Here is a 57671-nt window from a genome sequence, read left to right as displayed (position 1 = left end):
ATAGTAATCCCTTGCGTGCTTTCTAGCGTTCCAGCACCTAGTGTACCAAAACGATGATTATGACCATAAATTAATTTGTTAAAAATATTAGATGCAATAGCGTTTGGATTGGCCTCCCGTCCTTTTAAACTAGTTTCTAAAGCTAATTTTAAACGCTCAAATTCTTTTTCATCCCAACGTGGTTCCAATATCATTTCTTTTACCAAAGCCATGGTGCCTTCAAAATTCTTAGTCAAACAAGAACCTGTGATATGAAAATCTTCTTTTCCGCTATACATATTTATAGAAGCTCCTAATAAACCAATAGCTTCTTCTAATTCTGCAGGAGTTTTTGTCGCTGTGCCTTCCTTCATTAAATCGCTTAACAAACTTGATACACCTTCTTTTCCAATTGGATCTAGTAACTGTCCGCCAGGAATAGTAATATCAAACTGTACTAGAGGTACTTCGTTATTTTCTATTCCGTATAAACTTAATCCGTTTTCAAGGCTGCTTGTCCAAATGGTTGGCGCTTTAAACAATGGTAACTCACCAAATTCAGGCTCACTTCTATCTTGTTTTGTTTCTGTTTTTTCATAAACCGCTTCGGCACCTTGACCAACTTCTTCATTAGCTACATTATATCGTACTCGTTCTAGCCAAACGGTTGCTATTTTTGCATCTGTTACCGCTAGGTCTAATTGTCCTTTTGGTACCACGCTGGTCATTATATAGTTTTTGTCTTTAATGTATTCATTGTAAACACGCATAACATCTTCAGCGGTTACCGCTTCCGTTAATTTCGCACTTTCTACAATAAATCCTGGATCTCCTTTAAACTCATTGTCTTGTACTAATTGAAATGCTTTGTTTAAAACAGTACTTACCCCTTGGTATAAATTGGTTTCCAATTCTGCTTTAATTCGTTTTAAATCATTTTCATTAACGCCATTCGTTTCAAATTTGGTTAAACCTTCTTCAATTGCGGTTTTTACATCATCTAAATCTGTTCCTGCATTTGCGCGAACTCTAAAAATAAATTCTCCTGCGATTTCATTACTCGCTTGGTAGGTACCAATATTTGGTGCTAGTTTTTGTTCTTCTACTATTACATTATACAATGGAGCACTTTTACTTCCGCTAAGAAGTTGTCCAAGAATTTCTAATGCGTAAACGTCTTGGTGATATTCTTCCACTGTTGGAATGACCATTCGCAATTCTGGAAGCTTCGCAAAGTTATCTTCAAAATACAAAGATTTTATTTCTTCTAATACAACAGGTTCTGCTTGTAATTGCGGTACTTCTGGTCCGCTAGGTATTTCACCAAACCATTTTTCTACAAGTGCTTTCGTTTCTTCAATATTAATATCTCCAGCAATCACTAAAGAAGCATTACTTGCACCGTAATACTGATGGTAAAAGGCTTTCACATCGTCTATGGTTGCTGCTTGTAAATCGGGTAAAGCACCAATAACCGTCCAACTATATGGGTGTCCTTCTGGATACAAGTTTTTTCTAATAATTTCATCGGTATAGCCATAAGCCGCGTTATCAACACGTTGGCGTTTTTCGTTTTTCACTACTTGTTTTTCACGTTCTAATGCTTCTTTGGTTACGGTATTAATCATGTAACCAAAACGATCGGAATCAATCCACAGAATTTTTTCAAAAGCATCTTTCGGTACTACTTCATAGTACACGGTACCATCACTCCAAGTTCCACCATTTCTGCTTCCACCCCATTCTGGAATCATTTTTCGGTTTGCTCCAACAGGAACATTTTCCGAATCATTAAAACTCATGTGTTCAAAAAAGTGAGCGAATCCGGTTTTTCCTGGTTTTTCACGATTAGATCCAACATGCATCATCGTGGCTACTGCAACTATAGGATCACTATGATCTTCGTGAAGGATAACTTCTAGACCATTATCTAAAACAAATTTTTCATAATCTATTTTAAATTCAGCTGTCGTTTGAGAAATTGGTTCTGGTTCTTTTTTACAAGAAATACTTATAAGTGCAAACAGCACTAGGGTTAGTGAAGATGATTTCATTTTTAATTGGTTTGATTAATAGCCTTTAAATTTAATAACTTGATTTTTAAAGATACGTTAAAACAATTAATATCTTTGCAGACTTAAAATAGAATCTATGTTTTCCTTAAAAAATATTTTTCGTTTAGTCGCTTTACTTGAAGGTGTTTCTTACTTATTATTAATGGCTGCTGCAATATATAAACGCATGCCAAATGGTAATGATTACTTTGTTAAGCTATTAGGAATGCCTCATGGTTTGCTATTTGTGGCTTATATTGTTCTAGCAATTTTGTTTGGAATGGAACACAAATGGAATAAGAAAACCATGTTTATTGTGCTCATTGCATCTATTCTACCTTTTGCTACTTTTTATGTCGAAGAGAAATATCTAAAAAATATTTAGTAATATAGCATATTAAATATACTTTAAAATGCTAAAAGAACTCCCTCGTTTTCTTGCTATCACCTTTGTATTGCTAGTTATGTCTAGTTGCAAAAAGGAAGAATCTATAAAGATTAATGAAAGCAACAAAGCGCCTCAAGCCCTATTAGAAAACGAATTTATTGTTAGAGGAACCACTTTTAACACCAATTTAAATACGGCTTATATTTATAAAATAGAAAGCGATACACTTACTTTAATGGATACTATTTCTATTAAAGAAAAGGCTTTTACTTTTAAAGGCACATCCAATCAACCTGAATTTTATGCCATTAAGGTAGACGAAAGTGATGTTATGTATAAATTTTTAGTCGATGCTTCGGAAATAAATATGTTTTTAAATACAAACTTATTTCTTTCTTCCACTTCTTCTAACTCGGAGACACAAAAGGTGTATTCGGATTATAAATCTAAAATGGATGCTTTCGATTATAAAGAGCGTGAATTATTTTTAAAGTATAAATCTCCGCAAACCGCTAGCAAGAGAACTTCGATTTTAAATACTGATTTAGAAAATTTGCAAATCGAAAAAATAACTTTTGTTATGCAATTTATCGAAGCGAATAACAACTCGCAATTTACTCCTTTTGTATTGCAAGAAAATTACCATAGCTTTTCTACAGAAAATTTAAGAAAACTTCACGATACATTAACAAATGCTATTAAAAACCTACCATCGATTAAGTTAATACATAATGATATTGTTAGTCTTGAAGAAAAAGAAGCGCAACAAAGTATAAAAAACACCGAATATAGACCTATGGCGTATACGTTAAGTGGTCCAAATACAAACGGACAAACGATATCTTTAGCATCGTTAAAAGGAAAAGTTGTTCTTGTCGATTTTTGGGCTAGTTGGTGTGCTCCTTGCAGAACTACAAATCCAAATCTAGTGCGATTGCACAATAAATACAAAGATAAAGGCTTAGTAATTTTAAGTGTCAGTGAAGATAAAGGCGAACCAGAATGGTTAGGTGCAATTCAAGCAGATAACTTAACTTGGAATACACATATTTTAGATAATAATAAAACGATAGCTTTTAGATATGGTGTTTCATCGATACCTCATAAAATGCTTGTAGATAAACAAGGAAGGATTGCAAGTGGTAAAATCTCTGGTATCACTTTAGAAAACAGAATAAAAGAATTACTTACGGAATAAACCTATTGTATTACTAATTTTTTAGTAATTGTATTTCCTTCTGTTATAATAGTTGCTATATATAAACCCGAACTTAAACTAGATACATTTAAACTGTTTTCGCCAAGCGTAATTTCTTTTTCAAATAGAAACTGACCACGAACGTTATATAAAACTAATTTTGCAGTAGGAACATTTAAACTAACATTGACTACTGTTGTAGCAGGATTAGGATACATTCTAAAATCTACATCAATAACTTCTTGTGAAGATAAAGTTTGACATTCTCCCTCATCTGCAACAAAATTACAAGAGCTTCCTACTTCCCAATTGTTTAAATAACTAGCAGAAGTATCGTCTACAAAAATACAAGTTAAACTTGGGTTGTCTGTTACTAAAAACTGACTTATACGATGGTTATTTCCATTTCTAATATCAATATTATTTAGTACGTTATTCGCTGCATTAATATATTTCACATCAGGATTATTAGAAATATCTAAACTTTGAATTTGATTATTTTGTACATACAGTAAAAACAAATCTTCAATATTAGTTAACTCGATACTAGTAATATTGTTATTATTACAAAGTATGCGCTTTAAATCATTGTTATCACTTAAATCTAAAGCATTTAAATTGTTATTAGAACAACTTAAATAACGTAAAGAAGCATTACTGGAAACATCAATAACACTTAAGCTATTATTATCACAGGATAAGGTTTTTAAAGCTGTATTTGCTGAAACATCTAATGTATTTAAGTTGTTTTCTGAAATAAATAAATCCTCCAAATTTAAATTACTTGTAAGATTTATACTAGAAAGATTATTAAAGTAACATCTTAAGTCTTTTAAATTACCATTTGCAGATACGTCTAAAACACTAATATTATTAAGACTGCAATACAGGTTTTCTAATTGAGAATTATTGCTAACATCTAAAGTGTTTAAATTATTATTACTAATATAAACACCTCTTAAAGCTTGATTTGAAGCTAGATTTAATGTCGTTAAATTATTGTTATCTGCATCTAATACCTCTAAATATGGATTAAAACATAAATCTAATGTTGTTAAATGATTATTATTAACAAACAAATATTTTAAATTTTTAAAAGCTTCTATTCCAGAAAGGTCATGCACACCTATATTACCTATAAACAAAGTAGCTACAGATGCAGCATCACTATTTAATATATTACCATTTAAACCGTTGGTATCTATATTTAATGAAATAAGAGCCTGCTCAAAAGTTGAGTCAGGAATTGAAGTTGTCTGAGAATGTAGGTTTGTACTATTTAATAAAATAAACGCAAAAAACAAATGGAGCTTTAAATTAAAAAAATAGGAAAACACTACATTGCGAAAAGTGATTAATAGCATATCTTTCTTTCTTAACGTATTGATAGTGTTGCACTAACAATTATTAAGCGCAATATGGTAACTAAAACTGAAACTTCCTCTTATTATCGTTATTCTGTTTCTTTACTCGTTTAATTACTAATCACTTAACCTATCTCCTACAAATTCCACTTTTGTTTTATTATGTGGCAATGCATTTCCATTTTTATCTAAATTTACCATTACTATTTTTTCTATAGTAATAATAGTTTCTCTTGTCATCATATTTCGAACTTCGCAACGCACTGTTAATGAAGATCTTCCAAACTTTACTGCATCTATCCCTATTTCAATAATATCCCCTTGTCTAGCAGAGCTTTTAAAGTCTATCTCTGTAATAAATTTGGTGACAATTTGTTGGTTTTCTAATTGCACCACTGCATAAAGTGCAGCCTCTTCATCTATCCATTCTAAAAGTCTACCACCAAACAAGGTTCCGTTTGGGTTTAAATCTTCTGGTTTTATCCATTTTCTTGTATGAAATCTCATATATTATAACCGTTTTTATTGCAAATCTTGATTTGTTTTTTTTAAGATTGCCATTAAATTAATTGTTTCATTTTTTAATAAAATATTTAGCAAGCAAAGCAGATACTATTTCAATATTTTGATGAATAAAAAAATAAAATTCTTTTGCACCTTGGTCGTTCCTTATTTTTAATCTTTCAATCTAATCATCTATTCCAGTATACTACTATTTATGATAAACACCAATATAGTATAAAAAAGTACTGTTTTTATTGAAAAACTTTAGGTAAAGATACCAAAATATAGCTTGTTAATAAACTAGTTAACAAGTAAAAATACGATGTTATTTTAGGGATTATAAAATCTCTAATTTTAATAAAAACTTATAGACATGAATACTAGAGACTTAAATTTAAAGCAAGCACGTCCAGAAATTGCTTCCATAATTATTAGGGATGATATGACTACCGACGAACGTTTTCAAAATCTTGTACTTAGACCAATAGCAAAATTACAAGTTCCTTTATTTATTGAAGTTTTTAAAAATTATGCTAAAAAGCATAAGAACGTTTTTTACGAGTTATCTATTGAAAAACGCATCTGTTATATTGAAAATGCGTTACAAAAAGATATGAAGCTTAGAAACGCTTTAAAAGGAATGATGATTGGTTTATTCACTACAGAAGAATATCTTATTTATATAAAAAACTCTTCCGCTTTAAACAAACGTATGATGTCTATTGTAAAAGCCCAATTAATTGGTAATATTCAACTTCTAGACAAAGCAGAATTACTCGCTGCTGTCTAAGCATAAATGCTATAATTATCTATCTTTTAAATTCTATTAAACTTAATAATTAGACTAATTTTGCGCTGTAATTAAATTTTAAATTTAATTACAGTGTGCATGGTTTGATGCGCCAAACTCCTCATTAGTAAATTTAAATAAAATGCTTAAAAAAATTGTAAAGCGCATGTTAATAACCATCCTTAGTATTATTGGTCTTTTAGTAATAATCTATTTCTTATTTACTACGTACTACCCTAGTTTTGGAGGAGACATTACTAAAAAACAACAACTCGTTTATAAAAAATCGGAACAGTTTAATAACGGAAAATTCGTCAATACCAAAGCGGTACCAAAAGACTTAAGTTTTTCGGAAACGATTCAATTAGCCTATACTTTTTTCACCACCAAAGTTCCAAACGGAAGACCTAAAGAAAATTTAAAAGCGAATAAAATAGATTCTATTAATGTGGCCGATTATAAAGGAGAAGCTAGAATGATTTGGTTTGGACATTCGTCTTTTTTATTACAAATAGATGGTAAAAATATTTTATTAGATCCCATGTTTGGAAAAGTGGCTGCTCCGCATACCCTACTTGGTGGCAATCGATTTAATGAAGAATTCCCTTTAGATATTGAAAAACTGCCACAAATTGATGCTGTACTATTTTCGCATGACCATTACGATCATTTGGATTATGAAACCATATTAAAAATAAAAGACAAAACGCAACGCTTTTATGTGCCATTAGGAGTTGGTGCACATTTAAAAGCATGGCATGTTTCCCCAGAGATCATTACCGAATTAGATTGGTGGGAAGAAACAAAATTAGATGCATTAACTTTTGTTTGTACTCCAGCACAGCATTTTTCGGGAAGAAAATTTAATAATTCACAAAGTACCTTATGGAGTTCTTGGGTGATACAATCTGAAACAGAAAACATTTACTTTAGTGGCGATAGTGGTTATGCACCTCATTTCACCCAAATTGGTAAAAAATATGGTCCTTTTGATCTTGCTTTAATGGAATGTGGACAATACAATGAAATGTGGCCAGATATACACATGATGCCGGAAGAAACTGCGCAAGCAGGAATAGATGTGAAAGCTAAAAAAATCATGGCTATTCATTGGGCTGGTTTTAAATTGGCTTTGCACGATTGGACAGATCCTATTGAACGTTTAAAAAACAAAGCTGCGACACTAAACCTAGAAGTTATTACTCCCGAAATTGGAGAAGTAATTAAAGTCAAAGACACTATAAATAATTACACCAATTGGTGGGACAATTATTAAACAAAACAACCAAGCCCAATCCCTATATTAACGACACGCCATTTAAATCTGTAGTCAACACATCACTCATATAGTCAAAATATGGTCTAATGGCTGTAAATGCTTTATCCACATCGTTTAAAAAGTCTGGAGAAGTCACTTCTTTATCCGTATATTTTTTGGTAAAAATAAATTGTTTTTTCTTGATTAAATCGATGGCTTTGTGCTCTTTATCAAAGTTTCGCGGTGCTGTTTTTACTTCATCTCCAACAAGTTCTCCCCAAATTTCTTTAAAATTTTTATTGTTTATTATTTCTCTGATTTCGGAATCGTCTTGTTCAAATTCTTTTCTAATTCGCAATAAATCTTCTTTGTTTGGTTCCCAGAATCCGGTAGCAATAAAACTTTCATTATTTGGCTGAATGTGTAAATAATAACCTCCTCTTAAATGTGGCTTTACTCTACTAAAAGAACCTCCAAAATGAGTTTTATAAGGTAGTTTGTTTTTAGAAAAACGCACGTCACGATAAATACGAAACATCTTCATTTTATCCATTTCATCATGTGTATTAAGCATGTTAAATAACTGATTATAAACTTGCTTTACCTCTGCTTCTATTTCTTTAAATTCTTTCTTGTTTTCGTTAAACCATTCTCGATTGTTATTTTTTTCTAATCGTTTAAAAAAGTCGAAGGTTTCTCTTGGTATTGTTTCATTCATAATACAAATATTAAATAAGCTTAAAAATACAAAAAGCCTCGAAAAAATCGAGGCTTTTATGCTATTAATCTATAGTCGGTTTAATTAAAAATAACTATCGCCTAACGTAAAATCTACTTCGTAATTTTAAACTCCTGGGTAATCAATCCATCACTTTCACCATCATAATATTCGATAACAAAAGTTTTGTCTTTATCAAAGTATCCAACTCCTGTGTATTCCTCTGTAGTAACAATATAACTCCTATTTCTATCGGAATATCTAGCATTACCAAAAGGTGTTTTTTTATCGCCATTTTTTACAGAAACAATAAATCCTTTTTCATCTGGAATAAACGCATAGTCCACGTCATTAAATTTGTAGTAAGTAACTTTTGTTTTGGTATCATATTGCGGATCTTTATCATTATCGACCATTACCGTTTTTGTTACTTTTACTGGTGTGTCGATTCGATATCCGTTAAGTTTATATCTATCTTTTGGATCGATTTTCACCTCTTGCTTTTGTACTGTATTTACTTTTACTTTCTTTTCAATAAGTTTTCCATCTTCTTTGACTTTTACTGTTTTTACAGTAGTTTCATCTAAAACATCAACCGGATTGTTTTGCGCATAAATACCTGTACACATTAATAAACTAAATATATATATTAAATTTTTCATTTTTATTTTTAAATTTTAATGGTTAAACTTTATTGGATATTCTTCAGAAATATTACTCCACTTTATCTTCTATTTCCTCTTTAATATCTTCCATTTCATCACCTACATCATCTGCAGCATCTTCAATGGCATCACCTGTATTTTCTACAGCTTCTTCTATTTTTTCTGTTGGCGTTTTCTTTTCTTCTCTACAGCTTGTAAATACTGTTGAAATGGAAAATAAAAGTACCAATACTATTATTATTTTTTTCATGATTTTATGGTTTTGATAGTTATTAATTTTGGTTTTTATACTTTTCTTATTACATCTCTAATAAGAGATAGAATAAATAATACTATAAATACAAAGAATAGTATTTTGGCTATTCCAGCAGAAGCTCCTGCAATACCGCTAAAGCCTAATACTCCAGCAATAAATGCAATTATTATGAATGTGATTGTCCAACGTAACATATCTTTAAGGTTTTAAAATTTTAATGTAATAGACTATACTTTGTGTATTCTAAGTATACTCCAACTCTAGTTATTAGAGAATTCTTCCTGAAGTGTTCCTGATTTCTGCAATGCTAATTTATTGTCAAATTGCAATGTTCTAATAGGAAAAGGAATATTGATGTTTTCTTTATCGTAAGCCTTTCTGATTTCTATAATGGCTTTACTTTTAGATTTAAGTCTTTCTAATGCATTTTCAGAGTCTATCCAGAATCTACATAGATAGTTAATAGAACTTCCGCCAAATTCTGTGTAATAAAATTCTACTTCATTAGCTTCCTTTACCTGGCTAAACGTATTGGCAATGGTTTGTTTGGTAAGCGATTCTACTAAATCTAAATCAGACTCATAACCAACACCACACTCCAACATGACACGCATTCTGGTAGTCAGCGAATAATTTTTTAAAGGTTTTTCTAATATGTCTTTATTAGGAATAATAACTAAATTGTTATCTGCTTCCTTTATAACAAATCCTTTTAGGTTAATATCCATTACTTCCCCAGAAAAACCATTGGTTTCTACCCAGTTTCCTATCTGTATTTTTTTTCTAAAGGATAAGATAATACCTGCAATAGTGTTAGATAATGTGCCTTGTAAAGCTAAACCAACAACAAGACCTATTACTCCTGCTCCAGTAATTAGCGTAGTTAATGTTTTACTTAAATTTAAAATGCCTAAGGCTACAAATATTCCTGTAGACACCACTATTACTGTTGCAATTCTAGCAACTATGTTTGTGATAGATTTTTGTTCTACTTTTTTGGATACTAGTTTTATCACTAGCTTATTCACATATTTTGCGGTAAAATACGATGCAAAAAGTACGGTAATTGCAATTGCTAAATTTGGTAAAATTTCGATAAAAGCATTTAGCCAACCTTGTAATTTTTCTGTTAGTAAATTAAAAGCGGTTTCTAATTGTGTTTTCATTTTTCAATAAGTTTTAAGTGTTTCTATACATTGATTTTGTTTTAGTAACTACTAAAAACTTAATCAACGGTAACACTCTGTAACTTATCGGAAGTCTTTTTGGTCCAAGCATCTAACATCCAGCTTGCTTTTTCTAAATCTCGTATGTAAGCACCAATAAGATCTATGGTACCTTCGTCTGAAGCTTCTTCTGCTTTATGAATAACTTTAGACATTTGCGCTAGTATTATTTTATGATCTTTAATAATTTCGGAAACCATATAGGTATCCGATTTTAAGGATTTAGCTTCTTCAACAGCTGAAATTTTCAAATAATTGCTGTATTTACTCATTGGATGAAATCTTAACGTAAGAATACGTTCTGCTATTTCATCAATCTTTAGTTGTGCATCTTTGTATAGTTCTTCAAATTTATTGTGAAGATCAAAGAAGTTTTCTCCTAAAATATTCCAGTGAAAATTTCTTAGTTTTTGGTAATAAATGTGGTAATCTGCAAGTAGTGTATTTAGTTCTACAACTACAGGTAATAATTTCTCATCTTGCATATTCAAATAACTCATAATTATATTTTGATTTTAATGTTTTAAACAGTTTGTTTTGTTCGAACACTATATAAACTATGCGAAATCTCACTTTTGTCAAGTCCTTTAACAGGTTTTAACTGTTTTAAGATTTTTTTAACATAAATTATGTTAAAGCCACTTCTTTTTTCTAAAATAAATTAACATAATTATGAGTATAACAATCATTACTGCCCAAACTATATAATAGCCATACGGATTAGAAAGCTCTGGCATATTGGTAAAATTCATGCCATAAATTCCTGCAATAAATGTTAGCGGAATAAATATAGTTGCTATAATAGTTAGCACTTTCATGACCTCGTTCATCTTATTACTAATGTTGGTCATGTAGAGATCCATAAGTCCCCAAATCATTTCACGATACAAGTCGATACTTTCGTTTACTTGTATCATGTGATCATATAAATTACGAAGATAGTTTTTGGTTTTATCTTCTATAAAATCGATTTCCGATTTTTCCAATTTGTTTACTACTTCACGAAACGGAAAAACGGTTCTTCGTATTTTTAGTATTTCACGCTTTTGGTTTTGAATGCTTGTAGTGGTTGTATTAGAGCTAGATTCTTGAATAAAAAGGGTTTCTTCTAAATCTTCAATCTTATCCCCTTCGGCTTCAATAACCGTAAAGTAATTATCTACCACAGCATCTAAAATGGTGTACATTAAATAATCAGCTTTGGCATTTCGTACTCTTCCTTTGGCATTTCTAATTCTATCTCTTAAATCATCAAACACATCACCATCTGCTTCTTGAAAAGTAAGTACATAGTTTTCTCCAATAACCATACTCATGTGCTCGTAAACTATTTCATCTTCGGTTTTAAAGTGTAGCATTTTAAAAACAATAAAAAGGTAACCTTCATACTCTTCTAATTTAGCTCTTTGGTTTGTAGTCACAATATCTTCAAGAACTAAAGGATGTAGATTATAATGCTGACCTAATTTTTCAATTTCGGCAGTATTGTTTAAACCATTAATATTAATCCAAGTAACATGTTCCTGCCCTTTAAAATGAAAAGCATCTTCTACATTATTAGAAATTCTAAAGTCACAAGCATCTTTATTATAATTTACAATATCAATTTTAGTTTCAATAGATTGTTTTTCACCTACGTAAGAAACAGTTCCAGGAACTGAATTTACCGTTTTATACGTTTTTTTACGCTTAGTTGTTTTGCGGTTTTTTTGAGCCATGTAGTTTTTAATTACTATAAAAATACTAAAGTTTATTCAAATTCTATGTTATTTAATACTAATCCCGAAGCTGGAGCAATATAGTCCATCACTTCTGTACTTTCTGGTAGTAATGTTGCCCTAATATAATCTAAAGTAATTTCTCCTCTTCCTAATTTTATAAGTGCTCCCATCATTAATCTAATTTGATTTCTACCAAATCCTTTTCCTTTTACACGAAGCATGTATGTTTTTTCTGGGAAGAAATTCGCACTAAAAACGGTATTCTCAACCAACTCACAAGTACTAACTTCTCTAGTGTATAAACCTTCGTTTGTCGCTTTATAACAGTAGGTTTTAAAGTTATGCGTGCCCTGAAATAGGGTTGCTCCTTCTTCCATTGCTGCAATATCTAAATCCTCTAAAATAGTAGTTAAAATTGGCGCACAAAAAGGATGGCATTTTTCTCCGTATGTAAAAAGGTATAAATATTCTTTTGTTTTAGAATGCTGAATAATATTGAATTCCGCATCAACTTCTTCTATAGATAATGCGCGAATATCTTGAGGTAAGTTATGGTTAAAGAGTGCTAGAAAAGCTTCTTGATCTTCAATAGGTTCATATAAAAAAAGCTCAAAAGCCGAAGCATTAGCAGACACCATAGCATCTGTTCTACCAGAAGCTAAGGTTTTAAAACGCTTGCCTTCTAAAATGTAATTAAAAGTTCTGTCAATCATTAAATGCACTGTTTTCAATTTTGGCTGTTTTTGCCAACCATGAAAACGATAGCCTAGATATTGTACTTTGACTAGATAATAGTAACGTTTGTTAAACATATTTTAAGAATCTCTTTAAGCCGGCAAGTAACCTATTTTATTACATCTAACAAAATTTTATAAAGGATATGATATTTATAGAAACGCACCAATCTTTAAAGCAGAGGCTTTTTTAATGGAATTATTTTTCTCTAGTTTTTAAAACCGAAACTACATCTTCTAATTTATAACCTTTCGCTTGCAGCAACATTAAATAATGAAATAGTAAATCGGCACTTTCACTTAAAAATAAATCGTCGTTGTTATCCATAGCTTCAATAACCACTTCTACAGCTTCCTCTCCTACTTTTTGAGCCACTTTATTAATACCTGAAGCAAATAAGGAAGCTACATACGATTTTTCAGAATCTCCAGCTTGCACTCTGCTTTCAATAGTGTTTTCTAATTTAGAAATAAAACCGTAGCTTTCTTTATTCTCTTCACTCCAACAGGTATCTGTTCCTTTATGACAGGTTGGTCCAACTGGGTTTACTTGAATTAGTAAAGTGTCATTATCACAATCTAATTTATAATCTACTAGGTTTAGAAAATTACCACTTTCTTCTCCTTTGGTCCAAAGTCGTTTTTTTGTTCTGCTAAAAAAAGTAACCTTTTTTGTATCTTTTGTTTTACTGAAGGCTTCCGCATTCATATACCCTAACATCAATACTTTATTGGTGGTTGCATCTTGAATGATTGCAGGTACTAATCCGTCGTTATTTTTATTGAAATCTATATTCATAATTCAATTTTTGTCTGGTCGAGCGCAGTCGAGACCTTAATGTTTTACTCAAAACCTCCCGACTACGCTCGAAGTAACAGCAAGTTTATAATCTTACTTCTATGTTATTATTCTTTAATTCTTGTTTTAAATCTTTTATTTCAATTTCAGAAAAATGAAAAACACTAGCTGCTAAAGCCGCATCTGCTTTTCCAATATGAAAAGCATCTACAAAATGCGCCATATTTCCAGCGCCACCAGAAGCGATTATAGGAATATTTAGTTCTGTAGAAAGTGTAGCCAATGCTTCGTTAGCAAAGCCATTTTTAGTTCCATCATTATTCATGGATGTAAAAAGTATTTCTCCGGCGCCACGATCTTCCGCTTCTTTAGCCCAAGAAAATAAATCTAATTCCGTAGGAATACTTCCCCCAGCAACATGCACAATCCAATTTCCATCTACCTGTTTTGCATCAATTGCAACGGTAATACATTGGTTTCCGAATTTGTTTGCCAATTCATTTATTAATTCTGGACGTTTAATTGCCGAAGAATTTATAGAAACCTTATCTGCTCCAGATTTTAAAAGTGCATCTACATCTTCAATAGAAGAAATTCCACCTCCAACGGTAAACGGAATATTCACTTGTTCAGCTACTTTTAGCACCAAATCAAGCATCGTTTTTCTACCTTCTAATGTTGCTGAAATGTCTAATAAAACCAACTCATCTGCACCAAGAAGCGCATACTTTTTAGCAAGCAAAACAGGATCTCCGGCATCTCGTAAACCAACAAAATTAATACCTTTTACGGTACGTCCGTTTTTAATATCCAAACAAGGAATGATTCTTTTTGCTAGCATTTTAGTAGATCGTTTCTAAATCGGTTAAACGTATATTTCCTTCGTATAAAGCTTTACCAATTATAACTGCCTCACACCCTATTTTTTCTAACAAGTTAATATCATCAATAGTAGTAACACCACCTGATGCTATTAGTTTAATAGTTTGATTATTAGCAGAACAGCTTTCAAGCATCTTTTTATACAGTTCTATAGAAGGACCTTCTAGCATACCATCTTTGGCAATATCTGTACAAATAACATATTGAATGTTCTTTTTCTGGTAGCCTTGAATAAAAGGAATCACTTCTAAATTGCTTTCTTCCATCCAGCCACTAATGGCTATTTTTTCATTTCTACAATCTGCACCAAGTATTATTTTTTGTGCTCCATATTTAGAAATCCAGTTGTCAAAAGTATTCGTGTCTTGCACAGCAATACTGCCGCCAGTAATTTGTTTTGCGCCAGAATTGAAAGCAATATGTAAATCCTCATCTGTTTTTAATCCACCTCCAAAATCAATTTTTAATTTGGTTTTAGAAGCTATTTGCTCTAATACTTTATAGTTTACAATGTGTTTCGCTTTTGCGCCATCCAAATCTACTAAATGTAAATATTGAATTCCTGCTGCTTCAAACTGTTTGGCAACCTCTAAAGGGTTTTCATTGTATATTTTTTTGGTGTTGTAATCGCCTTTAGTAAGTCGAACACATTTTCCGTCTATAATATCTATTGCTGGTATTATTCTCATATGCATTTTCCACAAAAGTGGAAATCTCTTTTTAATTAATATAAATACCTGTCCGGTTTTTAAACCTAACAGGATAAAACACATTAAAGTGCTATAAAATTCTTTAATAATTGTTCTCCTGCATCACTACTTTTTTCTGGGTGAAATTGCACACCATAAAAATTATCTTTTTGTAATGCGGAAGCATATACTACATCATAGTCTGTTGTTGCAATACTTTCTTTACAATTTTCTGCATAAAAACTATGTACAAGATACATATAGCTTTTATCATTTATGTTTTTAAACAAATCAGATTTTAAATTACGTATCGTATTCCAACCCATTTGTGGCACTTTTACACTAGAATTAAAACGTTTTACATCTACATCAAAAACCCCTAATCCTTTTGTGTTTCCTTCTTCAGTGGATTTACAAAGTAATTGCATGCCTAAACAAATTCCTAAAACAGGTTGTTTTAATGTCGGAATTAATACATCTAACTTACTTTCTTCAAGCATTTTCATGGCACTACTCGCTTCTCCTACTCCTGGAAAAATGATTTTATCTGCAGCTTTTATCTCTTCTGGATTATTCGATAGAACCGCATCAAATCCCAATCGGTTAAAAGCAAACTGAATGCTTTTGATATTTCCTGCTCCGTAATCTATAATAACTATTTTCATTATTTGGCTTTTGCTTTCGGCTTTTAGAAGTTAGTGAATAGCTAACATCTAAAGGCTAAAAGTTATTTTACAACATTCCTTTTGTAGATGGTAAAAACATTTTATTAGAATCGCGTTTTACTGCCATTTTCATCGCTTTCGCAAATGCTTTAAAAATACCTTCAATTTTATGGTGTTCGTTGGTTCCTTCCGCTTTAATATTTAAGTTACATTTAGCACCGTCTGTAAACGATTTAAACAAGTGGAAAAACATCTCGGTTGGCATATCTCCTATTTTTTCACGTTTAAAATCTGCTTCCCATTCTAACCAGTTTCTACCTCCAAAGTCAACAGCAACCTGTGCTAAACAGTCGTCCATTGGCAAACAAAAACCATAACGTTCTATTCCCAATTTATTACCTAATGCTTTATTAAATAATTCACCCAAAGCAATCATAGTATCTTCAATAGTATGGTGTTCATCTACATTTAAATCACCATCCACTTTAATAGTTAAATCCATTGCGCCATGCCGACCAATTTGATCTAACATATGATCGAAAAAGGATAAACCAGTATCGATATCGTTTTTACCAGAGCCATCTAAATTTAGCTTAATGTAAATTTTAGTTTCGTTTGTATTTCTAGTAATCTCTTGAACACGATCTTCCAATTTTAGAAACTCATATATTTCTTTCCAATCGGTACTTGTTAAAGCGATAGCATCTAAAATGTCTTGTTTGGAACTTTCTATTTCATCTGCTCCTAATTTCGGATTTTCGGACAAATAAATACCTTTAGCACCTAGGTTTTTAGCCAATTCCATATCTGTAATTCGGTCTCCTAACACAAAAGATTTTTCTAAATCATAATTTTCTTTATCCAAATATTTGGTTAGTAAACCCGTTCTTGGCTTACGAGTTTCGGCATTTTCATGTGAAAAAGTTCTATCGATACATATTTCAGAAAAAAGCACACCTTCCTTTTCAAAAGCAGTTATTACTTTGTTTTGCGCAGGCCAAAAGGTATCTTCTGGAAAAGAATCTGTCCCTAATCCGTCTTGATTGGTTACCATAACCAATTCATAATCCAATTCTGAAGCTATTTTAGCCATATATTGAAATACTTTTGGGTAGAATTCTAACTTCTCTAAACTATCTAATTGATAATCTACTGGTGGTTCTAATACCAATGTTCCGTCTCTATCTATAAATAATACTTTTTTCATCTTTAGTTTCCGCGAAAGCGGTAATCTTTTAATTAATATCCTTTAATGCGCTAATTAACTTCTCATTCTCTTCCTTCGTACCAACGGTAATACGAATACAATTTTCGACTTGTGTATTTCTATTTCTAATAATTACTTTTTTTTCTATTAAATATTGATACGTTTTATTAGCATTATCCACTTCTACCAACAAAAAATTGGCATCTGTAGGATATACTTTTTTCACAATAGAAAGCGCACTTAAGGCGTCTTTTAACTTTGTTCTTTCTAAAAGAATGGTATCAATATTTTGATGAACTTCCTCTACATTATTTAAGCTTTTTAAAACTGCATCTTGATTTAAAGTACTCACATTATAAGGTGGTTTTACACGATTATAAAGTTTAATAATAGCTTCATTTGCATAGGCAACTCCTACTCTAACACCTGCTAAACCCCAAGCTTTACTAAAGGTCTGACTAACAATTAGATTATTGTATTTGTCTATGTTTTTAATGAAGGATGCTTGCGAACTAAAATCGATATAGGCTTCATCAACAATTACTATACCGTTGAAATTTTCTAAAATATATTCTATATCCTCTGGATTAATACTATTTCCTGTTGGATTATTAGGAGAGCAAATAAAAATAATTTTCAGCTCTTCAAAATCTAAATACGGTTGTAATTGATTAAGGCTAATTTGAAAATCGTTAATTAGCGGTTGTTCTATAACTTCGATATTATTAATATTTGCAGACACATCGTACATTCCGTACGTTGGCGAAAAGGTTAATACCTTATCTTTTCCTGGTTCACAGAAAATACGAAACGCTAGATCAATAACTTCGTCACTACCATTACCAACAAAAATTTGATTTTCTTCTACCTTTTTGATGGTAGACAACTTTTGCTTAATCTCTTTTTGTTGCGGGTCTGGATACCTATTTAAGTCTCCAAACGGATTCTCGTTTGCATCTAAAAACACATCTGCAGTACCTTTAAATTCATCTCTTGCAGACGAATAGGCTTTTAATGCTTTTATGTTTTCCCTAACCAGGTTATTTATATTCAAACTATTTTTCATTTCTTTATTCTTAGTCGATTCTTCGCTTCGCGCTGCATGACGATACTATTTTTTTAAATCTTTTAATCGGATAGAAACTGCATTTTTATGTGCTTGTAAACCTTCGGCTTCTGCCATTAACTCGATGGTGTTTCCAATATTTAGCAATCCTTTTTCACTAATTTTTTGAAAGGTGATACTCTTTAAAAAGCTATCTAAATTCACACCGGAATACGCTTTACTAAATCCGTTAGTAGGTAAAGTATGGTTGGTTCCGGAAGCATAATCTCCTGCGCTTTCTGGTGTGTAATTACCTATAAAAACAGAACCTGCATTGGCAATATTATCGATGAAAAAATCGTTATTTCTAGTTGCAATAATAAGGTGCTCTGCTGCATATTCATTAACAAAATCTAATGCTTCATCTGCATTTTCAATTAAAATCGCTTTTGCATTTTGTAATGCTTGGGTAGCAATTTCTTTTCTTGGTAACTCTAGCAATTGTTTTTCTATTTCATTGGAAACATTTGAAATAAAATCTTTAGCATCCGAAACTAAAATTACTTGGCTATCTGCGCCATGTTCTGCTTGACTTAACAAATCGGAAGCCACATAAGCGGCATTTGCCGATGCATCTGCCATTACTAACAATTCACTTGGTCCTGCAGGCATATCAATTGCTATACCATGCTTTGTTGCCAATTGTTTTGCAACGGTTACGTATTGATTTCCTGGTCCGAAAATCTTAGAAACTTTAGGAATACTTTCAGTTCCAAAAGTTAAACCAGCAATGGCTTGAATACCTCCTACTTTACATATTTTAGTAACACCACAAAGTTGTGCTGCGTATAAAATTTCATTTGCAATCTTACCTTCTTTATTTGGAGGTGTACATAAAACAATTTCTTTACAACCTGCTATTTGGGCAGGAACTGCTAACATTAAAACGGTTGAAAACAAAGGCGCTGTTCCGCCAGGAATGTATAATCCTATTTTTTGAATCGCACGCTTTTCTTGCCAACAAAGCACACCATTGGTAGTTTCTACTTCTACTTTATTGGTTTTTTGAGCTGCATGAAATTTTTCAATATTTGCTTTTGCTTTACCAATGGCTACCTTTAAATTATCAGACACTTTAATAGCTGCTTCTTTAATTTCTAAAGCAGAAACCTGCATAGTATCTAGTACCACATTATCAAATTTCTCGGTGTATTTTGCAATAACCTTATCGCCTTCTTGAGATATTTCGGTAAATATTTTAGTAACTGTAGCCTCTATATCGCTAACCTTTTGCGTTGGTCTTTCTATAATAGCTTGCCAATCTTGCTTACTAGGATTTTCAATTGTTTTCATTTCTATTTATCTTAAAGTCTTTGTATTAACCAGTAATTAAATCACCATGTTTTCAATTGGGCAAACTAAAATACCTTCGGCTCCATTTTCTTTCAGCTCATCAATTACTTCCCAAAATTCATTTTTATTAATTACTGAGTGAATGGAACTCCAACCTGTTCGTGCTAGTGGTAAAACGGATGGACTATTCATTCCTGGAAGGATATTAATGATTTCTTTTATCTTATCATTGGGTGCATTAAGCAACACATATTTGTTTTGTCTTCCTTTTAAAACCGATTGTAATCGAAACTGAATCTTATTTAAAATGCTTTTATTTTCCTCTGAAATTTTAGGAGAAACAGCAAGAACTGCTTCCGATTTTAGTAGCACTTCTACTTCTTTCAAACCGTTTTTAAACAACGTACTTCCGCTAGAAACAATATCTACAATAGCATCGGCTAAGCCAATATTTGGTGCTATTTCTACAGAACCATTAATGATATGCAATTGTGCATCTACATTATTTTTCTTTAAAAATTGATTAACAGTATTTGGATAAGAGGTTGCAATGCGTTTTCCTTGTAAATCTTGAATCGATTTGTAAGATGCTGATTTTGGTATGGCTATAGACACTTTACAAGTAGAAAACCCTAGTTTTTCTACAACAGGAATACCTTCTCCTTTTTCAATAAGTACATTTTCTCCAATGATTGCAGCATCTACAATACCATCTTTTAGGTATTGTGGAATATCTCCATTTCTTAAATAAAATACTTCTAATGGGAAATTTCTAGCAGAAGCTTTTAATTGATCTTTTCCATTATCAATAGAAACACCAATGTCTTTAAGGAGTTTAAGAGAATCTTCGTTAAGTCTTCCTGATTTTTGAATTGCAATTTTTAATTTACTCATTTTAATTTTTAATGTGTTTGAGTAAATCTATAGGTATAAAAAAAACCGTTTGAGATGCTCAAACGGTTTTTAAAATATGTTGGTTTTATTCAATACACTTTTAGCTCGCTTGATTGCCAGTAGTAAAATGATGATGATGTGATTGAATAAAGTTCATTTCTGTTTTTATATATGCAAATATTGTAAAAATTAGTTTTTATATCCTAATTTATTGAAAATAAAATTTCATTTTTATGAAATTCTTAAAAATAAATATATAATTTATTGATTTCCTAATATAATAGGCATTCCAGAATCTCCAGAACCAATAATAATTACTTTACTGTTAGGTGATTCCGACAACTTAACCGTTGCTTCAATACCTTTATCTTGTAAAATTTTGTCTGTTAATGATGCACTTAAAATACGGTTTGACTCTGCTTTACCTTTCGCATCAATAATTACTTTCTCTGCTTCTTTTGAAGCTGTAACTAGTCTAAACTCATATTCTAAAGACTCTTGTTCTTGCTTTAGTTTACGTTCAATAGCATCTTTAATAGTTGCTGGTAATTTTACATCCTCTACTAAAACTCTTTTTACTGTTAAAAACTGTCCGTCTAAAAGCGTTGTTACTTCTTCTAAAATTTCTTGTTCAATAACATCTCTTTTACTAGAATATAATTGTTCTGGCGTATATCTACCAACAACACTTCTTGCTGCAGCATTAATTGCAGGATCTAATAATTCTCTTTCGTAATCTGCTCCTTTGGTTTTAATTAATTTTCCAAGGTTAGAAAATTCTGGTTCGTACCATATAGTTCCGAATACCTTTACTTCTAATCCATTAACGGAAAGCACATTCATTTCATCGGAAACCGATTGCTGACGTACCGTTTGCACTAACATATCATTCCAAGGTGCAACAATATGAAAACCTTCACCATACGTGTGTTCGGTATTAATACCATCTCCAAAACGTTCAAATAAAACACCACCTTCTCCTGGACCAATCGTCACTGCGGATTTAGAAATTAAAATGATTAAGAACACAAGTCCGACTATAAAAGGCACTGCAATTTTAGGTAATTTATCCATGTTTATTATTTATATTAATCCGTTATATTTTCTTAAAAACCACTCGATAGCTAAACTTAATATTAGCAAGACTAGTAAGTATTTGAAATCGATTAAAGGTACAACATTTTTACTGCTTTTCTGTATAGTTGCAAAGCGTTCGTCCTTTAATAAATCATTAATCAGTGTATTTGTATTCGCAATAAAATAACTACTTCCATTTGTATAAGTAGCAACTTGCTGTAGCTTTGTTACATTAGCATTTAAAAATTGTTGTTCTATATTATATTCTAGTATTTGAAAGGATCCTGATTTTGAAATGTTTTCGTTTGTTGCTTTTACCGTAAAATCATAACCTCCTGCAGGTAAATTACTTAAATCTACTTGGTAATTATTTCCTTTTAAAATTAAAGGAAAAGTATTGGTTTCCAATGTAGTTTTATTTTTAACCGTAATTTTTAGTGTTTCCTTTACGTCAAACTCATAGTTTTTATTGAAGAATTGTGCTTTAACAATAACATTGGTATTGCCTTGGTAAAAAGATTCGTAATCCACATTCAATCTACTTCTCCGTGTATTGGAAGCCAAGTACTGTACCAACTTACCAATGAAGTTATCGAAATTATTAAAAGACTTTGTATTTAAATAGCTTTGCGCTCTCCATTTCCAAATATTCTCACCAAAAAGTACCGCTTCTCTCCTGCTACTAGTTTCAAAAGTTACTAGCAACGGGTTTTGTGTTTCTACACTTCCAACTTTTTTGTTTAAAATGGTTTCTACTGGAATGGAAAAAGTAGCATTACCAAAAGATGATTTTAAGGGCGGAAAAGATTCAAAATCTAAATCGTCAACAATAAAGGTATTATAGTTTGTATTAAGACTTGCTTGATAATCTTCGGTCTGATTGGTAATGTCTAGTTTGAAATCGGAAGTCATTTTATTCACAAAAGCATAGTCCGTTTTAGTACCTAAAATCAGAAATTTATTCGCGTTACTTTTCTTTAAACTTTCAAAAATAGGCTTAAACCTATTGTTTGGCTGGTATAATATAACTAATTGAAAATTATCTTTTTGTGATAAATATTTATTTGGAGTGATAATAGAAACTTCACGTTGCTCATTACTTTCAATGCTCTTTTTAAAAGCACCCAAATCCGGATGCATAAAATCGCTAATTATAGCAACATTTGTTTTCTGATCTATAACTTCTACGGCAAAGTTTTTGTAATTATTAATCGTGTTTTTTTCACTTTCTATAGGAAGAATTTGTGCTTTATACGCTTGTACTCCTACTCGATTTGCAGGCAAGGTGAAGTTTAAAATTTTCGAATTGTTGGTAGCACTGAAACTTACGTTTTCGGAATATACTGTAACATTACCGGAAGTAACCACAAATCTTGATTTTACAATATTGTTCCCATTATAAGTTACAATGGCTTCTACAGGAAACTTATTTTTTAAAAAAGCATACTTGTTTACATTAAGCTGCTGTAATTTTAGATCTGTGTAGGTAATAGTATCTCCAAGAATAACAGGAAATATGGGCTGTTTTACTTTTTCAGCAGAAAAAACATAGTCGCTACCATAAGTTTGGTTTCCGTCTGTTACTAAAAGGATTGGGGAAGTTGTATTTTTATAAATCTGTGAGAAATCACTAAAAGCCTTATCAATATTGGTCTGTTTGTCTAAAAAAGTTAAAGAATCGGATGTTTCTATATAGTTTCCAAAGGTGAAAAAGTCCAGATTGAATTTTTCGGATAACTCTTTATTATTCTTAATGGAAGCTACTAATTGAAGTACATTTTCTTTCTGATTTAAATGCGTTACTGAACTTGAATTATCTACAGCAACCACTAAATTAGGTTTTTCGGTATAGTAGCTAATTTTTTCAAATTTAGGATTGATAAGCAACAATAGAAGTGAAAAAATAGATATAAACCTTAAAAATGCAAAAAGAACACTTTTAGATGTTCTGTTCTTCTTTTTTAAACTATACTGAAATAGCGCTAGTGATAGCGCTATGATTCCAGCAAGTATGATGTAAAAAATGGTTTGTGTCGTCAATTATTCTTTTACTTTTAAAATATCAAAAGAGTTTAGAAAGCGATTAATACTATCATTATTATCCTTATCTGTTAAGCAAATAACTTGAGTTATGAACATTTTATTTTCTATTAAAAACGTTTTCATATAAATAGAACCTATCTCAATATCTATTTTAACACTTCGACCAGGAAAACCATTAAGCTTAATTTTGTTATCAAAAACTAATTTTCCCTTTATATTAGATACAGCACCTTCTATAGCTCCATCTAAGACATTGTTATTATATGCTTCATCTGCATCTTCAAAATGAGATTTGGGATAATCAGTCCTAATTACGCCATATAATTGATTCTCATCACCTTCATCTGCAGGAGGAGTATAATTTAGCATATACATTTTAAGCATTCCTATCTCCGATTCTACATCTTGTACCGTTCTTGTAGGTTCTGCGGGAAATTTAGCAATAAAAGCTAAATCTTCCGATTTATAATCTATCCAATCTTGTGCATTTACATTTACGGTTGCTACTATAAATAGCGTGATTACAAATAATACTTTTTTCATGAACAGTTTGGTTTTTCAGATTGGTTAGCAATATTAAGTTAGCATTCCGCCATCTACGTTAATGGTTTGTCCTGTAACGTAAGCAGACATGTCGCTTGCTAGAAAAACACAAACGTTAGCAATATCTTCAGGCGTACCACCACGTTTTAAAGGAATAGCATTTCGCCAACCTTTAACCGTTTCTTCGTCTAGTTTTGCTGTCATTTCTGTTTCAATAAAACCAGGAGCAATCACATTACTTCTAATATTTCTAGAACCAAGTTCTAAGGCTACCGATTTAGAGAACCCTATAATTCCTGCTTTAGAAGCAGCATAGTTGGTTTGTCCTGCATTACCTTTTACACCAACAACAGAACTCATATTAATGATCGATCCTTTACGTTGTTTAAGCATAGTACGTTGTACGGCTTTGGTCATGTTGAAAACCGACTTTAAATTTACCTCAATAACTTTATCAAAATCTTCTTCGCTCATACGCATTAAAAGATTGTCTTTGGTTATTCCTGCATTATTGATTAGTATATCTATACTTCCAAATTCGGCAACAACATCTTCAGCTAATTTTTGAGATTGATTAAAATCTGCAGCATTACTTTGATATCCTTTAGCCTTAACTCCTAAAGCTGTTAATTCTTTTTCTAGTTCGTTAGCAGCTTCGACAGAAGAGCTATATGTAAATGCTACATTAGCACCTTGTTGCGCAAATACTTGAGCGATTCCTTTTCCTATTCCTCTACTTGCTCCAGTAATAATGGCTGTTTTTCCTTCTAATAATTTCATATATAGTAACTACTATTAATTAGATTCCTGTAATTTCAGGAATGACGATTTTTATTTAAACTTTAATAATTTTATTAAAGTCTCTTTATTCTATTCAAATATAATAAATACAAATTGCATCAAATAAAAAAACCTCACAAAATAATGTGAGGTTTTTAACATATATATGATTGTGCTTAGCCTAAAACTTCAGCAACTTTTTTACCAATCTCAGCTGGTGAATCCACAACGTGAATACCACATTCTCTCATGATTTTCTTTTTTGCTTGTGCAGTATCATCACTACCACCAACAATTGCTCCAGCATGTCCCATTGTACGTCCAGCAGGTGCAGTTTCTCCTGCGATAAAACCAATTACTGGTTTCTTGCTTCCACTAGCTTTATACCAATTAGCAGCATCTGCTTCTAATTGTCCACCAATTTCACCAATCATTACAACTGCTTCTGTTTCTGGATCGTTAATTAATAACTCTACAGCTTCTTTAGTTGTAGTTCCAATAATAGGATCTCCACCAATACCAATTGCTGTTGTAATACCTAAACCTTGTTTTACAACTTGGTCTGCAGCTTCATAAGTTAATGTACCTGATTTAGATACAATACCTACTTTACCTTTTTTGAAAACGAAACCTGGCATAATACCAACTTTTGCTTCGCCTGGAGTAATAACTCCTGGACAGTTAGGTCCAATTAATCTACAATCTCTATCTTTAATATAAGCAGCAGTCTTAATCATATCTGCAACTGGAATTCCTTCAGTAATAGTAATAATTACTTTAATTCCTGCATCTGCAGCTTCCATAATAGCATCCGCAGCAAAAGCTGGTGGTACAAAAATAATGGTTGTGTCTGCTCCTACTTTTTCTACAGCTTCTGAAACTGTATTAAAAACTGGTCTATCTAAATGTGTTTGACCACCTTTACCAGGAGTAACTCCACCAACAACATTTGTTCCGTATTCAATCATTTGTCCAGCGTGAAAAGTACCTTCACTACCAGTAAATCCTTGAACTATTATTTTTGAATCTTTATTTACTAAAACGCTCATTTTTGTTTAGATTAAAATTGTTTAATATATAATTAGAACTCCTGTACTAAAATTTAGAATTCTAAGTACAAAAGTAAGTTTTTGAAAAGAATTTATAAAGTGATTTGTGTTTTTATTTCTTAAAAAGAATTTAAACTTTCAGAGCTACTATCTGCTAGCTGACTCATTTGAAATCCTTTGATAATTTTATCGCCTTTCACTTCCCAAATAGTTGAAAAATGCGCTAAAGGCATCTCCTCGTTTGGGTTTTCGACGGTTGTAAAAAACGAAGTGTAACGTATGGTCACCATGTTTCCCTCGGCTAATAAATGACTAGTTTCAAAACGTAGTGTATCGTACATTTTTCTAACTTCTTCAAAAACTAATTTTAAAGCATCAAAGTCTAAAACGTTAAACCCTTTGCTACTATGCCAACTTAGACTGCAATCTTTATAAAAACAAAGATCTACAGCTTCTGAATTATTTGCTAAATCTGAATTGTAAAATTTTTGAACAACTTCTTTAGGTGACATCTATTTATTTTTTAATTGTTGAACAATTTCAGGAATTTTCTTGATATAAGCTAATTCTTTTAATTTAACTCTAGCTTCTTCTACTGGAGTTCCAAAATAAGACTTACCACCAGCTACAGATTTAGTAACACCTGTTTGACCAAGAATTATTGCTTTTTCTCCAATGGTAATACCACTATTAGTACCAACTTGTCCCCAAATGGTAACTTCATCTTCAATAATACAACAACCAGCAATTCCGGTTTGTGAAGCAATTAAACACTTTTTACCAATAATAGTATCGTGTCCAACTTGAATTTGATTGTCTAATTTAGAACCTTCACCAATAGTTGTATCTCCTGTAACTCCTTTATCAATAGTACAAAGTGCACCAATATCTACATTATCTTTAATTACTACTCTACCTCCAGAAATTAACGGATCAAATCCTTCTGGTCGTTTTTTATAATAAAATGCAGAAGCACCTAAAATGGTTCCTGCATGAATGGTAACATTATTTCCAATTACCGTATCATCATAAATACTTACGTTAGAATGAATAATGCAATTATCACCGATAGTTACATTGTTTCCAATAAAACAGTTGGGTTGAATTATAGTATTTACACCAATTTTTGCGGAAGAAGCAATTGCTACATTAGAAGCTATAAAAGGTTTAAAATGCTGCGTTATTTTATTAAAATCTCTAAAAGGATCATCACTTACAAGTAATGCTTTTCCTTTAGGGCAATCTACTTCTTTGTTGATTAACACAATAGTTGCAGCAGACATTAATGCTTTATCGTAGTATTTTGGATGATCTACAAATACAACATCTCCACTTTCAACTACATGAATTTCATTAATACCTAAAACTTGAAAATTAGCATCTCCAACGTATTTACAATCAATTAAGTCTGCAATGTGTTTAAGGGTATGAGGTTTTGGGAATTTCATATATTCAGTTTACAGTTTTCAGTCCCAGTTTTCAGTCTTGCCAACTGCATACTGAGACTGTACACTGAATTTTTATTCTTTTACACGTTCTTTATACGTACCTTTTTCTGTTTCTACTTTTATCTTGTCTCCTTCGTTTATAAATAAAGGCACATTCACCGTTGCTCCTGTTTCCATAGTTGCAGGTTTTGTAGCATTAGTTGCTGTATTTCCTTTAATTCCAGGCTCTGTAGCTGTAACTTCAAGTATAACACTTGCAGGTAGATCTACAGAAAGAGGCATGTTGTCTTCTGTATTAATAAGAACAGTTACAATTTCTCCTTCTTTCATTAATTCTGGTTTATCTAAAGCAGCTTCTAATAAACGAATTTGCGTATAATCTGCTTCGTTCATGAAGTGATAAAACTCACCATCGTTATATAAATATTGAAATTTATGTGTTTCTACTCGTACATCTTCTAATTTATGCCCGGCAGAAAAGGTATTATCTAATACTTTCCCACTGGTTACACTTTTCATTTTGGTTCTTACAAAGGCAGGACCTTTACCCGGTTTCACGTGTAAAAATTCAATGATTTTATAAATATCATTGTTATATTTTAAACAAAGTCCGTTTCTAATATCTGAAGTTGTTGCCATAGTATTATAGTATTTCCCACGAAAGTGAGTATATTTTTAATTAATAAATTTTAATTTGATTTGAAGTATCCTTTCATAATACCACGATGCGAATTCTTAATAAATTGCAGAATTTCATCACGTTCATGCGTTGCTTCCATTTCTGCTTCAATTAAATCTGCAGCCTGTGTATTGTTATAATTTTTCTGATATAACATTCTGTATATATCTTGTATTTCTCTAATTTTTTCAGTTGTAAAACCTCTTCTTCTTAATCCTACAGAATTAATTCCGACATAAGATAAAGGTTCTCGACCAGCTTTCACAAAAGGAGGAACATCTTTTCTTACTAGAGATCCACCAGTTACAAAAGCATGATTACCAATAGAACAAAATTGGTGTACTGCAGTCATTCCTGCTAGTACCACATAATCACCAACAGTAATATGTCCCGCTAATGTACTGTTATTAGAAAAAATACAATTATTACCAACCACACAATCATGTGCTATATGGCAATATGCCATTATTAAACAATTATCTCCAATTACGGTTTTCATTTTATCTGTAGTACCGCGATTAATGGTTACACATTCTCTAATGGTAACATTATCTCCAATAACGGTTAATGTATCTTCGTCTTTATATTTTAAATCTTGAGGAACACCAGAAATTACTGCTCCTGGAAAAATATTGCAATTCTTACCTATTCTGGCACCTTCCATGATAGTAACATTACTACCAATCCAGGTTCCTTCTCCAATTATTACATTATTATGAATGGTTGTAAAAGGATCTATAACAACATTCTTAGCGATTTTTGCTCCAGGATGTACGTAAGCTAATGGTTGATTCATTTTTTAATATTATTTTTTTAATCGGGAAAAATGTGTTCGCAATTTAGTGTTTTTCTACACAAACAAAATCGAGATATTGCTCGAATCATCTGTATGTTTTATTATTTTACTTTAGATATTTGTGCCATCAATTCTGCTTCAGCGCATAATTTTCCGTTTGCATAAGCATAACCTTGCATGTGACAAATACCTCTTCTAATAGGTGTTATTAAATCGCACTTAAAAATAAGTGTATCTCCAGGAACCACTTTCTTTTTAAATTTCACTTTATCAATTTTCATGAAAAAAGTTAGATAATTTTCAGGATCTGGAACGGTACTTAATACTAAAATACCTCCTGTTTGTGCCATTGCTTCAACAATTAAAACACCTGGCATTACTGGAGCTCCAGGAAAATGACCTTTAAAAAACTCTTCGTTCATGGTGACATTTTTCATACCAAGCACATGAGAGTCACTTAATTCGAAAATTTTGTCAATTAATAAAAATGGTTGTCTATGTGGCAACATATCCATTATTTGATTGACATCCATTAATGGTTCTTGGTTTAAATCAACATCAGGAACGTAATTACGTTTTTCATGTTTTATAATTTTAGAAAGCTTTTTGGCAAATTGTGTATTTATAAAATGCCCTGGTTTATTTGCTATAATTTTTCCTCTAATTCTTGTTCCAACTAAAGCTAAATCACCAATAACATCTAACAACTTATGTCTTGCAGCTTCGTTTGGATGATGCAACGTAAGATTATCTAAAATGCCATTCGTTTTAACGGCAATGCTTTCTTTATTAAAAGCAACTTTAAGTTTTTCCATCGTTTCTGGAGACAATTCTTTATCTACATAAACTATGGCATTGTTTAAATCTCCACCTTTAATTAATCCATGCTCTAAAAGCATTTCTATTTCATGTAAAAAACTAAAAGTTCTAGCGTTAGCGATTTGATCTTTAAAGTCTGATATATGATTAAGCGTAGCATTTTGTGTACCTAAAACTTTAGTACCAAAATCTACCATGGTAGTCACTTGATATTCTTTGGAAGGCATTACAAGAATTTCGCTACCAGATTCTTCATCGGTATAGGTAATAACATCTGTTACTACATATTCTTGTCTTGTAGCTTCTTGTTCTACAATTCCTGCTTTTTCTAAAGACTCAATAAAGAATTTTGAAGAACCATCCATAATTGGTGGCTCTGAAGCATCTAATTCGATTAGCACGTTATCGATATCTAAACCAACCAATGCAGCAAGTACATGCTCGCAAGTTTGTATGGTTACGCCGTTTTTCTCCATGCATGTACCACGTTGCGTGTTTGTAACGTAGTTAGCATCTGCATCAATTACTGGTTCTCCTTCTAAATCGACACGTTTAAACTTAAATCCAGAATTCTCTATAGCTGGCTTAAATGTCAACTTTACATTTTCTCCTGTATGTAAGCCAACTCCATTTAATGACGTTTCGCTTTTTATAGTCTTTTGCTTAATTTGAGTATTAACTATTGCCATCTAATTTTTTTTCTAGTTTATTTATAGTTTTAACTATTGCTGGTAAGTTTTTAAAATGCACATAGGATTTTACATAGTTTCCATAATCTATAGCAGGTGATCCATACAGTTTTTCGCCATCTTTTACACGATGACCAATTCCTGTTTGCGCTTGTACTTTTACATTATCACCTATGGTTAAATGCCCTGCGATACCTACTTGTCCGCCAATCATGCAATATTTTCCAATTTTTGTAGAACCCGCAACACCTGTTTGCGCTGCAATTACAGTGTTTTCATCGATTTCTACATTATGTGCAATTTGTATTTGATTATCTAGCTTAACCCCTTTTCTAATAATCGTTGAACCAAGAGTTGCTCTATCTATTGTAGTTGCAGAACCAATATCTACATTATCTTCAATGATAACATTTCCTATTTGTGGTACTTTTTGAAATTCCCCGTTTTCGTCTGGTGCAAATCCAAAGCCATCTGCTCCTAATATGGCACCACTATTAATGACACAATTCTTTCCTACTTGGGTTTCAGAATATAACTTTGCTCCTGCAAAAATGATAGTATTATCACCAACAGTAACATTATCTCCAATATATGCTTGCGGATAAATTTTTACGTTATCGCCAAGTTTCACATTTTCTCCTAAATAAGAGAAAGCGCCTAAATATACGTTTACTCCATAAGTAGCGGTATCTGAAACAAAACTTGGGTTTTCAATTCCTACTTTATTATTTTTTACTTCGTTGTAATATTCCAGCAACTTTGAAAAAGATTTATATGCATCTTCCACTTTAATTAAAGTCGTTTTAATAACATTTTCTGGTTCGAAAGTTTTATTAACTATGGTTATAGATGCCTTAGTAGAATATATATATGGTTTATATTTAGGGTTAGCAAGAAACGTAAGCGATCCTTCTGTTCCTTCCTCTATTTTTGATAGTTTAGAAACTTCAACATCTGGATTACCAACAATGTCTCCTTCTAAAATCCCTGCAATTTGTTGCGCTGTGAATTTCAAACTTTTTTGTTTAGTTTTTTGTAATTCTAGCAAAAATAGGAAAAATGTGCTAAAGTTTTTGCTTTGGATAGCATATATAATATTTAGTGACTGGTTTTGAGAGCGCTTTTAAGTTTAATTGGTCGGAAGCTTTTACTATATCTTCAATCTTTCCGTTTTTATATAAAATATTAATTTTTTGCTTCTTTTGTTGGTATGCTTGGTTTGATATCTCTCCAGTGAACACAAAATAAGCTGCTTCTGCCTCTGTTATGTTGTGGGTATCTATCAGTTTTTGTGTATATTCTTTTAAAATTTCGGGTTTGATTTTTTTCTTTTTCAACTTCACCTTTAATAAATCCCTATTAATGATCATTTCGCATAAATTGCGCAACACAAAATCCTCATGAAATTGCCAAGCTTTCATTGCAGAAACAATATCATAATCATCTAACATAGCAAAGGTGTCTAATGTTTCTTTATTAAAATCATTTAAAGAAATCTCATTTTCTAAAAAGTATTGTAAAGGTTTACTAGCATCTAATTTCTCACCCTTAAAGGTTAATTCTTTTGCTCTTTTTAAAACTCTAATTAATAATTGCTCTGCAGCTAAACTTGTTTTGTGTAAATATACTTGCCAATACATTAAACGTCTCGCTACTAAAAATTTTTCGATACTATATATCCCCTTACTTTCTACTACAAGCGCATCGTCAACAACATTAAGCATCGTAATCAAGCGTTCACTATTTATATTACCTTCTGCAACCCCTGTATAAAAACTATCTCGCTTTAAATAATCTGCTCTATCCATATCTATTTGACTAGATATTAGCTGACACATGAACTTTCTGGGATATTCTCCTTTAAATATATTAATGGCTAAAGTTAAACTTCCGTTAAACTCTTTATTTAAAGTTTCCATGAAAAGTAGCGAAATTTCCTCATGAGATACATTATTTACAATACTATGTTCCATGGCATGAGAGAATGGACCATGACCAATATCGTGCAATAAAATAGCAATAAGCAACGCATTTTCTTCTTCGGTAGATATTTCAACCCCTTTAAAACGAAGCACTTGAACTGCCTTTTGCATTAAATGCATGCAACCAATAGCGTGCTGAAAACGAGTATGATGAGCTCCAGGATACACCAAATAAGACATGCCCATTTGTGTAATTCTACGTAGCCTCTGAAAATATTTATGTTCAATTAAATCGAAGATTAACGAATTCGGTATAGTAATAAATCCGTAAATTGGGTCGTTTAATATTTTGAGTTTGTTTTTAGTATGCAAGCTTTAATTTTTTACAATTTTATAAACAAATATACATGAACAATATAAATATTCTTTGGGTTGACGACGAAATCGATTTATTAAAACCTCATATTATCTTTTTAGAACAAAAAAACTACAAGGTAACGACATGCAAAAGTGGTACAGAAGCACTTGAAATTTTAGACGATACTAATTTTGATATTGTTTTTTTAGACGAAAACATGCCTGGACTTACGGGGTTAGAGACTTTAAATGAAATTAAAGAAAAAAGAGATACGCTTCCTGTGGTAATGATTACCAAAAGTGAGGAGGAATATATCATGGAAGAAGCTATTGGAAATAAAATAGCAGATTACTTAATTAAACCAGTAAATCCGAACCAGATATTATTAAGTTTAAAAAAGAATTTAGATCATTCTAGGTTAATTTCTGAAAAAACAACCTCTAACTACCAACAAGAGTTTAGAAAAATTGCTATGGATTTATCTATGGTAAATACTTTTGAAGAATGGGCCGCTTTATACCAAAAACTGGTTTATTGGGAAATTCAACTAGAAGATATTGAAGACATAGGAATGTTTGAAATTCTAGAATCGCAAAAAAACGAAGCCAATACGCAGTTTGGAAAGTTTATAGATAAAAATTATCCGACTTGGTTTGAAGCAAATACAGATGCACCTATTATGTCGCATACTTTATTTAAAGAAAAAATTGCTCCAGAAATAAGTAAAGAGCAACCAACTCTTTTAGTAGTAATTGATAATTTACGTTTAGACCAATGGAAATCTTTTGAACCTATTGTAAACAATTATTACAAAAAAGAAAAAGAATTACCTTTCTACAGCATTTTACCAACAGCAACGCAATATGCTCGAAATGCCATATTTTCTGGGTTAATGCCAAGTGATATGGAAAAGCTATATCCTAATTATTGGAAAAATGATACAGATGAAGGCGGTAAGAACTTACACGAAGCAGATTTTTTAAGAGAACAATTAAAACGCTTAGGCTTATCTCACCTTAAGCACGAATATTATAAGATTACCAATTTAAAGAATGGTAAAAAACTGGTAGATAATTTTAAAGGACTTAAAGATAATGACCTTACTGTTGTGGTATATAATTTTGTAGATATGCTTTCACACTCTAAAACAGAAATGGATGTGGTGAAAGAGTTAGCATCTAACGATAAAGCATATAGATCATTAACCCAAAGTTGGTTTAAAAACTCTCCTTTATTAGAGATGATACAACAAGCACAACAAATGGGCTTTAAATTAATATTAACTACAGATCATGGTACTATTAACGTAAAAAATCCTTCACGAGTTGTTGGAGATAGAGACACTAGTTTAAATTTAAGGTATAAAACTGGTAGAAGTTTAACGTATGAAGACAAAGATGTTTTAGTTGCGAAAGATCCAAAAAGCATTCTTTTACCTTCTCTTTCTATGAGTAGTACATTTATCTTTGCAAAAAGTGATTTGTTTTTTGCGTACCCTAATAACTATAACCATTATGTTAGTTATTTTAGAAATACGTACCAACACGGAGGTGTTTCTTTGGAAGAAATGATCATTCCCTTTGTGGTTTTAAACCCAAAGTAACGATAGACGTAAAGCGTTAAACACCGATGAAATGCATAAAAATTAGATTTTATTGTATTATTTATGTATTATTGTATTATTAATTTAAGATAGATTTGGAATTAAATTACACCATCAATGATCTAGACAAGGTTGTTAGCACACTATTAAGTAATAGTGATAGTAAAATTATTTTATTTCATGGTACCATGGGAGTTGGAAAAACAACACTCATTAAAGCTTTAGTAAAAGCCATTGGTAGCACTGATGAAGTGCAAAGTCCGACCTATTCTTTAGTTAACGAGTATCAAGCAAATTTATCTCGTATTTTTCATTTTGATTTATACCGAGTAAATGAGATTGATGAACTTTATAATTTTGGCTTTGAAGAATATTTACAAGAAAACCATTGGGTTTTTATAGAATGGCCAGAATTAGCAATAGAATTTATTCCTAAAAATGCAACAAATGTATTTCTAGAAATAAATGAAAACGAAAGCAGAAAGATTACCATAAATTAACCTGAATTTAAAAACAAAACATGAGAAAGTAAGTAAAATCCTACATGATTTTTACAACAAAGACAATTTTTACGGTATAACCGTAAGAGAAAAAGTAAAAAATCATACTTTTAACATAATTTTAACATTTTACCCAAAATAGAAAAGTTGTGTTTATATAATTTCGAGGTATTAATTAACTAATCCCTTATAATTATGAAAACTAAAAAGTATTTAATGGCAATCGCTATTTTTGGAGGAGTATTGTTTACAGCTCAAGCATCAAATCTTTTAAATATCGATGGAACATCCACAACAAAAATTGAAAAGAAAAAATTTAGAGTTCCTACTGGAGGATAACAAAAGTAACAAATCATTAATAATTGGTAGTATTATTGCTACTTTTATAGCACTATCACCATATTTATTTTATTTGTATGAAAGTGTTCCACAAGAACAAGTGTGGAACACTTTTTTATTTACTTATGACAGTAAATCATGGGGAGACGCAAACCTATCCATGTGGATTTTAACAGGAAAAACCATCCCTTTACTTTTTCTACTTATTTGGTTTTTCACTTGTAGGCATTGGTGGTACCACGCCTTGTTAGTACCAATTATAATGTATATTTACCAAATCATAATATTATTAAATGATGATTTAATTTATTTTGATGAATTTCAATTGATCTATTTAGTTCCTGTAATGGCTATAATAATTCCTTCTATTTATTTGATTAGAGCTAAAATGTTTGACAAATTAAATACTGCAAATAAAACATTAGAAGAATTAGAAGAAGAATTTACAGTAAGACCTAAAACCCTTTGGGGAAAAGTAAGACAGTATTTTTAAATTTTATTTATTCAATGTACTTAATTAGTATAAAACCAAAATACTTATAGTCAAAGACTTGAAGTGTTTTATTACTTGGTTTAGATAATACTAACCTCCTATTCTATACTTTATTTTGAAGTATGGGCTTTCTATATTTAACATCACCCGTCTTACATTTATATCTTTATTTGTATATTTATAGAATATTTTCTTCAATAAAAAATATACTATAAGAGAAATGAGTAAAACAATTCATAGAATAATGCTGGTTATTAAGCATTTAGGTATTAGTGCAAGACAATTTGATATTTCTATTGGCACTGCTAATGGTTATATTCTGCGTATGCAAAAAAATAATGCATCTGTTGGTAGTGATGTTATTGAGCGAATTGTAGAGTTATATCCACAAATAAATTTAGTTTGGCTAATTACTGGACAAGGGGATATGTTGCTAGAAAATTCTAAAAAAGAAACTAGTAAAACGAACCATGAGATCGAGCAATATATAAACGAAAGGTTGAGTGAAAAATGGAGTGCTGAAAAAAAACAGCTCTTAGATGAAATTTTAAAGGAACTTAAAAGTATTGACAAAAAATAAAAGTTATTCCTTTTGCTTACCTAATGTATAATCATCTCGTAATTTAATCAACTGAATTAAATACTCTTTTTTATCCAAATTCCCTTTTTGCTTTCTTAATGTGATTAGCTTTTTTTTAAACTCTTTATAATCTTCCTTTTTATACGTTGAAACCTGTTTCATTAGCAAATTAATTTCTTCATCAATTTGTTTATTAAGACTTAAAGATGTTGCGTAGTAGTTTGTTTTATTTGAAATATAAAAAACAAAGATTAAAAAGAATAAAGCTACAATTCCAACTACTAAATAATTCACATCAACATTCACTCTATCATACAAGACTTTAATTGAATTATTAATGTATAGAATAATTGGTATTAATAAAGTATATCTCCACAAATACTTACAAGTAATAAACCATATACTAAATAAGCTTACTAATAATATTTGACAAAAGAAACTCCAAAAAAAAGCGGTTATATCTTCAAAGTATCCAGCATCAATATTAAAACCTAAAATAGTTATATTACTTTTTTCTGGAATTAAGGCATAAGTAAAAAATAAAATTGGAATAAACACAATTAAAAACACTATAACTAAATCTCTTTTAAAATTTACAGTTTTATTAATCATCTTTAATATTTAAGAATTCTTTTTTCAAGTTAACTAACGACTGCAAATAATCCTTTTTACTTAACTCTTTTTTGTTGTTTTTAATCTTAAAAAAATGATTTTTAACAACATCTAATTTCTCTTTTTTTAATAAATATTCTTTATTTATTAAATCATCTATTTCTTCATCAACATCTGTTAAAAGTATTTCAGAATTAGAATAATATTTAACTTTAATCAAAAAATAAATCAAAAATAATACGACCGGAAATATAATTGGAAGGCTTTTATAAAACTCCCAAACATCAACACTATATATATCGGGATTAATAATACTTATTATTTTATTAATTTCAATTACCAACGGAACCAAAATGGCATTTCTCCACCAGTGTTTATTTGTTATAAACCAAATAGATAAACTAATAATCAACATCAACTTAGTATTTAATAACCAAAAATAAACTCTAACATTACCAAAACCATTTGAATCTAAAACAAACCAACCAGTATCCCATACCGTAGTATCTGGAGCAAGTTTATATATATAAAACAAAAACGGCAAAGCCAAAATCACCAAAGCAATAACTACATCTTTGGTTTTTAGTTCTTTTATATTTTTTAAAAGGTTTTTCATATCTACATATAATAATACAAAAAATAGAGGAAATTTTCTACATAAATCTTTTAATTTTTAATTTTTATATAAATTAAAATTATTCGTAATTTGACTTACCAATAAATTGGTCCATATATGTCTAAACCACTATCTCCTTTTACTAAGCAACAATTACTTCCACAAGAGGAAACACTTGAGATTTTCAAACAAAAAGGAAACCTTTTTATAGGTATACCAAAAGAAACTGCTTTTCAAGAAAAGCGTGTTTGCTTAACTCCAGATGCCGTTTCTGCTCTTGTTAGTAATGGTCATCGCGTTTTAATGGAAACTGGAGCTGGTGAAGGTGCAAAATTTAGCGATAAAAATTATAGTGAAGCTGGTGCTAAAATCACTAACGATACCGCAAAAGTGTATGGTTGCCCAATAGTTTTAAAAGTAGAGCCTCCTACTCTAGATCAAATAAATTTAATAAATCCGCAAAGCATATTAATCTCTGCGCTACAATTAAAAACACAAAACAAAAAGTATTTTGAAACCTTAGCTAGTAAACGTATTACTGCGCTTGCTTTCGAATTTATTAGAGATGAAGATGGTTCTTATCCTGCCGTTCGATCTTTAAGTGAAATTGCAGGAACTTCAGCGGTGCTTATTGCTTCCGAATTACTAAGCAATGTTAATGAAGGTAACGGATTAATGTTTGGTAATATTAGTGGTGTTCCTCCAATAGAAGTGGTTATTATTGGTGCTGGAACTGTTGGTGAATTTGCTGCTAGAAGTGCTATCGGACTAGGTGCAAACGTAAAAGTGTTTGATAATTCTATTACCAAATTACGTAGAATGCAAACCAACTTAGGAATGACTATTTATACTTCTACGCTACAACCAAAAAACTTAGCAAAAGCTTTAAAAAGGTGTGATGTTGCTATTGGTGCAGTTAGAGGAAAAAATAGAGCCCCAATTATTGTTACAGATGCTATGGTTGGAAACATGAAATCTGGTGCTGTTATTATAGATGTTAGTATAGATATGGGAGGATGTATAGAAAGCAGTGAGGTTACTTCGCATAAACACCCCACTTTTATTAAACATGGTGTAATACATTATTGTGTTCCTAATATTCCTGCTCGATTTGCTAGAACAGCCTCTATTTCTATAAGCAATATGTTTACCCCTTATCTTTTAAAAATTGCCGAAGATGGTGGTTTAGAAAATTCTTTAAGATTTGACAAAGGTTTAAAAAATGGGTTGTACTTTTACCACGGAATATTAACTAACAAATCTGTTGGTGAATGGTTCGATTTAAAACACAGCGATATCAACTTACTTATTTTTTAAATTGTGAAATTAATACAACGTATTGGCTTTTACCTTGGAGGTTTCTCTATAGGTTTAGTAATTCTAGCTTTCTTTTTAAACGGAAAAAAGGCTTCTTGTGCCTATGGTCCCGAGGCTAGAGTGATAAAAAACATAAACACAAAGACGCTACTGTATAGCGATACCGTGGATTTACTTATTTCGGATAGAAAAGTAGATAGCGCAACGATTAAAAATGCGCTTTTAAAAGGAGATGTAGATTTTAGCATGAGTAACACCAGACAAAAACCTTGTGGTATTTATACTATTGAAAGCTATATTGACGATAAAGAAGTAATACTTACAGTAGAAAATTGTGATAGTATTGCTACGCTTCAAAATATCAAATGGTAAGGCATTAAAAATAAATAAACCGTTTATTAATAAATTTAAAATACTGCTTAAGTTTTCATAATAAACTCCATCAAAAAAACATGTGTTTTCTTATTCTATACTTGTTTAATGTGGACGAATTCAAAGATTAATTTTACTACTTTTCTTTAAATTATAGATTATAACTCCTGTTTCTTTCACTTCTATCTGTAAGGAATTTATCACTTCTAGTCCTTGCGATAAAACATGATTTATGTGCTGTTAAACTCTATTAAATCAAAGATTAACGATAATTTTTGTAAACAACAAATACATTTTTTATACTTATATTTGTTTAGCTATTAATCTTTAAATCTTAATGAAAAAATGTCGCAAAATACCATGAAACCTAGTAAAGCTTTTATGTTTAGCTCTGATGAAATTAATAAATACAAATCAGATCCTAAAGATTGGCATAACTTTGTTCGTCGAAAAGAAAGTGAAATTATTTTTTCCTTATTTCCTGAAAATAAATTTAAACTAGCATTAGAGTTAGGTGCTGGAAATGGAGGACAAAGTATTCACGTATTAAAACATTGTGAAAAATTAATCTGTACCGATTTAGATGAAAAAAGTTATGATTGGCTAGATATGGCAATTCTTGACAGACAAAATACGGATAACGTTGAATATAAAATTTGTGATGCTCAAGATTTGTCACAATTTGATGACAATACTTTTGATCTCATTTTTTCAAGTAATATGCTGGAACACATTCCAGATGTTCGTCAATGTTTAAGAGAATGCAAACGTGTTTTAAAAGAGGATGGTGTTATGTTACATACCATGCCAAGCCGGTATTGGAAATTCTTTCAATCCTTTTTAAATATCGCAAGTCTTAAGCCCTTAGATATTCATGGAGTTAGCACTAACCAATGGCAAGAATTTAAAGCTTTCGGATTTAAATCATGGGTAAACTTAATTAAATCGTTGGACTTAAAAGTTGCAGATGTTGTTGGATTACCTTTTTATGTTGGTCACGGAAATCGTTTTATACCTATTATTAAGGCTGGTAATTCTTTAAAATTATCTGCTACTTATTTATATATAGTTAGAAAATAATAAATAACTAAAGTTTTGTTTTAACAACAAAAAACCTGAACAATAATATTATTGTTCAGGTTTTATTGTTTTAATCCTAGTATAATCTATCTCAATTATACTGCCTTAACCAGTGTTTTTGTTTTATTCCCTAATAATTTTTTTTATTTGTTTTTTTCCATCCACCATTACAGATAGGAAATACATCCCACTAGGATATGAAGATACATCTAACACAAATGAACTTTTATTATCAACTGCTTGGTTTAATAAAACTCTTCCAAGACTGTCATTCAATTGCAATTCAGAAATAAGATTATTTTGTCCAGAAACCTTAATATTAATAATATCACTTGTTGGATTTGGATATATATTCAAGGCATTTACAAGTACATTGTCATCAACACTTAAATTTTCTTGTGGATATTCTAAAATCCAAGCTGGAGGATTAGGATCTGACATAATATTACTATCATCCCAATTACTAGCAAAAAGTATTTTTGTACCATCTCTATTTGGAACAGCCATAGTTGAATGTCCATTTCCAGGAGAAACATCGTTATTGTGTTTTGTATAGCGTTCAATAATCCCCGAATCATCTAATTTTATTGCAAATATTTCTCTAGAAGCCACATCATGATCCGTACAACACTGTTCACTTATATAAGCCCAACCTGGTCTATCTGTATTTCTACAACTAATATGTCCTCCCCAGATTCCGCCACTATATTGATATAATTGTCTAACTCCTCCTCCATCTAAACGTGCAGAATAAATATAAGACCCTTGATTCCATCCATCAGGACCATTATAAGATACTAAAACTTCATTTCCATCTGCATCTATGCCTAAATCCGCATGTTCGGTATGATCATGAATATGTTTTTCGTTTGTAAAGTCAAGATTATAAGTTTTAATCCCTTCCGTAGCTCCAGATCCGTTTGGTTTCCACATTGCTACCGCATATCCACCTAATTGCGAAACAGAAAACCAATCTAAATCTCCTGTAGTACCAATATTTTTTGTTCCAACAATTTGATCTGTTTCTATATTATAAACAATTAATGTTTTATCACTTCCGTTCTGACCAATTAAACCAACGTATTTATCATCGTTAGATTGATTTCCTTCTCCATAACCAAAATCCAGACTAGAATATTCACTAAAAGTTTTTAAAGTTACTCTTGTATTATCAAGCACATTAAATTTAACAAATTGATTTCCAGGAGTTCCATACATATAATTAGGTTCTGTATTTGCCCATCTTCCATAAGATGGAATATCTCTCCAATACAAAAAATCAAAAGTCTCTCCATCTAGTATAGCGGCAGGATAACCAGCTAACTTAATTAATGATCCGTTAGAGTTCCATGTTTGATCTTTTGCGTAATTATGCCTTATTCTTTGTGAGGTTGTACCAAAAACGTTTTTATCACTAATTCTAGTAATCTTACTTCCGGATAAATTCTCGGTAAAAGGTTCTAAATATTCAGGAAATTCTCCAGTAGGTGCTTCGTACGATTGATAATTTACAGTAGAAAGTAAAACTTGATTTGGATAATTTTGAGAGTTTACATTTGTATTAAATGCTAAAAAAGTAAACAATGATGCTTTGGCTAAATTTCTGCTATGCAGAAACTTTTTAAATCGATTTTTCTTCATTTTAGGGTTTTGCTATTAATCTGTTGCTAATTTATAATTTCATTTCTTTTATCAGTCAAACTTCCAATTTATTCGATGAAATACATATTTTTTGTAGTCTTTAAGCTACAAAATTGATGATTTGTAGGCGTTTATTTACTCTTAACCAATACTAAATCAATTGGTTACAGTACCTTTTTGAAATGCAAATTATTGTATATACGCATCAAATAGCGGATTGGATTTTTTAAAAGAAAAAAAACTTAATAAATGGATTATCTACATATACAAAATAGAACTATACACTTTAAATGCAAAAGAGGTATTTCATCTAATATATGTCTAGTATTAGTCCGTGAATCTAAAAAAAACACTATTTTTATTGAGCTATTAATCATGAATTAGGTGTTTTTTTATACACCTAATACTACAATCAAGAATTTCTTGAAAAGAAAGAAAATTGCTTTTATAATACCTAGTCTTAAGGCTGGAGGTGCAGAGCGTGTAGTTACTACACTATCTAATCAATTAATTAAAGAATTTGATGTACTTATTGTGGTTTTATACAAATGCAAACCATTTTATACCTTAAATCCTAAAATACAAGTAGTGTTCTGTAAAGACATATACACTAGTAATCCTTCTTTTTTTCAGTCTATAACAAATCACTTTACTTTATTTGGCAGGAGTAAAAAAGTAATCTTAAAAGAAAATATAGATGTTGTTATTGGCTTTACAACAATAGCAAATATTTATAGTGTTATAATAGCCAAGTTGCTTAGAATACCTTCTATTATTAGTGAACGTATTCATCCACAATTTAGTGATATTAGCAACTTTTGGATAAAAATAAGACGAATTATTTACCCTCAAACCGATGTGTTAGTGATACAAACCTTAGACATAAAAAATTATTTCACTAAATTTATTAAAGAGGATAAAATCAAAATAATTAATAACCCTTTAGCTGAAGAATTAGTAGAACAAAGAAATTTACAAACCACCAAAAAAAACCAAATAATTTGTGTTGGCCGATTGGATGAACAAAAAAATCAAGAATTATTAATTCGTGCTTTTGCCAACATAGAAAGAGGTAAATGGAAACTTTTATTAATAGGTGCAGGCGATAAGCATAATTTTTACAAAAAACTTGTAAATACTTTAGACTTAAACGAAAGTGTTATTTTTATTGGAAATGTAAAAGATATTTCTAAGTACTACAACAGTGCAAAAATATTTGTGCTACCTTCCAATTACGAAGGGTTTCCAAATGCATTAATTGAGGCGATGTATTATGGTTTATCTTGTATAGCAACTAATTGCCCTTCTGGACCATCAGAGATAATTAATCATGGGGAAAATGGTTTTTTAATTCCTGTAAAAGATCAATTACTTTTAGAAAAAAAACTATCCTTATTAATACATAATACCGATTTACAAATTCAATTTAAAGATAAAGCAATAGAAAGCACAACAATATTTGAAGCCGAATTTATAGCAAATAAATGGAGAGAGTTAATTTATAAATTTTCACAATAAAATGAAATTAGTTAATTTATTACCTACATATAAAGAACAAGAAACCGCAAATTTTGGTTATACTTTTACAGTATTTACTCCTGTTTATAATAGAGCAGATACTCTTGAACGCGTTTTTAAATCTTTAAACGAACAAACTTTTAAAGATTTTGAGTTGGTTTTAATAAATGATGGCTCTAAAGACAATTCACATGAAGTTGCATTAGAACTAATAAAAACGGCTACGTTTCCGGTAAACTATATAAACAACAAAACAAATAAACATAAAATGGCTTGTTTTATGCAAGTGATACAAGTTGCAAAAGGTAGATTCATTTTACCTTTTGATTCAGATGATGAATGTACCGCAGACGCACTACAAGTTTTTAAGCAAGAATACGATTCTATACCTTTAGAAAAACAAAAAACCATAAGTGGTGTCACCTGTTTATGTAATGACCAATTTGGCAATTTAGTTGGTGAGCCCTTTAAATCATCTCCACTTTATAGTAATACATTTCAACAGCAAATGGAACACCCAAAATCATTAGAAAAATGGGGGTTTGTAAAAACAGAAATTTTAAAAAATATTCAATTAAATAATGCTATTTTTTCTCGTGGTTATATTCCAGAAGGAATTATTTGGGAATTTATAGCCAAGCAAGGATTTAAAACAAAATATATAAACCAAAAACTCAGAACCTATTATTTAGATACTAAAAATGCAATTTCCATTCAAAATCACGAAAAGGATGCATTTGGTATGGCCATATATTCTTTAAGTGTATTAAACTGGTTCTACCAAGACTATCTTTTAAAAAACCCAAAACTCTTTATTAAGCGTGTTTACACGTTATCAAGAGCTTCGCGATATTTAGAATTTAATTTAAAAGATTACCAAAAGGCAATTAAAAGCAAAACATTATCCATTTGCTTTACAATAGCTTGGCCCCTTAAAAAACTACTATAAAACCTTTTGAAAATAACAAACTACATAGAGAACATAAAAAAAGCATTAAAAAATCCTACAATAATAAATGTCATTACTGTAGCGATTATTAGCATTCTTGTAAAAGGTTTAGGTTTTTATAAAGAAATTATTGTTGCTGGCTCTTTTGGTCTATCGGAGTTATTAGATACTTTTTTTATAGCTGCCCTACTCCCTGGGTTTATTAATGAAGTTTTTTTAACTGCGTTTAAATTGGTTTTTATTCCTAACTATATTGCTGAAAAAAAATCATCCAATCGCATTGGTGCTTTTCAATCTACTAGCTTTATTATAACCTTAGTTATTTCGATATTATTTATTATCATTTCCTATTTATTTACGGATGTTTTTTTAGAAACTTTTTTTAAAGGACATACAGCGGAATACTACCATTTAATAAAAACACAATTATACTACTTGTTACCTTGTATACTTTTTTGGGGTTTTGCATCTTTATTAAGTGGCCTACTAAATATTTATGATGACTTTAAATACGCATCCATCTACCCTATATTTACTTCTATAGCAATGTTAGTTTGCCTTTTATTTTTTAAAGAACAATTACAAGAAAAAGTTTTAGCTGTAGGAATGCTTATTGGTAGTATTCTGCAATTTATATTTTTACTGTTTATAACAATTAAGAAAAAAATAATAAAAATAGCACCACCAGATTTTTATGGTTATCACGCACAAACCATGTTTAAACAAGTCCCTGCAAAAATATCTTCTGGATTTTTAACAGGACTAATTTCTGTTACAGATCAGTATTTTGCAGCACAACTAATTATTGGCTCTATAGCAGCATTAAATTATGGTTTACGCATTCCTGCTTTTTTTACAGCAATTATTGTTATGGCTTTGGGTAACGTACTTCTTCCCTATTTTTCAAAACTCGCTTTAACCAATAAAGAAGAAGCTTTTAAAACCTTATACTATATTTTAAAACGCCTATTTCTAGGTTTAATAGTAGTAAGTGTTATACTTATTTTTCTTTCGGATTTTATAGTGCAATTATTTTTTGAACGAAACGAATTTTCATCTAATGACACAAAAACAGTAGCTAACATTCAACGCATGTTTTTAATAGGTTTACCATTTACAATATGCGGAAACATAATAGTTCGATTTTTGACTAGCATAAATAAAAATGCCTTTATGGCTTATATTTCATTTGCATCCGTTATCTTAAATATAATTTTTGATATTATTTTAATGAAATACTTTGGCGTATTTGGCATTGCCTTATGTACTGCCTTTTTACAAATGTTTAGAAGTTTAGTGTATTTAAAATACACAACCAAACAACAAAAAGTTTTAGCTACATGAAAGAAATACTAAAACATATTATTCTTGCATTAACTATTTTAAACCTACCAACATTTGGTTTAGTATCCTTTAATCCTGCTTTAGGCTCGCTTGCATCTGCATTATCCTTAGTTTCCTTAGTTTTATACTATTTTTTTATAAAAAAAAGCAAACCAATACTTCCATTATTATTATTAGGAATACTCTACTATTCTATTTCCGGATTTAATTTCTCAGGAGATCTCATGGTATTCATTAAAGATATTTTTAGATATTTTTTATTCATAATATCCATTACAGAAGTTGCCAAAAATACCACAAATGCAGAAGCTTGTTTTTATTTATTAATTGGCGCATCTAGTATTATAATAAATGCATTAATGTTTTCTGATGAATATGGAAGATATGCAGGTTTTTATATAAATCCTAATCGTGCAGGATTGGTTTGTATTTTAGGTTTTGCTTTTACATATAGATTAGCAAGTAAAAAGTATAAAATAATTGCGCAATTAATTTTCACTCTAGCTGGAATAGCAACTTTATCTCGTTATTTCTTACTACTATTATTGCTAATAAATATAACGTCGCTTTTTGCGAATAGAAAAAATATTATTGGGTTAATTGTTGGTGCCTTAGGTATTATAATAATAATTAACACTCCTGCTTTTGAGCTAAATAAAGATAGATTTGATGCACTTGAAAGCTTCTTTACAGAAGGAGAGGTAAAAACCACGACTATAACTAGAGAATCTAGACAAGAAACGTGGGCACTTTATACAGATGTTGTTTTAAATAATGCCCTAATAGGTAATGGCTACGGTTCTATGCAAGGACAACAAGCCGATACAGTTGGTATTAAAGTAGGTGTTCACAATACATATTTAATGGTAATTGGTGAAGCTGGAGTAATCCCATTCTTACTTTTGGTTATTTTTTATATTAGTCTTGTTGTAAAAAGTATTAAAAGGTTCACAACCAACCCAGAATATACTTACTTATCACTAATAATAGCAACCTATTTGTTGGTTTCGCATAATTATTTTTACAATTATATAATTCTATTTTTTACTATATGGTTATATACAAAAGTGAGCATAAATTTAGACAATAATAATCTTGAAAACGAATAAAATATGTGTGGTATTTACGGCTCAACAATAGCGTATTCTAAGGAACAAGTGCAACAAAAACTAATGCGAACTTCTTTTAGAGGTCCAGATAAATTAGACTATAAATATCTAGGAAAAGATAAGGATATCATTTTAGGACATAACAGACTTGCAATTATAGACATAGACGCTAGATCTAATCAACCGCTTACCTACCAACATATTCATATCGTTTTTAACGGAGAAATTTATAATTTCTTAGAAATTAAAAAAGAGCTAAATAAAAAAGGCCATGAATTTAAAACAACAAGTGATACAGAGGTAATTTGTGCAGCATATTTAGAATATGGCGATGATTTTGTAAGCAAACTCAATGGTATGTTTGCTTTTGTGATTTATGACGAAAAAAAACAACGCCTTTTTGGAGCCAGAGATAGACTAGGGCAAAAACCCTTTTATTATTTTTTTAACGGAAAAGATTTTGAGTTTGCTAGCCAAATTTCTTCTATTCAATTACACAATAACAATTTAAGTATATCTAGTAAATCTATATCTTATTATCTTGCTTGGGGAGCAGTACCTGATCCCTACTCTATTTTTAATGAAATAAATAAATTAAAAGCTGGATACACTTTTTCTTTAGATTTAAACAGTAAAGAATTTATAAAAAAACAATATTGGGATATTGATATTCATGGTAATAACAAATTTGAAGGTACTTATAACGACGCAAAAGGAATACTAAACGATTTACTAAAAGACGCAGTAAAAGTCAGACTCTTTGCAGATGTACCTGTGGGTGTATTTCTATCTGGAGGTGTAGATTCTTCTGTCATTGCTGCTTTAGCAACACAAACAACTTCAAGTAAAATAAAAACATTTTCCGTAAAATTTGATGAAAAAGGCTTTGATGAAAGTAAATACGCACAACAAGTTGCCGACCACTTAAAAACCGATCATCATATTATTAATTGTAATTATAGTGAAGGTTTGGATTTAATAGAAAATTTTAGCCATTATTATGATGAACCATTTGCAGATTCTTCTGCTATACCATCTATGCTGCTTGCTAAGCATACCAGAAAACATGTAACTGTGGCTTTATCTGGTGATGCCGGTGATGAAAGTTTTATTGGTTATCAGCGCTATAATTGGATGAAGCAAGTAGGAATCATGTATAAGATTCCAGGATTTATTAGAAATATATCTGCAAATGCAATAGGAATGATGCCCTATTATAAACTTAAAATGATTGCGCAAGGTTTAAAATACAACAATATTGAAGATGTATATTTAGCTGCAATGACAGGAGTAGATACTAGCTGGCTAGATAGTAAATATGATTATTTAGATTTTGAGGAAATGAAGTACTTAAAACATAACCACAAAAACCTGCAGGAAAGAATTTCAGATTTCGATTTAAAAACATACCTAAATTGGGATATAAACACAAAAGTAGATAGAGCCACAATGGCATACTCTTTAGAAGCTCGTGCTCCCTTAATGGATTATAGAGTTGTAGAATTTGCAAGGTCACTACCTACTAACTTTAAATTTCAAGCTAATAATCAAAAACGTATTTTAAAAGATGTGTTATACCAACACGTACCAAAGCATATTTTCAACAGACCTAAAGCTGGGTTTACAATGCCGTTTTCAGAGTGGTTTAAAAAAGAACTAAAAGATTATGTGCTTTCTGAACTAAATGAAGAAAGCCTAAAAGACATTCCTAATATTAATGCAAAAGAAGTGAGTTTTAGAATAAAACAACACATGAATGGATCCTGGAATAGATATCCTTTAATATGGAAATTGCTAGTATTAAAACAGTGGTTAAATACAAACGGAAAACAATATAGTATTCGTTAATGGAAAATAAAAAAATACATATCACATTTGTCATCCCTTCACTTGCAGCTGGTGGAGCAGAACGTATTTTGTCATTTGTCGCACAAAACATAGACAAAAACAAGTTTCATTCTACACTCTTAGTGGTTGGTTTTAAAAAAGACACTGTATACGATGTAAGCAATCTAGATGTAATTTATTTAAATAAAACTAGAGTATTAAAATCTGTATTTGCTATTGCTCAACATTTTAGAACCAAAAAACCGCAAATTGTAGTTAGCTCCATTTTTCATTTAAATACTATGATTGCTTACCTTTCTATTTGTTTTCCAAAAATAAAATTTGCTGCTAGAGAGGCTAATGTTTTAAGTGTATTAGCAAAGCATGATAAAAGCAGCAGGTTAACACTTTTAAAAAGACTAATAGTAAAAGCGTATACATTGGTAGACTGTGTTATTTGTCAATCTAAAGATATGCAGCAGGATATGATGACAAATTATGGAGTATCCATAAACAAAACAGCACTAATAAATAATCCAATAACCAATAATACTTCTCCAAAAACGGAAACTAGAGATACTAATAAACCTTTACAAATTATTACTGTTGGTAGGTTAAGTAAAGAAAAAGGACACGATAGAATAATAGAAGTTTTATCTCAGTTAACGTTTCCTTTTCATTATTTTATGATTGGAGATGGAAATGAAAAGGAAAATATCTTAAAATTAATTCGAAGTAAAGGAATTGAAAACCAAGTAACTCAGATAAATTACACAAAAAATGTTGAAGATTTTTTAAGAAAAAGTGATATCTTTTTACTCGGTTCTTATTCAGAAGGTTTTCCTAATGCATTAATAGAAAGCTGTGTTGTTGGAACACCTGTTGTTGCTTTTAATGCACCTGGAGGAATTAATGAAATTATTGAAGAAGGAAAAAATGGTTTTATTGTTAATACCGTTACTGAATGTGTTACAGAGTTAACAAAACTTAACAACAATTTTTCTTTTTCACCTAATACAGTAAACCATGTGGTGATTAGTAAATTTAACAGTAAAAAAATTATTAATCAATACGAAGAATTGTTTATTAAACTAACCCCAAACCATGCTATTTAACTCGATAGAATATTTAATCTTTTTCCCTACAGTTTTCATTCTGTATTGGCTATTAAATAAAGATCTAAAAAAGCAAAACTTATTATTGTTAGTTGCTAGTTATTTCTTTTATGCTTATTGGGATTGGACTTTCTTATCCTTAATCATATATAGTTCATTTATAGATTATTATATCGGAATTAAAATTTACGAAACGAATTCGGTAAAAGCCAAAAAGAATTGGTTACGACTAAGTTTAGTGTCAAATTTAGGGCTTTTAGCTGCATTTAAATATTTCAACTTTTTTACAGAAAGTTTTGCCGAATTGATGTTGCTTTTTGGTTGGGAAGTAGATGCTATAACATTAAATATAATACTTCCAGTTGGTATCAGTTTTTACACGTTTCAAACCTTAAGTTACACCATAGATATTTATAGAGGCAACTTTAAACCTACAAAAGATATTGTAGCCTTTTTTACATTTGTTAGTTTGTTTCCGCAATTAGTAGCTGGACCAATAGAAAGAGCCTCCAACCTTTTACCACAAATTGAAAAAACGCGAAAGTTTAAACAAAAATGGTTTCAGGATGGTATTTTTCAGATATCGGTTGGTTTATTTCGAAAAGTAGTTATTGCAGATAATTTGGGTATCTATGTAGATTCCATATATGCTAGTCCAGATGTTCATAATTCTTCCACATTGCTCCTTGCTACTGTATTTTATGCGTATCAAATTTATTTTGATTTTGCTGGATATTCAGACATTGCCATTGGTAGTGCAAAACTTTTAGGTTTTAAATTTAATCAAAACTTTAAACTGCCATACTTTTCAAACTCCATAGCAGATATATGGCAACGTTGGCACATATCGCTATCTTCATGGTTACGCGATTATTTATACTATTCTTTAGGAGGAAGTCGTGGCTCAGCCCTTTTTACCTTTAGAAACCTAATGATCACAATGATAATTGGCGGACTTTGGCATGGTAACACATGGAATTTCGCGATTTGGGGAGCCATTCATGGTTTGTTACTTGTTGGAGAAAAAATAATCTTTTTAACTCTAAAAATCAAAAATGCTGGTTGGATTGGTTACATCTACCCTTTTTGTGTAGTACTACTTTCTTGGGTGTTTTTTAGAGCACAAGATTTTGATACCGCTATTCTAATAATAAAAAAATTAGTTTTCTTCGAATTTAGAATTCCTTTTGTTGGAGATATTAATGCTATCGTAACTGGATTATCCATGCTTATTATTGGTATGTCTTTTGACTTGTACTTATTTAAAACAGATAAAGATTTAGAAACTTTAGGACGTACATTTAGTCCATTAAAACTAGGTGTTATCGTTTCTGCTATAATTCTTCTTGCTAGTTTGTTTTATTCCACGTCTAACAATTTTATTTATTTTCAATTTTAAAGGTTATGAATAAAAAACAACTCATAAAATCATTAAAACTTATAGCTTTCATAGTTGTACTATCCTATGTTGTAGATAAAATCGTATATTATTCTATAACCAAAATTAGCGACACGGTTTACTCTGGTCAAGCAATTGGAAAGTTAAACCACTACTTATCCATAAAAGACACAACCAAGTTAATTGTATTTGGTAGCTCTAGAGCAAATCATCATATAGATGTAAAAAAATTAGATGCTTCCAGTTTTAATATGGGAGTGGATGGCAAATTTATAGCATATAGTGCCACACTTATAAAACTCCTTCCAAAAGATTTTAAACAAACAATTATTCTTCAAATAGATCCAAATGTCGCTTACAGAGAAGTTTACAATAGACAAGAAACAAAAACTTTAATGGTTAAATATCATTCCAATACTATAATAAAAGAAGAACTGGACAGAGCAGAATTAACAACTCCTTTTCAGAAATTTTATTGGTGTATCGATTATAACGGCTTAGCTTTAGGAATTCTTAAAAACGCCATTTTCCCAAAATATGATCTGGAAACATATTATGGTTATGATCCTATGGAAGTACATAGCACGCAAAAAGAAATATTTAAAAACATACTAGAACGTAATGATACTATTGTCTGCAAAACAAACTTAAAAATCAATCCGTTATTTAAGAGCTATTTAAAAGAAATAGAAGCGTTTTGTAGTGCTAACAATAAAAAGCTAATTACTCTTACTTCTCCTATTTTTATTGACAAATGCCCTGAAGATAATATGGCATTAAAAAAAATATTAGAGGAATTAAATATTGAATATCATGATTATACCAATTTTTTTAAAGACGATAAGCATTTAGATTACTGGGTAGATTTAGCACACATGTCTAACACCGGAGCAGAAGCTTTCTCGGAAGCATTAAGTAAAGATTTAATTATATATGACGAATAAAAAACACATAGCATTATTTGCTGCATTTATTGGTTTTAGCGGTACAGAACGTGTGGTTTGCAGGCTTGTAAATGAACTAGTAAAGTATTACGAAGTAACATTAATACTTATGTTTGATACTGTTGACTTACCTATACATAAAGACGTTAATGTTATTTGCATCTCTAAAAAAAGTCAGCATTATAATAATTCTTCATGGTCTAAATTAAGTACTTTTTTATATAGTGGTTTTAAATATTCAAAAATTATAAAAGAAAATAATATAGATATTAGTATTTCATTTTTAATTAAACAAAATATAATAAATGGTTTTACTAAAATAAGAAACCCCAAACTTACCACCATGGTTAGTGAACGTTGTTTCCCCTCTAAAACCTATGGTGCCTTTGGTGAAAAATTGGTGAACTATTTTTACAATAAAAACAATGCTTTATTCTCCAATTCTATTCATATAAATAAAGATTTACAGGATAATTTTGGTGTAAAGATACCAGCTCACGTACTTTACAATCCTATTTACACACTAGAAGAAAAACCTGATTTCCTTAAAAATCCAGAAGAAAATAAACCTTTTAAAATTGTTGCTGTAGGAAGATTAAACCCTGTTAAAAACTATAAGAGTTTAATGGAAAGTATACCGCTTATAAAAAATGCTGTACATTTAAATATATATGGCGCAGGTGTGTTAGAAGAAGAATTAAAATCCCTTTCAACTACTTTAAACCTTAATGAAACCGTTACTTTTAAAGGAAACAGCAGCGAAATAGATCAAGAAATACTAAAACACCATTGTTTGGTATTAACTTCTCTTTCTGAAGGATTTCCAAACGTTATTTTGGAAGCCATGTCACTTGGAGTTCCTGTAATTGCAACCAATTGCTTATCTGGTCCTTTAGAACTTCTAAATGACAACCAAGAAATACAAATAGAAGAAGGAAGCTTTTCTAAAGCAAAATACGGACTATTAGTAAATGTAGATGACAACAAAGGATTAGCCAAAGCAATTACCTATTATCAAAACAATGAAGAAGCGCGTAAAAAGTATAGCGCTTTGAGTTTTGAAAAAGCAAAACAATACGATATTTCTGAAATAGGAAAGCAAACAAAAAATTTAATAGATATGTATTTATGTGCGGAATAAATGGCTTAATCAGTAAAAATAGAAGCCTTGACGATGTAAGCAATACATTGAACAAAATGAATCAGCTCATCTATCATCGTGGTCCAGATGATGATGGTTTCTGTATTGAAAACCAAGGTACAACAACGGTTGCTATGGCAATGCGAAGGCTATCTATTATTGACTTAAGCACAGGGAAGCAACCAATATATAATGACGACCAAAGTATTGTAATTGTATTTAATGGCGAAATTTACAACTACCTAAAATTAAAACAGCAATTAGAAAGTCAAGGGGTTACCTTTAAAACCAAAAGCGATACAGAAGTTATTTTAAAACTCTACGAAGCTAAAGGAGAAAGTAGTTTTGCCGAACTTGACGGTATGTTTGCCTTTAGTATTTATGATAAAAACCGAAATAAAGTATTTATTACTCGCGACTTTTTTGGTGAAAAACCCTTGTATTATTACCAAGACGAAGAAAACTTCTTTTGGGCTTCGGAGTTGAAATCGATTATTAATAATCTAGATACAAAACCTAAAATTTCTAAAGAAGGGCTAAACTTATATTTTAGACTCACCTATACTCCTGCTCCTTTTACCATTTATGAGCACATTTTTAAATTAGAAGCCAATCATTATATCGATTATGATCTAGAAGCAGATAGTTTTGAAATACATCCAATAAGTACTGTAAAAAACGAAAAGCAGGATATCGCTTTCGCGGAAGCAAAAAAGGAATTAAAAACCAGAATGCTTCAAAGTATTGAGAGTCGTTCTATTAGTGATGTTCCGCTTGGCACATTTCTTTCTGGAGGTGTAGATTCTTCGATTGTTAGTTTAGGGTTGTCACAAATGAACAACCAAAAAATCGATACCTTTTCTATCGGATTTGATAAAGCTTCCTTTGATGAAACCGACAAATCGAAACTGGTTGCTAAAATGATTAATAGTAATCACCATGAGTTTATTATTTCAGAAAAAGACATTGAAAAGAACATTCATGAAATTCTTATAAATTTCGATGAACCTTTTGCCGATTCCTCTGCCTTACCAACTTATTTGGTAGCTAACAAAACTAGAGATTTTGTAAAGGTGGCGTTAACAGGAGATGGTGGCGACGAAGTTTTTGGTGGTTACAACAAATACTATATTGGAAAACTAAATAGGAAATATACAAGTGTAGTTCCAGAATTTCTGCATAATGCTTCAAAAAGTATTCTAAACAAATTATTTACAACAAAAGACGATAATAGAGGAAAACGGTTTAAGCTAAAAAAAGCTGTAAACGCAATAAACTATAACGATGAGCACTATTGGAATATCATTTCATTAGGTTTTTCTAACGATACCGAAAAGCTTTTAAAAACCGAAAACATTCAACCTAATCTATTTAGTTACTACAAAGAAAAAACCAATATAAAACAACCAAAAACGGTACATGAATATCGCGAGATAGACAGACATATAAGTTTAGAAGGAGATATGTTGGTAAAAGTAGATAGAACAAGTATGCTAAATTCTTTAGAATGCAGAGCGCCTTTTTTAAACAAGACGCTTTGGGAATTTGCCAATAGCTTACCAGAAGACTATTTACTAAAAGGTTTTAGTAAAAAACATATTTTAAAAGAAGCTTTTAAAGAGGAATTTCCGGAAGGTTTCTTAGAGAAATCTAAAAAAGGATTTGTGGTTCCCGTTGGTGATTGGTTACGTTCTGGATTAAAAAAAGAATTAGAAAGCTATATCGAAACCAATTTTTTAGAAGACCAGAATCTCTTTAACATAGACTATATCAAACCATTGGTAAACAACCATCTTACAGGAAAAGAAGATAATAGTTATAAGGTTTGGACGTATTATACGTTTCAAAAATGGTATGTAAACGTCTATTTATAAATGTACTAACTTACCCAATTTATAATCCCAAGTTTCTGGGTAAATGGTTTCTAAACCGCTTCCATGATGAAAAGTGATTTCACCAAAATATACTTTGTTTTCAAAATCATAGACATCTATTCTTGCATAAGAAAATGCTTCCGATAATTTTTCAGCAACTGCAATCATTTCATCTAATTTATGTGGCTTTTCAAGCGTTCTTCCATTATCCCAAAGCGGTTTTCCATCGTCCCATAAAGACCAAGTAAAAGGCAAAATATTCCAATCTACATCATACAAATTCCGCTTGTGATTGGTATATCTATCAATATCTACCTGAATCACTTCCACCTTGCCATGAAAACAATGTAATTTATAATCAAAAGGAATTTCGCCAGCTTCATTTACAAGTAATTTTTCAGCAATAACACAAGGTTTTATGTTTTTGTATTGCCATTCTTTACCCGAATAATAATAGTTTTTACTAAGTAATTTCTTAAAGTATTTTTGGGTTTGTCCCCAATCTACAGTAGCTTTATCTTTAACAATAATTCCTCCAGAACTATCGTGATTTGCTTTAATAATAAAAGGGTAATCTGGAAAACTAGAAGCTACAACATCTTCTGTATTATAACTTTGAAACACTAATGGAATTAAATATGAAGCTCCAACCACTTCTTCTACATATTTTCTAACGGCAAACTTATCTGCACACGTAGTATGTAAGGCTGTTCTATCATGTAGCTTTAACCAATTAATTTTTTCATTTAAAGTTTTAGGATTGTTTAAATCTAATGGTCTACCAAAGCGTTTTTTAAAATCTTGCCTTAAAAAAGTAGCATCATCCAAAAAATGTGATCTCATATAATGATGCAGTTGCAACACAGAATCGATTACATTTTTTCCAATCCAAGTATTATGATATAAATACTTAGCAATCTTTAACATAAATAGTGTTTTATCCATTCTAATGTAAAACAAATTTCAGTAAACAAAAAACTTATCTTATTTTAGTTGTAAATTTAATATATGAATAAAAAAATCTGTCTTGTTGGTGGTGAAGATGTGCATAAACGCATTTCCTTATCTAGCTATCTTAAAGAAGCAGGTTTTGATGTAACCATAATAGGAACAAGCACTCATAATTTTCCTGATTACATTCGTTATGTACCTTATAATTTAGTACGGCACCTCTCTCCTATTGCAGACAGAAAAACATTAAAATGGTACAAGACTTTTTTTGCAGAAAATGAATTTGATGTCATTCATACCTTTGATACCAAACCCGCATTTTTATTACCAATTGCATTAAAAAACACAAAAACACCAATAACAAGAACAGTAACAGGATTAGGTACAATCTTCATGTCTAATAGTTTGTCTAGCTTCTTTTTAAGGAAGGTTTATTACATGCTTCATAGAAGTGTAAAACATCGTGTTTTTAAAACTATTTTTCAAAATTACGACGATAAAGATTTATATAAATCTCACGGATTAATAACCGATACGAACTTCGGACTTATTTTTAGTAGCGGAATAGAATTAAAAAATATTCATAAAACCGCAAAGCGAAATAACACGCCTTTTACCTTTATTTGTGTTGCGCGATTGGTTTACGAAAAAGGAATTATTAATCTTTTAGAAGCGGCTAGAATTTGTAAAGACAAAGGACATACTTTTAAAATACTACTTGTTGGTCCTTTAGAAGAAAATAGCAAACGACTAAACCAAGATATATTAGACCAATACAAAGATATTGTAGATATACTAGGAAGTAGAAATGATGTTTTTGATCTTTTATTAACTTCGGATGCCTTTGTACTACCAACCTTTAGAGAAGGTTTTGCAAGAGTATTATTAGAAGCAGCAGCAGTTGGACTACCTATGATTGCTACAAACGTTACAGGAGTTAGAGAGTTTGCAAGACACGAAAAAGAAGCTTTATTAGTGGAAGTAAAAAACTCGGAAGCACTTGCAAATGCAATGATTAGATTAGCCACAGACAAGGATTTAGCCAATGAATTAGCCGAAAATGCATTAAAACACGTTGAAAAGTTTAGTTTAGAAAATGTTTCTAAGCAATATATTGATATCTTTAACCAAGCTATTAATCATAAAACATAACGAAAATGAAAATCCCATTTTCCCCTCCTTACATTAGTGATAATGTAATCAAAGAAGTTACAGATGCTTTAGAATCTGGATGGATTACCACAGGACCAAAAGTAAAACGATTAGAAGAACTTGTTTGCCAATATACAAAAGCACCTAATGCTCTTGGTGTAAACTCTGCTACTTCTGGGTTAATGCTGGCTTTAAAATGGTTTGGTATTGGTGAAGGTGATGAAGTCATTATTCCTGCTTACACCTATGCTGCAACAGCTTTAGCAGTTATTCATGTTGGCGCAACTCCAATAATGGTAGATATTGAAGACGATTTTAATATTTCTATAAAAGCAATTAAAGATGCAATAACCGAAGACACTAAAGCTATCATTCCAGTAGATATAGCTGGTTGGCCTTGCGATTATGACGCAATAAATCAATTAGCAAAAAATAGCAGCGATTTATTTCACCCAACACACGAAAATCAAGAAAAATTAGGAAGAATTGTAGTAATAGCAGATGCTGCTCATGCAATTGGCGCGCAATACAAAGGAAAATTTGTTGGTGAAACCACAGATATAACCGTGTTTTCATTTCATGCAGTAAAAAATGTTACCACTG

Annotated in this window: 59 protein-coding genes (2 of these 59 only partly in view); 24 read left to right on the top strand and 35 right to left on the bottom strand. The window is 30.8% G+C overall.

The window, feature by feature from the left end:
- Positions 1–2033 carry the 5' portion of a pitrilysin family protein gene (locus tag FG167_RS13625; protein WP_203458783.1) on the bottom strand. 835 nt of this gene lie to the left of the window's left edge, so only the first 2033 of its 2868 coding nucleotides appear in the window; its start codon is at positions 2031–2033; its stop codon lies off the left edge, out of view.
- 97 nt (positions 2034–2130) lie between these two features.
- On the opposite strand from FG167_RS13625, the gene FG167_RS13620 reads away from it, so the two are divergent.
- Together FG167_RS13620 and FG167_RS13615 are read left to right on the top strand one after the other, a co-directional pair.
- Positions 2131–2418: a DUF3817 domain-containing protein gene (locus FG167_RS13620; RefSeq protein ID WP_203458782.1), complete on the top strand. Its 288-nt coding sequence runs from the start codon at positions 2131–2133 to the stop codon at positions 2416–2418.
- A gap of 28 nt (positions 2419–2446) precedes the next feature.
- A complete protein-coding gene (locus FG167_RS13615; protein ID WP_203458781.1) occupies positions 2447–3619 on the top strand; it encodes a TlpA disulfide reductase family protein in 1173 nt (390 codons plus the stop codon).
- Between the two features lie 2 nt (positions 3620–3621).
- Here FG167_RS13615 and FG167_RS13610 read toward each other — a convergent pair whose 3' ends face one another.
- Complete coding sequence (locus tag FG167_RS13610; RefSeq protein WP_203458780.1) at positions 3622–4923, bottom strand: T9SS type A sorting domain-containing protein; 1302 nt, start codon at positions 4921–4923, stop codon at positions 3622–3624.
- A 177-nt stretch (positions 4924–5100) separates the two neighbouring features.
- The gene (locus FG167_RS13605) at positions 5101–5490 is read right to left on the bottom strand and encodes an acyl-CoA thioesterase (protein WP_203458779.1); all 390 of its coding nucleotides are present in this window, start codon (positions 5488–5490) and stop codon (positions 5101–5103) included.
- Positions 5491–5860: 370 nt separating this feature from the next.
- Here FG167_RS13605 and FG167_RS13600 point away from each other — a divergent pair, with 370 nt between their 5' ends.
- Together FG167_RS13600 and FG167_RS13595 are read left to right on the top strand one after the other, a co-directional pair.
- Positions 5861–6277 carry a glyoxalase gene (locus FG167_RS13600; RefSeq protein ID WP_203458778.1) on the top strand — a complete coding sequence of 139 codons (417 nt, stop codon included), beginning with the start codon at positions 5861–5863 and terminating at the stop codon, positions 6275–6277.
- A 142-nt stretch (positions 6278–6419) separates the two neighbouring features.
- On the top strand, positions 6420–7553 hold the full coding sequence (locus FG167_RS13595) for an MBL fold metallo-hydrolase (protein ID WP_203458777.1): 1134 nt from the start codon (positions 6420–6422) through the stop codon (positions 7551–7553).
- A gap of 22 nt (positions 7554–7575) precedes the next feature.
- Here FG167_RS13595 and FG167_RS13590 read toward each other — a convergent pair whose 3' ends face one another.
- From FG167_RS13590 to FG167_RS13455, 28 genes are all read right to left on the bottom strand, one after another.
- Positions 7576–8253, bottom strand: coding sequence for a DUF2461 domain-containing protein (locus tag FG167_RS13590; protein ID WP_203458776.1), 678 nt, complete (start codon positions 8251–8253; stop codon positions 7576–7578).
- A gap of 113 nt (positions 8254–8366) precedes the next feature.
- Entirely contained in the window at positions 8367–8915 is a 549-nt protein-coding gene (locus FG167_RS13585; RefSeq protein WP_203458775.1) for a hypothetical protein, read from the bottom strand.
- 52 nt (positions 8916–8967) lie between these two features.
- The gene (locus FG167_RS13580) at positions 8968–9168 is read right to left on the bottom strand and encodes a hypothetical protein (protein ID WP_203458774.1); all 201 of its coding nucleotides are present in this window, start codon (positions 9166–9168) and stop codon (positions 8968–8970) included.
- 35 nt (positions 9169–9203) lie between these two features.
- The gene (locus tag FG167_RS13575) at positions 9204–9368 is read right to left on the bottom strand and encodes a DUF1328 domain-containing protein (protein WP_083478323.1); all 165 of its coding nucleotides are present in this window, start codon (positions 9366–9368) and stop codon (positions 9204–9206) included.
- Between the two features lie 66 nt (positions 9369–9434).
- Entirely contained in the window at positions 9435–10340 is a 906-nt protein-coding gene (locus FG167_RS13570; protein WP_203458773.1) for a mechanosensitive ion channel family protein, read from the bottom strand.
- 59 nt (positions 10341–10399) lie between these two features.
- Positions 10400–10900, bottom strand: coding sequence for a Dps family protein (locus tag FG167_RS13565; RefSeq protein ID WP_203458772.1), 501 nt, complete (start codon positions 10898–10900; stop codon positions 10400–10402).
- 132 nt (positions 10901–11032) lie between these two features.
- Complete coding sequence (corA, locus tag FG167_RS13560; protein ID WP_203458771.1) at positions 11033–12118, bottom strand: magnesium/cobalt transporter CorA; 1086 nt, start codon at positions 12116–12118, stop codon at positions 11033–11035.
- A 32-nt stretch (positions 12119–12150) separates the two neighbouring features.
- Positions 12151–12933, bottom strand: coding sequence for a tRNA pseudouridine(38-40) synthase TruA (locus tag FG167_RS13555; RefSeq protein ID WP_055444777.1), 783 nt, complete (start codon positions 12931–12933; stop codon positions 12151–12153).
- 121 nt (positions 12934–13054) lie between these two features.
- The gene (hisIE, locus tag FG167_RS13550; RefSeq protein ID WP_203458770.1) at positions 13055–13654 is read right to left on the bottom strand and encodes a bifunctional phosphoribosyl-AMP cyclohydrolase/phosphoribosyl-ATP diphosphatase HisIE; all 600 of its coding nucleotides are present in this window, start codon (positions 13652–13654) and stop codon (positions 13055–13057) included.
- A gap of 85 nt (positions 13655–13739) precedes the next feature.
- A complete protein-coding gene (gene hisF, locus FG167_RS13545; protein ID WP_203458769.1) occupies positions 13740–14495 on the bottom strand; it encodes an imidazole glycerol phosphate synthase subunit HisF in 756 nt (251 codons plus the stop codon).
- 1 nt (position 14496) lies between these two features.
- Positions 14497–15225, bottom strand: coding sequence for a 1-(5-phosphoribosyl)-5-[(5-phosphoribosylamino)methylideneamino]imidazole-4-carboxamide isomerase (gene hisA, locus FG167_RS13540; RefSeq protein WP_203458768.1), 729 nt, complete (start codon positions 15223–15225; stop codon positions 14497–14499).
- An 83-nt stretch (positions 15226–15308) separates the two neighbouring features.
- Entirely contained in the window at positions 15309–15890 is a 582-nt protein-coding gene (hisH, locus tag FG167_RS13535) for an imidazole glycerol phosphate synthase subunit HisH (protein WP_203458767.1), read from the bottom strand.
- Positions 15891–15957: 67 nt separating this feature from the next.
- Positions 15958–17097, bottom strand: a complete 1140-nt coding sequence (hisB, locus tag FG167_RS13530; RefSeq protein WP_203458766.1) for a bifunctional histidinol-phosphatase/imidazoleglycerol-phosphate dehydratase HisB — start codon at positions 17095–17097, stop codon at positions 15958–15960.
- Between the two features lie 28 nt (positions 17098–17125).
- Positions 17126–18163, bottom strand: a complete 1038-nt coding sequence (hisC, locus tag FG167_RS13525) for a histidinol-phosphate transaminase (RefSeq protein ID WP_203458765.1) — start codon at positions 18161–18163, stop codon at positions 17126–17128.
- Positions 18164–18208: 45 nt separating this feature from the next.
- Positions 18209–19495, bottom strand: coding sequence for a histidinol dehydrogenase (hisD, locus tag FG167_RS13520; RefSeq protein ID WP_203458764.1), 1287 nt, complete (start codon positions 19493–19495; stop codon positions 18209–18211).
- 36 nt (positions 19496–19531) lie between these two features.
- Positions 19532–20389, bottom strand: a complete 858-nt coding sequence (hisG, locus tag FG167_RS13515) for an ATP phosphoribosyltransferase (RefSeq protein WP_203458763.1) — start codon at positions 20387–20389, stop codon at positions 19532–19534.
- Positions 20390–20650: 261 nt separating this feature from the next.
- A complete protein-coding gene (locus FG167_RS13510; RefSeq protein ID WP_055444768.1) occupies positions 20651–21463 on the bottom strand; it encodes a prohibitin family protein in 813 nt (270 codons plus the stop codon).
- 9 nt (positions 21464–21472) lie between these two features.
- The gene (locus tag FG167_RS13505; RefSeq protein WP_203458762.1) at positions 21473–23506 is read right to left on the bottom strand and encodes a VWA domain-containing protein; all 2034 of its coding nucleotides are present in this window, start codon (positions 23504–23506) and stop codon (positions 21473–21475) included.
- Complete coding sequence (locus FG167_RS13500) at positions 23507–24052, bottom strand: hypothetical protein (protein ID WP_203458761.1); 546 nt, start codon at positions 24050–24052, stop codon at positions 23507–23509. It lies immediately after the preceding gene.
- Between the two features lie 33 nt (positions 24053–24085).
- Positions 24086–24832: a 3-oxoacyl-[acyl-carrier-protein] reductase gene (gene fabG / locus FG167_RS13495; RefSeq protein WP_203458760.1), complete on the bottom strand. Its 747-nt coding sequence runs from the start codon at positions 24830–24832 to the stop codon at positions 24086–24088.
- 176 nt (positions 24833–25008) lie between these two features.
- Entirely contained in the window at positions 25009–25881 is an 873-nt protein-coding gene (gene sucD, locus FG167_RS13490; RefSeq protein WP_203458759.1) for a succinate--CoA ligase subunit alpha, read from the bottom strand.
- Between the two features lie 119 nt (positions 25882–26000).
- Positions 26001–26393, bottom strand: a complete 393-nt coding sequence (locus FG167_RS13485) for a nuclear transport factor 2 family protein (RefSeq protein ID WP_203458758.1) — start codon at positions 26391–26393, stop codon at positions 26001–26003.
- Positions 26394–27329, bottom strand: coding sequence for a UDP-3-O-(3-hydroxymyristoyl)glucosamine N-acyltransferase (locus tag FG167_RS13480; RefSeq protein WP_203458757.1), 936 nt, complete (start codon positions 27327–27329; stop codon positions 26394–26396).
- A gap of 72 nt (positions 27330–27401) precedes the next feature.
- Positions 27402–27968, bottom strand: coding sequence for an elongation factor P (gene efp / locus FG167_RS13475; protein ID WP_055444762.1), 567 nt, complete (start codon positions 27966–27968; stop codon positions 27402–27404).
- 50 nt (positions 27969–28018) lie between these two features.
- On the bottom strand, positions 28019–28804 hold the full coding sequence (gene lpxA / locus FG167_RS13470; protein ID WP_055444761.1) for an acyl-ACP--UDP-N-acetylglucosamine O-acyltransferase: 786 nt from the start codon (positions 28802–28804) through the stop codon (positions 28019–28021).
- A 101-nt stretch (positions 28805–28905) separates the two neighbouring features.
- Complete coding sequence (locus tag FG167_RS13465; RefSeq protein WP_203458756.1) at positions 28906–30312, bottom strand: bifunctional UDP-3-O-[3-hydroxymyristoyl] N-acetylglucosamine deacetylase/3-hydroxyacyl-ACP dehydratase; 1407 nt, start codon at positions 30310–30312, stop codon at positions 28906–28908.
- Entirely contained in the window at positions 30299–31327 is a 1029-nt protein-coding gene (gene lpxD / locus FG167_RS13460; protein ID WP_203458755.1) for a UDP-3-O-(3-hydroxymyristoyl)glucosamine N-acyltransferase, read from the bottom strand. Before lpxD ends, FG167_RS13465 begins: the two co-directional genes overlap by 14 nt.
- A gap of 49 nt (positions 31328–31376) precedes the next feature.
- Positions 31377–32606 (bottom strand): HD domain-containing protein, encoded by a 1230-nt coding sequence (locus FG167_RS13455; protein ID WP_203458754.1) that lies wholly within the window; start codon positions 32604–32606, stop codon positions 31377–31379.
- 35 nt (positions 32607–32641) lie between these two features.
- Here FG167_RS13455 and FG167_RS13450 point away from each other — a divergent pair, with 35 nt between their 5' ends.
- From FG167_RS13450 to FG167_RS13430, 5 genes are all read left to right on the top strand, one after another.
- Positions 32642–34195, top strand: a complete 1554-nt coding sequence (locus FG167_RS13450; protein WP_203458753.1) for a PglZ domain-containing protein — start codon at positions 32642–32644, stop codon at positions 34193–34195.
- Between the two features lie 95 nt (positions 34196–34290).
- Positions 34291–34695 (top strand): tRNA (adenosine(37)-N6)-threonylcarbamoyltransferase complex ATPase subunit type 1 TsaE, encoded by a 405-nt coding sequence (gene tsaE, locus FG167_RS13445; protein WP_203458752.1) that lies wholly within the window; start codon positions 34291–34293, stop codon positions 34693–34695.
- A gap of 195 nt (positions 34696–34890) precedes the next feature.
- On the top strand, positions 34891–35034 hold the full coding sequence (locus FG167_RS13440; RefSeq protein WP_203458751.1) for a hypothetical protein: 144 nt from the start codon (positions 34891–34893) through the stop codon (positions 35032–35034).
- Positions 34997–35527 carry a hypothetical protein gene (locus FG167_RS13435; protein ID WP_239004394.1) on the top strand — a complete coding sequence of 177 codons (531 nt, stop codon included), beginning with the start codon at positions 34997–34999 and terminating at the stop codon, positions 35525–35527. Before FG167_RS13440 ends, FG167_RS13435 begins: the two co-directional genes overlap by 38 nt.
- Positions 35528–35747: 220 nt before the next feature.
- A complete protein-coding gene (locus FG167_RS13430; RefSeq protein WP_203458750.1) occupies positions 35748–36107 on the top strand; it encodes a hypothetical protein in 360 nt (119 codons plus the stop codon).
- A 3-nt stretch (positions 36108–36110) separates the two neighbouring features.
- On the opposite strand, the gene FG167_RS13425 is transcribed toward FG167_RS13430, so the two are convergent.
- A complete protein-coding gene (locus tag FG167_RS13425) occupies positions 36111–36719 on the bottom strand; it encodes a hypothetical protein (protein WP_203458749.1) in 609 nt (202 codons plus the stop codon).
- Positions 36712–37335, bottom strand: a complete 624-nt coding sequence (locus FG167_RS13420) for a hypothetical protein (RefSeq protein WP_203458748.1) — start codon at positions 37333–37335, stop codon at positions 36712–36714. Before FG167_RS13420 ends, FG167_RS13425 begins: the two co-directional genes overlap by 8 nt.
- Positions 37336–37452: 117 nt before the next feature.
- On the opposite strand from FG167_RS13420, the gene FG167_RS13415 reads away from it, so the two are divergent.
- From FG167_RS13415 to FG167_RS13405, 3 genes are all read left to right on the top strand, one after another.
- Positions 37453–38652 carry an alanine dehydrogenase gene (locus FG167_RS13415; protein ID WP_203458747.1) on the top strand — a complete coding sequence of 400 codons (1200 nt, stop codon included), beginning with the start codon at positions 37453–37455 and terminating at the stop codon, positions 38650–38652.
- Positions 38653–38655: 3 nt separating this feature from the next.
- Positions 38656–39024, top strand: a complete 369-nt coding sequence (locus FG167_RS13410; RefSeq protein ID WP_203458746.1) for a DUF4258 domain-containing protein — start codon at positions 38656–38658, stop codon at positions 39022–39024.
- A gap of 360 nt (positions 39025–39384) precedes the next feature.
- Positions 39385–40104, top strand: coding sequence for a class I SAM-dependent methyltransferase (locus FG167_RS13405; protein ID WP_203458745.1), 720 nt, complete (start codon positions 39385–39387; stop codon positions 40102–40104).
- Between the two features lie 123 nt (positions 40105–40227).
- On the opposite strand, the gene FG167_RS13400 is transcribed toward FG167_RS13405, so the two are convergent.
- On the bottom strand, positions 40228–41745 hold the full coding sequence (locus tag FG167_RS13400) for a T9SS type A sorting domain-containing protein (RefSeq protein ID WP_203458744.1): 1518 nt from the start codon (positions 41743–41745) through the stop codon (positions 40228–40230).
- Positions 41746–42168: 423 nt separating this feature from the next.
- On the opposite strand from FG167_RS13400, the gene FG167_RS13395 reads away from it, so the two are divergent.
- From FG167_RS13395 to asnB (FG167_RS13350), 10 genes are read left to right on the top strand one after another with little or no spacing between them, the layout of a single operon-like run.
- The gene (locus tag FG167_RS13395; protein WP_203458743.1) at positions 42169–43263 is read left to right on the top strand and encodes a glycosyltransferase; all 1095 of its coding nucleotides are present in this window, start codon (positions 42169–42171) and stop codon (positions 43261–43263) included.
- Position 43264: 1 nt separating this feature from the next.
- Entirely contained in the window at positions 43265–44212 is a 948-nt protein-coding gene (locus FG167_RS13390; RefSeq protein WP_203458742.1) for a glycosyltransferase family 2 protein, read from the top strand.
- 6 nt (positions 44213–44218) lie between these two features.
- Complete coding sequence (gene murJ / locus FG167_RS13385; protein ID WP_203458741.1) at positions 44219–45556, top strand: murein biosynthesis integral membrane protein MurJ; 1338 nt, start codon at positions 44219–44221, stop codon at positions 45554–45556.
- On the top strand, positions 45553–46665 hold the full coding sequence (locus tag FG167_RS13380; protein ID WP_203458740.1) for an O-antigen ligase: 1113 nt from the start codon (positions 45553–45555) through the stop codon (positions 46663–46665). The genes murJ and FG167_RS13380 overlap by 4 nt, the downstream gene beginning before the upstream one ends.
- 3 nt (positions 46666–46668) lie before the next feature.
- The gene (gene asnB / locus FG167_RS13375) at positions 46669–48513 is read left to right on the top strand and encodes an asparagine synthase (glutamine-hydrolyzing) (RefSeq protein ID WP_203458739.1); all 1845 of its coding nucleotides are present in this window, start codon (positions 46669–46671) and stop codon (positions 48511–48513) included.
- Entirely contained in the window at positions 48513–49607 is a 1095-nt protein-coding gene (locus tag FG167_RS13370; protein ID WP_203458738.1) for a glycosyltransferase, read from the top strand. The genes asnB (FG167_RS13375) and FG167_RS13370 overlap by 1 nt, the downstream gene beginning before the upstream one ends.
- Positions 49597–51006 (top strand): MBOAT family protein, encoded by a 1410-nt coding sequence (locus tag FG167_RS13365; RefSeq protein WP_203458737.1) that lies wholly within the window; start codon positions 49597–49599, stop codon positions 51004–51006. Before FG167_RS13370 ends, FG167_RS13365 begins: the two co-directional genes overlap by 11 nt.
- Positions 51007–51011: 5 nt before the next feature.
- A complete protein-coding gene (locus tag FG167_RS13360; protein WP_203458736.1) occupies positions 51012–51950 on the top strand; it encodes a hypothetical protein in 939 nt (312 codons plus the stop codon).
- Positions 51940–53091, top strand: a complete 1152-nt coding sequence (locus tag FG167_RS13355; protein WP_203458735.1) for a glycosyltransferase — start codon at positions 51940–51942, stop codon at positions 53089–53091. The genes FG167_RS13360 and FG167_RS13355 overlap by 11 nt, the downstream gene beginning before the upstream one ends.
- Entirely contained in the window at positions 53079–54965 is a 1887-nt protein-coding gene (asnB, locus tag FG167_RS13350; protein ID WP_203458734.1) for an asparagine synthase (glutamine-hydrolyzing), read from the top strand. Before FG167_RS13355 ends, asnB (FG167_RS13350) begins: the two co-directional genes overlap by 13 nt.
- Here asnB (FG167_RS13350) and FG167_RS13345 read toward each other — a convergent pair.
- Positions 54960–55892 carry an ATP-grasp fold amidoligase family protein gene (locus FG167_RS13345; protein ID WP_203458733.1) on the bottom strand — a complete coding sequence of 311 codons (933 nt, stop codon included), beginning with the start codon at positions 55890–55892 and terminating at the stop codon, positions 54960–54962. The genes asnB (FG167_RS13350) and FG167_RS13345 overlap by 6 nt on opposite strands.
- 81 nt (positions 55893–55973) lie before the next feature.
- Between FG167_RS13345 and FG167_RS13340 the strand changes: the two genes are divergently transcribed.
- Together FG167_RS13340 and FG167_RS13335 are read left to right on the top strand one after the other, a co-directional pair.
- On the top strand, positions 55974–57068 hold the full coding sequence (locus FG167_RS13340; protein WP_203458732.1) for a glycosyltransferase: 1095 nt from the start codon (positions 55974–55976) through the stop codon (positions 57066–57068).
- 5 nt (positions 57069–57073) lie between these two features.
- A protein-coding gene (locus tag FG167_RS13335) for a DegT/DnrJ/EryC1/StrS aminotransferase family protein (RefSeq protein ID WP_203458731.1) crosses the window boundary here: on the top strand, positions 57074–57671 show its 5' portion. 608 nt of this gene lie beyond the right edge of the window; only the first 598 of its 1206 coding nucleotides appear in the window; it begins with the start codon at positions 57074–57076; its stop codon lies beyond the right edge, outside the window.

This window comes from Lacinutrix sp. WUR7, from assembly GCF_016864015.1.
Taxonomy (GTDB): Bacteria; Bacteroidota; Bacteroidia; order Flavobacteriales; family Flavobacteriaceae; genus Oceanihabitans.
The sequence above is the reverse complement of the archived record's forward strand: the minus strand, read 5'-3'. Positions and strand labels throughout refer to the sequence as shown.

What these genes read in the sequence shown, in the direction of transcription:
- FG167_RS13440 (WP_203458751.1), top strand. Translation starts at nt 34,891, where the DNA reads ATGAAAACTAAAAAGTATTTAATGGCAATCGCTATTTTTGGAGGAGTA.
- FG167_RS13485 (WP_203458758.1), bottom strand. Translation starts at nt 26,393, where the DNA reads ATGTCACCTAAAGAAGTTGTTCAAAAATTTTACAATTCAGATTTAGCA.
- FG167_RS13500 (WP_203458761.1), bottom strand. Translation starts at nt 24,052, where the DNA reads ATGAAAAAAGTATTATTTGTAATCACGCTATTTATAGTAGCAACCGTA.
- FG167_RS13365 (WP_203458737.1), top strand. Translation starts at nt 49,597, where the DNA reads ATGCTATTTAACTCGATAGAATATTTAATCTTTTTCCCTACAGTTTTC.
- FG167_RS13425 (WP_203458749.1), bottom strand. Translation starts at nt 36,719, where the DNA reads ATGATTAATAAAACTGTAAATTTTAAAAGAGATTTAGTTATAGTGTTT.
- FG167_RS13340 (WP_203458732.1), top strand. Translation starts at nt 55,974, where the DNA reads ATGAATAAAAAAATCTGTCTTGTTGGTGGTGAAGATGTGCATAAACGC.
- hisG (WP_203458763.1), bottom strand. Translation starts at nt 20,389, where the DNA reads ATGAGTAAATTAAAAATTGCAATTCAAAAATCAGGAAGACTTAACGAA.
- FG167_RS13370 (WP_203458738.1), top strand. Translation starts at nt 48,513, where the DNA reads ATGGAAAATAAAAAAATACATATCACATTTGTCATCCCTTCACTTGCA.
- sucD (WP_203458759.1), bottom strand. Translation starts at nt 25,881, where the DNA reads ATGAGCGTTTTAGTAAATAAAGATTCAAAAATAATAGTTCAAGGATTT.
- FG167_RS13420 (WP_203458748.1), bottom strand. Translation starts at nt 37,335, where the DNA reads ATGAAAAACCTTTTAAAAAATATAAAAGAACTAAAAACCAAAGATGTA.
- FG167_RS13580 (WP_203458774.1), bottom strand. Translation starts at nt 9,168, where the DNA reads ATGAAAAAAATAATAATAGTATTGGTACTTTTATTTTCCATTTCAACA.
- FG167_RS13575 (WP_083478323.1), bottom strand. Translation starts at nt 9,368, where the DNA reads ATGTTACGTTGGACAATCACATTCATAATAATTGCATTTATTGCTGGA.
- FG167_RS13480 (WP_203458757.1), bottom strand. Translation starts at nt 27,329, where the DNA reads ATGAAATTCCCAAAACCTCATACCCTTAAACACATTGCAGACTTAATT.
- hisIE (WP_203458770.1), bottom strand. Translation starts at nt 13,654, where the DNA reads ATGAATATAGATTTCAATAAAAATAACGACGGATTAGTACCTGCAATC.
- asnB (WP_203458739.1), top strand. Translation starts at nt 46,669, where the DNA reads ATGTGTGGTATTTACGGCTCAACAATAGCGTATTCTAAGGAACAAGTG.
- FG167_RS13615 (WP_203458781.1), top strand. Translation starts at nt 2,447, where the DNA reads ATGCTAAAAGAACTCCCTCGTTTTCTTGCTATCACCTTTGTATTGCTA.
- asnB (WP_203458734.1), top strand. Translation starts at nt 53,079, where the DNA reads ATGTGCGGAATAAATGGCTTAATCAGTAAAAATAGAAGCCTTGACGAT.
- FG167_RS13450 (WP_203458753.1), top strand. Translation starts at nt 32,642, where the DNA reads ATGAACAATATAAATATTCTTTGGGTTGACGACGAAATCGATTTATTA.
- hisA (WP_203458768.1), bottom strand. Translation starts at nt 15,225, where the DNA reads ATGAGAATAATACCAGCAATAGATATTATAGACGGAAAATGTGTTCGA.
- FG167_RS13600 (WP_203458778.1), top strand. Translation starts at nt 5,861, where the DNA reads ATGAATACTAGAGACTTAAATTTAAAGCAAGCACGTCCAGAAATTGCT.
- FG167_RS13345 (WP_203458733.1), bottom strand. Translation starts at nt 55,892, where the DNA reads ATGTTAAAGATTGCTAAGTATTTATATCATAATACTTGGATTGGAAAA.
- FG167_RS13510 (WP_055444768.1), bottom strand. Translation starts at nt 21,463, where the DNA reads ATGGATAAATTACCTAAAATTGCAGTGCCTTTTATAGTCGGACTTGTG.
- FG167_RS13415 (WP_203458747.1), top strand. Translation starts at nt 37,453, where the DNA reads ATGTCTAAACCACTATCTCCTTTTACTAAGCAACAATTACTTCCACAA.
- FG167_RS13555 (WP_055444777.1), bottom strand. Translation starts at nt 12,933, where the DNA reads ATGTTTAACAAACGTTACTATTATCTAGTCAAAGTACAATATCTAGGC.
- FG167_RS13590 (WP_203458776.1), bottom strand. Translation starts at nt 8,253, where the DNA reads ATGAATGAAACAATACCAAGAGAAACCTTCGACTTTTTTAAACGATTA.
- efp (WP_055444762.1), bottom strand. Translation starts at nt 27,968, where the DNA reads ATGGCAACAACTTCAGATATTAGAAACGGACTTTGTTTAAAATATAAC.
- FG167_RS13355 (WP_203458735.1), top strand. Translation starts at nt 51,940, where the DNA reads ATGACGAATAAAAAACACATAGCATTATTTGCTGCATTTATTGGTTTT.
- FG167_RS13570 (WP_203458773.1), bottom strand. Translation starts at nt 10,340, where the DNA reads ATGAAAACACAATTAGAAACCGCTTTTAATTTACTAACAGAAAAATTA.
- FG167_RS13465 (WP_203458756.1), bottom strand. Translation starts at nt 30,312, where the DNA reads ATGGCAATAGTTAATACTCAAATTAAGCAAAAGACTATAAAAAGCGAA.
- FG167_RS13430 (WP_203458750.1), top strand. Translation starts at nt 35,748, where the DNA reads ATGAGTAAAACAATTCATAGAATAATGCTGGTTATTAAGCATTTAGGT.
- hisB (WP_203458766.1), bottom strand. Translation starts at nt 17,097, where the DNA reads ATGAAAAAAGTATTATTTATAGATAGAGACGGAACATTGGTATTAGAA.
- FG167_RS13380 (WP_203458740.1), top strand. Translation starts at nt 45,553, where the DNA reads ATGAAAGAAATACTAAAACATATTATTCTTGCATTAACTATTTTAAAC.
- FG167_RS13595 (WP_203458777.1), top strand. Translation starts at nt 6,420, where the DNA reads ATGCTTAAAAAAATTGTAAAGCGCATGTTAATAACCATCCTTAGTATT.
- FG167_RS13585 (WP_203458775.1), bottom strand. Translation starts at nt 8,915, where the DNA reads ATGAAAAATTTAATATATATATTTAGTTTATTAATGTGTACAGGTATT.
- FG167_RS13620 (WP_203458782.1), top strand. Translation starts at nt 2,131, where the DNA reads ATGTTTTCCTTAAAAAATATTTTTCGTTTAGTCGCTTTACTTGAAGGT.
- hisF (WP_203458769.1), bottom strand. Translation starts at nt 14,495, where the DNA reads ATGCTAGCAAAAAGAATCATTCCTTGTTTGGATATTAAAAACGGACGT.
- fabG (WP_203458760.1), bottom strand. Translation starts at nt 24,832, where the DNA reads ATGAAATTATTAGAAGGAAAAACAGCCATTATTACTGGAGCAAGTAGA.
- lpxA (WP_055444761.1), bottom strand. Translation starts at nt 28,804, where the DNA reads ATGAATCAACCATTAGCTTACGTACATCCTGGAGCAAAAATCGCTAAG.
- FG167_RS13405 (WP_203458745.1), top strand. Translation starts at nt 39,385, where the DNA reads ATGAAACCTAGTAAAGCTTTTATGTTTAGCTCTGATGAAATTAATAAA.
- hisC (WP_203458765.1), bottom strand. Translation starts at nt 18,163, where the DNA reads ATGAAAAATAGTTTGAATATAAATAACCTGGTTAGGGAAAACATAAAA.
- FG167_RS13360 (WP_203458736.1), top strand. Translation starts at nt 51,012, where the DNA reads ATGAATAAAAAACAACTCATAAAATCATTAAAACTTATAGCTTTCATA.
- FG167_RS13565 (WP_203458772.1), bottom strand. Translation starts at nt 10,900, where the DNA reads ATGAGTTATTTGAATATGCAAGATGAGAAATTATTACCTGTAGTTGTA.
- hisH (WP_203458767.1), bottom strand. Translation starts at nt 15,890, where the DNA reads ATGAAAATAGTTATTATAGATTACGGAGCAGGAAATATCAAAAGCATT.
- corA (WP_203458771.1), bottom strand. Translation starts at nt 12,118, where the DNA reads ATGGCTCAAAAAAACCGCAAAACAACTAAGCGTAAAAAAACGTATAAA.
- FG167_RS13605 (WP_203458779.1), bottom strand. Translation starts at nt 5,490, where the DNA reads ATGAGATTTCATACAAGAAAATGGATAAAACCAGAAGATTTAAACCCA.
- hisD (WP_203458764.1), bottom strand. Translation starts at nt 19,495, where the DNA reads ATGAAAACAATTGAAAATCCTAGTAAGCAAGATTGGCAAGCTATTATA.
- FG167_RS13390 (WP_203458742.1), top strand. Translation starts at nt 43,265, where the DNA reads ATGAAATTAGTTAATTTATTACCTACATATAAAGAACAAGAAACCGCA.
- FG167_RS13400 (WP_203458744.1), bottom strand. Translation starts at nt 41,745, where the DNA reads ATGAAGAAAAATCGATTTAAAAAGTTTCTGCATAGCAGAAATTTAGCC.